60 protein-coding genes and 2 tRNA genes (1 of these 62 only partly in view) are annotated in these 56057 nt (G+C 50.5%); 28 read left to right on the top strand and 34 right to left on the bottom strand.

All coding sequences use genetic code 11. The annotated features are described in order from the left end of the window. Nucleotides 1-26: 26 nt before the first annotated feature. From BN3003_RS08320 to BN3003_RS08310, 3 genes are all read right to left on the bottom strand, one after another. A complete protein-coding gene (locus tag BN3003_RS08320) occupies nt 27-1046 on the bottom strand; it encodes a J domain-containing protein (RefSeq protein WP_058356166.1) in 1020 nt (339 codons plus the stop codon). Between the two features lie 164 nt (nt 1047-1210). Beyond that, nucleotides 1211-1822, bottom strand: a complete 612-nt coding sequence (locus tag BN3003_RS08315; protein WP_058356165.1) for a hypothetical protein — start codon at nt 1820-1822, stop codon at nt 1211-1213. Continuing rightward, nucleotides 1819-2226 carry a hypothetical protein gene (locus tag BN3003_RS08310; RefSeq protein ID WP_147645394.1) on the bottom strand — a complete coding sequence of 136 codons (408 nt, stop codon included), beginning with the start codon at nt 2224-2226 and terminating at the stop codon, nt 1819-1821. The genes BN3003_RS08315 and BN3003_RS08310 overlap by 4 nt, the downstream gene beginning before the upstream one ends. 303 nt (nt 2227-2529) lie before the next feature. Here BN3003_RS08310 and BN3003_RS08305 point away from each other — a divergent pair, with 303 nt between their 5' ends. The 3 genes from BN3003_RS08305 to BN3003_RS08290 all read left to right on the top strand — a co-directional run bounded on the left by BN3003_RS08305 (nt 2530) and on the right by BN3003_RS08290 (nt 4406). Beyond that, entirely contained in the window at nt 2530-3054 is a 525-nt protein-coding gene (locus BN3003_RS08305) for a GNAT family N-acetyltransferase (protein ID WP_058356163.1), read from the top strand. A 297-nt stretch (nt 3055-3351) separates the two neighbouring features. After that, nucleotides 3352-3693 carry a hypothetical protein gene (locus tag BN3003_RS08300; protein ID WP_058356162.1) on the top strand — a complete coding sequence of 114 codons (342 nt, stop codon included), beginning with the start codon at nt 3352-3354 and terminating at the stop codon, nt 3691-3693. A gap of 356 nt (nt 3694-4049) precedes the next feature. After that, a complete protein-coding gene (locus BN3003_RS08290) occupies nt 4050-4406 on the top strand; it encodes a hypothetical protein (RefSeq protein ID WP_147645392.1) in 357 nt (118 codons plus the stop codon). 360 nt (nt 4407-4766) lie between these two features. Here BN3003_RS08290 and BN3003_RS08285 read toward each other — a convergent pair whose 3' ends face one another. The 7 genes from BN3003_RS08285 to BN3003_RS08255 all read right to left on the bottom strand — a co-directional run bounded on the left by BN3003_RS08285 (nt 4767) and on the right by BN3003_RS08255 (nt 12993). After that, nucleotides 4767-6725: an oxidoreductase gene (locus BN3003_RS08285; protein WP_058356159.1), complete on the bottom strand. Its 1959-nt coding sequence runs from the start codon at nt 6723-6725 to the stop codon at nt 4767-4769. Nucleotides 6726-6768: 43 nt separating this feature from the next. Beyond that, nucleotides 6769-7119 carry a cupin domain-containing protein gene (locus BN3003_RS08280; RefSeq protein ID WP_058356158.1) on the bottom strand — a complete coding sequence of 117 codons (351 nt, stop codon included), beginning with the start codon at nt 7117-7119 and terminating at the stop codon, nt 6769-6771. Nucleotides 7120-7704: 585 nt separating this feature from the next. Further along, entirely contained in the window at nt 7705-8274 is a 570-nt protein-coding gene (locus BN3003_RS08275; RefSeq protein WP_058356157.1) for a helix-turn-helix domain-containing protein, read from the bottom strand. Between the two features lie 154 nt (nt 8275-8428). Next, nucleotides 8429-9823, bottom strand: coding sequence for an NAD(P)/FAD-dependent oxidoreductase (locus tag BN3003_RS08270; protein ID WP_082625606.1), 1395 nt, complete (start codon nt 9821-9823; stop codon nt 8429-8431). A 75-nt stretch (nt 9824-9898) separates the two neighbouring features. Continuing rightward, nucleotides 9899-11074 (bottom strand): polyamine ABC transporter substrate-binding protein, encoded by a 1176-nt coding sequence (locus BN3003_RS08265; RefSeq protein ID WP_058356285.1) that lies wholly within the window; start codon nt 11072-11074, stop codon nt 9899-9901. 320 nt (nt 11075-11394) lie between these two features. Then, a complete protein-coding gene (locus tag BN3003_RS08260; protein ID WP_058356155.1) occupies nt 11395-11997 on the bottom strand; it encodes an SMI1/KNR4 family protein in 603 nt (200 codons plus the stop codon). A 153-nt stretch (nt 11998-12150) separates the two neighbouring features. After that, a complete protein-coding gene (locus BN3003_RS08255) occupies nt 12151-12993 on the bottom strand; it encodes an SMI1/KNR4 family protein (protein ID WP_058356154.1) in 843 nt (280 codons plus the stop codon). Between the two features lie 167 nt (nt 12994-13160). Between BN3003_RS08255 and BN3003_RS08250 the strand changes: the two genes are divergently transcribed. After that, nucleotides 13161-13562: a hypothetical protein gene (locus BN3003_RS08250; protein WP_058356153.1), complete on the top strand. Its 402-nt coding sequence runs from the start codon at nt 13161-13163 to the stop codon at nt 13560-13562. Nucleotides 13563-13652: 90 nt separating this feature from the next. Here the strand turns inward: BN3003_RS08250 and ilvD are convergent, their stop codons facing one another. Beyond that, the gene (ilvD, locus tag BN3003_RS08245) at nt 13653-15524 is read right to left on the bottom strand and encodes a dihydroxy-acid dehydratase (RefSeq protein ID WP_058356152.1); all 1872 of its coding nucleotides are present in this window, start codon (nt 15522-15524) and stop codon (nt 13653-13655) included. A gap of 368 nt (nt 15525-15892) precedes the next feature. Between ilvD and BN3003_RS08240 the strand changes: the two genes are divergently transcribed. From BN3003_RS08240 to BN3003_RS08225, 4 genes are all read left to right on the top strand, one after another. Then, entirely contained in the window at nt 15893-16615 is a 723-nt protein-coding gene (locus tag BN3003_RS08240) for a carboxymuconolactone decarboxylase family protein (RefSeq protein WP_058356151.1), read from the top strand. Nucleotides 16616-16817: 202 nt separating this feature from the next. After that, entirely contained in the window at nt 16818-17219 is a 402-nt protein-coding gene (locus BN3003_RS08235; protein ID WP_058356150.1) for a hypothetical protein, read from the top strand. A 115-nt stretch (nt 17220-17334) separates the two neighbouring features. Continuing rightward, the gene (locus tag BN3003_RS08230; protein WP_058356149.1) at nt 17335-17676 is read left to right on the top strand and encodes a hypothetical protein; all 342 of its coding nucleotides are present in this window, start codon (nt 17335-17337) and stop codon (nt 17674-17676) included. 97 nt (nt 17677-17773) lie between these two features. Further along, nucleotides 17774-18097, top strand: a complete 324-nt coding sequence (locus BN3003_RS08225) for a hypothetical protein (protein WP_058356148.1) — start codon at nt 17774-17776, stop codon at nt 18095-18097. 94 nt (nt 18098-18191) lie between these two features. On the opposite strand, the gene BN3003_RS08220 is transcribed toward BN3003_RS08225, so the two are convergent. The 10 genes from BN3003_RS08220 to BN3003_RS08180 form a co-directional block, all read right to left on the bottom strand. Further along, nucleotides 18192-18692, bottom strand: a complete 501-nt coding sequence (locus BN3003_RS08220; RefSeq protein ID WP_058356147.1) for a DUF2721 domain-containing protein — start codon at nt 18690-18692, stop codon at nt 18192-18194. Between the two features lie 74 nt (nt 18693-18766). Further along, nucleotides 18767-19231: a hypothetical protein gene (locus BN3003_RS08215; protein WP_058356146.1), complete on the bottom strand. Its 465-nt coding sequence runs from the start codon at nt 19229-19231 to the stop codon at nt 18767-18769. Continuing rightward, the gene (locus BN3003_RS18825) at nt 19224-19391 is read right to left on the bottom strand and encodes a hypothetical protein (protein ID WP_159061423.1); all 168 of its coding nucleotides are present in this window, start codon (nt 19389-19391) and stop codon (nt 19224-19226) included. The genes BN3003_RS08215 and BN3003_RS18825 overlap by 8 nt, the downstream gene beginning before the upstream one ends. A 178-nt stretch (nt 19392-19569) precedes the next feature. Next, nucleotides 19570-19902: a ribosome hibernation-promoting factor, HPF/YfiA family gene (gene hpf / locus BN3003_RS08210; protein ID WP_058356145.1), complete on the bottom strand. Its 333-nt coding sequence runs from the start codon at nt 19900-19902 to the stop codon at nt 19570-19572. Between the two features lie 110 nt (nt 19903-20012). Next, entirely contained in the window at nt 20013-21437 is a 1425-nt protein-coding gene (rpoN, locus tag BN3003_RS08205) for an RNA polymerase factor sigma-54 (protein ID WP_058356144.1), read from the bottom strand. A 19-nt stretch (nt 21438-21456) separates the two neighbouring features. Beyond that, entirely contained in the window at nt 21457-22188 is a 732-nt protein-coding gene (lptB, locus tag BN3003_RS08200; protein ID WP_058356143.1) for an LPS export ABC transporter ATP-binding protein, read from the bottom strand. Nucleotides 22189-22191: 3 nt separating this feature from the next. Beyond that, on the bottom strand, nt 22192-22710 hold the full coding sequence (gene lptA, locus BN3003_RS08195) for a lipopolysaccharide transport periplasmic protein LptA (RefSeq protein ID WP_058356142.1): 519 nt from the start codon (nt 22708-22710) through the stop codon (nt 22192-22194). After that, entirely contained in the window at nt 22697-23275 is a 579-nt protein-coding gene (lptC, locus tag BN3003_RS08190; protein ID WP_058356141.1) for an LPS export ABC transporter periplasmic protein LptC, read from the bottom strand. Before lptC ends, lptA begins: the two co-directional genes overlap by 14 nt. Then, nucleotides 23272-23835: a KdsC family phosphatase gene (locus BN3003_RS08185; protein ID WP_058356140.1), complete on the bottom strand. Its 564-nt coding sequence runs from the start codon at nt 23833-23835 to the stop codon at nt 23272-23274. The genes lptC and BN3003_RS08185 overlap by 4 nt, the downstream gene beginning before the upstream one ends. Next, nucleotides 23832-24800, bottom strand: coding sequence for a KpsF/GutQ family sugar-phosphate isomerase (locus tag BN3003_RS08180; RefSeq protein ID WP_058356139.1), 969 nt, complete (start codon nt 24798-24800; stop codon nt 23832-23834). Before BN3003_RS08180 ends, BN3003_RS08185 begins: the two co-directional genes overlap by 4 nt. A 324-nt stretch (nt 24801-25124) precedes the next feature. On the opposite strand from BN3003_RS08180, the gene BN3003_RS08175 reads away from it, so the two are divergent. From BN3003_RS08175 to BN3003_RS08145, 7 genes are all read left to right on the top strand, one after another. Continuing rightward, nucleotides 25125-25200: transfer RNA gene (locus tag BN3003_RS08175), tRNA-Val, on the top strand. A 4-nt stretch (nt 25201-25204) separates the two neighbouring features. After that, nucleotides 25205-25281: transfer RNA gene (locus BN3003_RS08170), tRNA-Asp, on the top strand. Between the two features lie 694 nt (nt 25282-25975). Next, nucleotides 25976-27634 (top strand): ABC transporter substrate-binding protein, encoded by a 1659-nt coding sequence (locus BN3003_RS08165; RefSeq protein WP_058356138.1) that lies wholly within the window; start codon nt 25976-25978, stop codon nt 27632-27634. Nucleotides 27635-27721: 87 nt separating this feature from the next. Further along, nucleotides 27722-28741: an ABC transporter permease gene (locus tag BN3003_RS08160; RefSeq protein WP_058356137.1), complete on the top strand. Its 1020-nt coding sequence runs from the start codon at nt 27722-27724 to the stop codon at nt 28739-28741. A gap of 14 nt (nt 28742-28755) precedes the next feature. Continuing rightward, nucleotides 28756-29664, top strand: a complete 909-nt coding sequence (locus BN3003_RS08155) for an ABC transporter permease (RefSeq protein ID WP_058356136.1) — start codon at nt 28756-28758, stop codon at nt 29662-29664. Next, a complete protein-coding gene (locus BN3003_RS08150) occupies nt 29664-30665 on the top strand; it encodes an ABC transporter ATP-binding protein (RefSeq protein ID WP_058356284.1) in 1002 nt (333 codons plus the stop codon). The genes BN3003_RS08155 and BN3003_RS08150 overlap by 1 nt, the downstream gene beginning before the upstream one ends. After that, nucleotides 30662-31636, top strand: a complete 975-nt coding sequence (locus BN3003_RS08145) for a dipeptide ABC transporter ATP-binding protein (protein ID WP_058356135.1) — start codon at nt 30662-30664, stop codon at nt 31634-31636. The genes BN3003_RS08150 and BN3003_RS08145 overlap by 4 nt, the downstream gene beginning before the upstream one ends. A 112-nt stretch (nt 31637-31748) precedes the next feature. Here the strand turns inward: BN3003_RS08145 and BN3003_RS08140 are convergent, their stop codons facing one another. From BN3003_RS08140 to BN3003_RS08120, 5 genes are all read right to left on the bottom strand, one after another. Then, the gene (locus tag BN3003_RS08140) at nt 31749-32222 is read right to left on the bottom strand and encodes a hypothetical protein (RefSeq protein ID WP_058356134.1); all 474 of its coding nucleotides are present in this window, start codon (nt 32220-32222) and stop codon (nt 31749-31751) included. Nucleotides 32223-32303: 81 nt separating this feature from the next. Continuing rightward, the gene (locus BN3003_RS08135; protein WP_058356133.1) at nt 32304-32948 is read right to left on the bottom strand and encodes a LysE family translocator; all 645 of its coding nucleotides are present in this window, start codon (nt 32946-32948) and stop codon (nt 32304-32306) included. A 259-nt stretch (nt 32949-33207) separates the two neighbouring features. Continuing rightward, entirely contained in the window at nt 33208-33540 is a 333-nt protein-coding gene (locus tag BN3003_RS08130; protein ID WP_058356132.1) for a hypothetical protein, read from the bottom strand. Nucleotides 33541-33771: 231 nt separating this feature from the next. Continuing rightward, nucleotides 33772-34248 (bottom strand): hypothetical protein, encoded by a 477-nt coding sequence (locus tag BN3003_RS08125; RefSeq protein ID WP_058356131.1) that lies wholly within the window; start codon nt 34246-34248, stop codon nt 33772-33774. A 122-nt stretch (nt 34249-34370) separates the two neighbouring features. Next, entirely contained in the window at nt 34371-34955 is a 585-nt protein-coding gene (locus tag BN3003_RS08120) for an OmpA family protein (RefSeq protein WP_058356130.1), read from the bottom strand. A gap of 297 nt (nt 34956-35252) precedes the next feature. Here BN3003_RS08120 and glyQ point away from each other — a divergent pair, with 297 nt between their 5' ends. From glyQ to BN3003_RS08105, 3 genes are all read left to right on the top strand, one after another. After that, on the top strand, nt 35253-36170 hold the full coding sequence (glyQ, locus tag BN3003_RS08115; protein ID WP_058356129.1) for a glycine--tRNA ligase subunit alpha: 918 nt from the start codon (nt 35253-35255) through the stop codon (nt 36168-36170). A gap of 109 nt (nt 36171-36279) precedes the next feature. Next, a complete protein-coding gene (glyS, locus tag BN3003_RS08110; protein ID WP_058356128.1) occupies nt 36280-38343 on the top strand; it encodes a glycine--tRNA ligase subunit beta in 2064 nt (687 codons plus the stop codon). Between the two features lie 143 nt (nt 38344-38486). Then, entirely contained in the window at nt 38487-39419 is a 933-nt protein-coding gene (locus BN3003_RS08105) for a YihY/virulence factor BrkB family protein (protein ID WP_058356127.1), read from the top strand. A gap of 476 nt (nt 39420-39895) precedes the next feature. Here the strand turns inward: BN3003_RS08105 and azu are convergent, their stop codons facing one another. Beyond that, nucleotides 39896-40342, bottom strand: a complete 447-nt coding sequence (azu, locus tag BN3003_RS08100) for an azurin (RefSeq protein WP_234333043.1) — start codon at nt 40340-40342, stop codon at nt 39896-39898. A gap of 215 nt (nt 40343-40557) precedes the next feature. Between azu and BN3003_RS08095 the strand changes: the two genes are divergently transcribed. Beyond that, entirely contained in the window at nt 40558-43131 is a 2574-nt protein-coding gene (locus tag BN3003_RS08095; protein ID WP_058356126.1) for an AI-2E family transporter, read from the top strand. A gap of 117 nt (nt 43132-43248) precedes the next feature. On the opposite strand, the gene BN3003_RS08090 is transcribed toward BN3003_RS08095, so the two are convergent. Further along, the gene (locus BN3003_RS08090) at nt 43249-43692 is read right to left on the bottom strand and encodes a hypothetical protein (RefSeq protein ID WP_147645388.1); all 444 of its coding nucleotides are present in this window, start codon (nt 43690-43692) and stop codon (nt 43249-43251) included. Between the two features lie 115 nt (nt 43693-43807). Between BN3003_RS08090 and BN3003_RS08085 the strand changes: the two genes are divergently transcribed. Both BN3003_RS08085 and BN3003_RS08080 read left to right on the top strand, forming a co-directional pair. After that, entirely contained in the window at nt 43808-44479 is a 672-nt protein-coding gene (locus BN3003_RS08085; RefSeq protein ID WP_058356124.1) for a hypothetical protein, read from the top strand. A 280-nt stretch (nt 44480-44759) separates the two neighbouring features. Further along, nucleotides 44760-46130 carry an MFS transporter gene (locus BN3003_RS08080; protein ID WP_058356123.1) on the top strand — a complete coding sequence of 457 codons (1371 nt, stop codon included), beginning with the start codon at nt 44760-44762 and terminating at the stop codon, nt 46128-46130. Between the two features lie 94 nt (nt 46131-46224). On the opposite strand, the gene BN3003_RS08075 is transcribed toward BN3003_RS08080, so the two are convergent. Then, nucleotides 46225-46752 (bottom strand): pyridoxamine 5'-phosphate oxidase family protein, encoded by a 528-nt coding sequence (locus tag BN3003_RS08075; RefSeq protein ID WP_058356122.1) that lies wholly within the window; start codon nt 46750-46752, stop codon nt 46225-46227. Between the two features lie 187 nt (nt 46753-46939). Between BN3003_RS08075 and BN3003_RS08070 the strand changes: the two genes are divergently transcribed. The 3 genes from BN3003_RS08070 (at nt 46940) to BN3003_RS08060 (ending at nt 49955) form a co-directional block, all read left to right on the top strand. Continuing rightward, a complete protein-coding gene (locus BN3003_RS08070) occupies nt 46940-48859 on the top strand; it encodes a PEP/pyruvate-binding domain-containing protein (RefSeq protein ID WP_058356121.1) in 1920 nt (639 codons plus the stop codon). Between the two features lie 12 nt (nt 48860-48871). Continuing rightward, nucleotides 48872-49387 (top strand): hypothetical protein, encoded by a 516-nt coding sequence (locus BN3003_RS08065; RefSeq protein WP_058356120.1) that lies wholly within the window; start codon nt 48872-48874, stop codon nt 49385-49387. Between the two features lie 100 nt (nt 49388-49487). Beyond that, the gene (locus BN3003_RS08060) at nt 49488-49955 is read left to right on the top strand and encodes a hypothetical protein (RefSeq protein ID WP_058356119.1); all 468 of its coding nucleotides are present in this window, start codon (nt 49488-49490) and stop codon (nt 49953-49955) included. A gap of 67 nt (nt 49956-50022) precedes the next feature. On the opposite strand, the gene BN3003_RS08055 is transcribed toward BN3003_RS08060, so the two are convergent. Further along, nucleotides 50023-50628 carry a hypothetical protein gene (locus BN3003_RS08055; protein ID WP_058356118.1) on the bottom strand — a complete coding sequence of 202 codons (606 nt, stop codon included), beginning with the start codon at nt 50626-50628 and terminating at the stop codon, nt 50023-50025. Nucleotides 50629-50733: 105 nt separating this feature from the next. On the opposite strand from BN3003_RS08055, the gene BN3003_RS08050 reads away from it, so the two are divergent. Both BN3003_RS08050 and BN3003_RS08045 read left to right on the top strand, forming a co-directional pair. Further along, on the top strand, nt 50734-51177 hold the full coding sequence (locus BN3003_RS08050; protein WP_058356117.1) for a hypothetical protein: 444 nt from the start codon (nt 50734-50736) through the stop codon (nt 51175-51177). A 6-nt stretch (nt 51178-51183) separates the two neighbouring features. Then, nucleotides 51184-51633, top strand: coding sequence for a hypothetical protein (locus BN3003_RS08045; protein ID WP_147645386.1), 450 nt, complete (start codon nt 51184-51186; stop codon nt 51631-51633). A 407-nt stretch (nt 51634-52040) separates the two neighbouring features. On the opposite strand, the gene BN3003_RS08040 is transcribed toward BN3003_RS08045, so the two are convergent. Beyond that, on the bottom strand, nt 52041-52442 hold the full coding sequence (locus BN3003_RS08040) for a hypothetical protein (protein WP_058356115.1): 402 nt from the start codon (nt 52440-52442) through the stop codon (nt 52041-52043). Nucleotides 52443-52732: 290 nt separating this feature from the next. Between BN3003_RS08040 and BN3003_RS08035 the strand changes: the two genes are divergently transcribed. Then, nucleotides 52733-53515, top strand: a complete 783-nt coding sequence (locus BN3003_RS08035; protein WP_058356114.1) for a thermonuclease family protein — start codon at nt 52733-52735, stop codon at nt 53513-53515. A gap of 108 nt (nt 53516-53623) precedes the next feature. On the opposite strand, the gene BN3003_RS08030 is transcribed toward BN3003_RS08035, so the two are convergent. Further along, nucleotides 53624-54241, bottom strand: a complete 618-nt coding sequence (locus BN3003_RS08030) for a LysE family translocator (RefSeq protein ID WP_058356113.1) — start codon at nt 54239-54241, stop codon at nt 53624-53626. Between the two features lie 118 nt (nt 54242-54359). Between BN3003_RS08030 and BN3003_RS08025 the strand changes: the two genes are divergently transcribed. Beyond that, a complete protein-coding gene (locus BN3003_RS08025; RefSeq protein ID WP_058356112.1) occupies nt 54360-54812 on the top strand; it encodes an Lrp/AsnC family transcriptional regulator in 453 nt (150 codons plus the stop codon). A gap of 75 nt (nt 54813-54887) precedes the next feature. Here BN3003_RS08025 and BN3003_RS08020 read toward each other — a convergent pair whose 3' ends face one another. Further along, the gene (locus tag BN3003_RS08020) at nt 54888-55610 is read right to left on the bottom strand and encodes a hypothetical protein (protein ID WP_058356111.1); all 723 of its coding nucleotides are present in this window, start codon (nt 55608-55610) and stop codon (nt 54888-54890) included. Between the two features lie 106 nt (nt 55611-55716). Next, nucleotides 55717-56057: the end of a PucR family transcriptional regulator gene (locus BN3003_RS08015; RefSeq protein ID WP_058356110.1), read on the bottom strand. It continues 1144 nt past the right edge of the window; the window shows 341 of its 1485 coding nt (coding positions 1145-1485); its start codon lies beyond the right edge, outside the window; its stop codon occupies nt 55717-55719.

The raw sequence follows: 56057 nt of genomic DNA, 5'->3' as shown, positions 1-56057 counted from the left end.
AATCAAAGGTTTACAGGCCGCTTAAATTATTTGACACCCGGGAAATACTGATTAAGCAAGAAATAATCGTTCACCATTTCTGTTAGTGTTTCTTTTTCAATACGTACTTTTTCCATTTTATAAGCATACTCTGATTGGTTCAACTGCCCAGTAGCATACAAATCCTGAATTTTTTGAGATTCAGCCGCCAATCTATCAAATAAATATTCTTGGTTATCTACCTGTTCAAAATAAGTATCAAACTTCTCCCCCAAACAAATGACTTTCCATGCTTTATCAAACATCCTCTCATAATCAGTGACATCAATGGTGCTGTATTGTATTTGTATAAATTTATTTGTTTTAGGATAGATAAATCTACTGTAAACCATTTGATTGTACGCATTATTCTCTCCCACATAACCACACACAAAATCGGGATAATTATCTGACTCCTCCACCTCTTTGAACACAATATCGCTACTAATCAGACCACCTGATGTAATCGAATTTTCAATTTCCAGCTTAAGGGAGATTATCTCCCAAGCCTTCATCAACATTTGCGTAACATACACTCCAGCCCCTGTCATCAAAGTACCGATAATCAGTGCTAACAACATATTTCTAGGAGTGGATAATACTTTTTGGTACCAGCCCTTCAAAACCTCTAATCGGCTTTGTTTGAAAGTAACATCATATCGGCGTTTTCTTTCCCTATTAAGAAGGAAATTTTTACACAGCAATATGGCTTTACGATCACGTCCATCATGCTCCGCCTTATGTATAGCTTGCTGAATAATATTGATTTTATTGGTTTTTTTAATACCAAGAAACTCATATAAATTGGTATTCCTATCACTCAAATCTACTTGAAACAACTCTGGATATGTACACTTAAGTTGCTCATCATATTTGCCCCTGATATGAGGATTTAACAACCAGTTTTTTGCTTTTCGTAAGGTGCTTTCCGTGATTGAATTTTCCGCATAGTGTTTGGCAATTGCAGCTTTGATCTCATCATCTGTTGCATTAACACTGATACCTAATAATTCATACAAATTCACCATCTCAACACTCCAATGTCTTTAGTAGAATATTTCAATTGTTGACAGTAGCAATTATCCCCTTACTACTCCAAATAACATTCTCCATGGCATTGCTGAGCTATATCCCATGTCATTTAAACCTATTCAATGAAGTCATACTGAAACCTAAAAAATAAAATCGTCAGCTAATAATTTATTCCCGGATACAGTTGTGTCACCAGTTGGTGTTCATTGACTATCTGAACCAATGCTTGCCTTCTCTGACTCAAATCATTCATACGACTGTGATAATATCTTGGATCCAGTAAAGAAGATGAATATTGGGCATTGATATCCTTGATTTCAGCATCCAATTTATTGATTAAAACATATTGCTGTTCTACTTTAGGAAAATACAATTCATATTTATCTTCCATACAAATGACCTTCCAAGCCTTATCAAAAACTCCTTGATTGTCACCTATGGTTTCCATTTCAAATTGCACTTTTTTACTGATTTTTGGATAAATAAATCTTCGATAACTGATTCGATTATTAGCATGAAGTTGGCTGACATAGCCGCACACAAAATCAGAATCATTTTTGGGCTCATACACCATTTTGAAATCAATTTTATGCAAATATACTCCTCCTGAAGTCATGGTATCGACAATTTCCAGTTTGGCTTCAGCTATATCCCAATATCTCATCATCACTTGTGCCACATATCCAATAATCATCATGACAGTCACACAGATGGCGATGGATATAAAAATGCTTTTAGGTGTAGCCACTGCTTTTTCATACCAAGGTTTCATCCTTTGCAGCCAATTTTTTTGATGCTAAGGTCGTATTTACGCTTTCTTTCTTTGTTTAAAAGAAAATTCTTACACAAAGATATGCTTTTACTGTTGCGCCCCTCTTTTTGTGCCTTGTGAATTGCCTCTTGAATGACGTTGGTTTTACTGTTGGCCTTGATACCAAGAAACTCATACAAATTGCCATCTTCGTAAGGCAATTCATCTTGAAACAACTCAGGATAGCTTGCTTGCAATTGTTCGTTATATTTGGAACGTATTGAGGGGTTTAATAACCATATTTTGGCTTTATGTAACACTTCATCAGAAATAGAGCTATCCGCATAATGTTTAGCGATAGCAGTTTTGATTTCTTCGCTTGTTGATTGAATGCTAATACCCAATAATTCATACAAATTCACCATGTCTGCATCCTCAATTGTCATCAATGGAATAATAACTCTTTTCAAGAAAAGCAACTTAGAATCTACTCCTTATTGGCTCTCTCCCGTACTCAATGGTATTGAACAAATCATACACATCTGTGATTTTAAAGTTACTTATGCATATAGGCTAAATACAACAGGTTACGATTTACTGTTTATATTGCATTTAAAAGCATAGATTACGATTTTGATGCTTATCCAGCCAATTGTCATACTGAAACTATCCTACAACAACAGTCTAGCTTATAATTGTCTGTAATAATTACCCTCTCAAGAAACGCCATGATACGCACCGCCACTGCCGCCGATTTGGATGCCATAGATGCGCTCTACCAAGCCCATTTTGAACATGAGCGTATACACGGTGCTTATACCGTGTTTGAAGCTGGGGTGTATCCCACGCGTGCCCATGCCGAAGCAGCCTTGCAAGCGCAAGGCCTGTATGTGTATGCAGACGCCAATGGCCAAGTCTTGGCCAGCCTCATCATCCACGCCGCCCAACCTGCCGAATACCAACACATCGCTTGGCCCAGCGCCGCTGCTGCCGCTGAGGTTTGGGTTTTGCATTTGCTGATGGTACACCCCAGTTTGGCTGGGCAAGGCATCGGTGCCAGCTTAGTGCGGTTTGGTCTGGATTTGGCCGCCAAGCGCGGCTGCACCGTGGTGCGTTTGGACACCGGTGCGCAAAACCTGCCCGCCGTGGCCTTATACCGCAAACTCGGCTTTGAACTGGCGGCGCAAACCGACATGCAAGTCGGCGGCGCCATCGCCCACCGCGACCATTTATTCTTTGAAAAAACCTTGTGATATTGATAGATGCGGCCTGTAAAGCTTAAACAGATTTACAGGCCGCATGATGGCTTTGATATGTCTTGTGACTCACGTATTCATCTATGTCGAATGTCACTTAGGCAAAATACAGCGTAAAGCTTAGTCAACAAGCGCCTTGTAAGCAAACGTTTGTATTCTTCATTTTTGGCGACTCATTTGTATCTCCTTTTAGGGAATAAAACCTGAGCAAAAAATCAGTGGGCCATTGCACATAGGCATATGCTGATATGCTATATTGAGCTGAAATTCTAATAAACCACCCCGAGGAATTTCATGCGCGAATTATTTTTAAAACAGCAGACGCCAATATTTATTGCATATTTGTGCTTGGTTTCAATTTTTGGGATTTATTTTGATGAAGTCAGCACGGGTACGTATTTTCCAGCAGAAATCTTATTGTTTTCTTGTGCGTATCTTAATTTTAGGCTCAATAAAGACCAACAATCCAGTGATGCTTTATTACTGATCGCCATGCTTCTGACCATCTGTATTTTCATTGTAAGGATGATTGATGGTTTTGAGGCTACAAAAATGATTGTTTTATCTGGACTTTACTTTGTGCCGATGATGACATGGTGTGTATTGATTTATGTGTTTTATTTGTATAAAAAATAGTCACTTGGAAACGCAGCCGTCAAGCATCGAACAACTTAAGGTGCCTAAAATGAAGCTAAAACTGTTGATTCTTATTGCCAGCACTTTACTGTCTGCCTGTTCATTGTCCCATGAAGAAGCAATCGAAAAGTCAAAAACCAGTTGTCTGAACACGCTGCATCCGGTCAAGAGCAGAGACGATTTCATCGGCCAAATGTTTGCAACGGCACTAGAGGACGACTGTTTGTACCATTTCACCCCCCACTGAGCTGGAAAAAATTTGGGGCATTCCTGTCTTTGATTTGGTTCCACCAGCTGCAGGCACAGACCTGCATAAACCACTGAATAAGGACATTCCGTCACCAATTGGTTTGTATGTGGAAAAAGTCGACAGACCAAAAAGGAAGGTGTTTTATGTACAAATGACGATGAATGAATTGAATCAATCTTTTAGCATCTTTCCAGAAGGACGTTTCCCCAATATTTTACCCAAGCCCAAGTCTTTTGCTTTGAGCGAAGCGGCATTAACCCATCCTCCAGCATACATTCCTCCCTACAAATCTCATCCGCAAGCTCACATTAAGGCAGGTAGAACGTATTACTGGATTGATGACGAGCGCGCGGTGGCGGTCACCAGCATGGTCGGTGAAGTGGCATATCTTTATTTTACGAACAATCGAGATAGAACCGATTTATCTGATAAAAATCTTGCTTTGGAAAACCATTCTGAATAAAAAAGCTTAAAAAACTTTGGCGATGAAATGAAAAGTAGGCGTACCTATTAGCATCTGTTAAACCTTCATCCCATCACTGTTAGCAGCAACGACGTACAGCATCCAGCCCTAGGGCTATGGTCAACAAATGGGGTTTTGAATACCCATAGCATGGCCTAACATTGATTATATGGTTGGCGGCACAGCCAACACCTTATTGACGAGGCTGGCCATACAGCCACACTGTCTGCATGTCTGACCAAGCGTTGACCCTCACTGCAATACCAATAAAGCGGCCTGTAAACCCCATACTCGGTTTACAGGCCGCTGCTACACACTAACAAGATACTGGGCCATGCTGCCCGCAGATGCGATGGCTTTTTAAATCATCGCAGCGATTTTCAAGCCCTCATACACCGCTTCTTCGGCCGTGCGTGGTGTGTTGCAGTCGCCGATGCGGTACAGCGCTATGCCCAAGTCTTCTAAGGCGTCGCCCAATTCGTCCACCGACACTTGGCCATCGCAGGCAATGATAGTGTCTATGCCTTCCAACTCCATCGCCTCGGCGCTGGTATTGTGTTGCAAATACACGGTGCCGTTGTCGTAGCCGTACAGGCGCGCATTCGGGATGAGTTTGATGCCCAAACGCTGCGCGGTGGCGCTCAAATCGTCGCGCACATACAAAGGCAGGGTTTCGCCCAAGCACAAGCCATTGACGGCAATGCTGACATCAAAACCTTGTTTCACCAACAATTCGGCGATGCCCGGTGCCACCCAATCGCAACGCCAATCGGTCAACAACACCGATTTGCCTCGCGGCGCAGTGCCTTGCAAATACTGCCATGCGTTCAGTTTCAAGATGCTGTCGTCGGCTTCAATCGGGCGCTCATACGGCGCTGCACCGGTGGCCAACACCACCACATCCGGCTTGGCCGCTTGCACCGCCGCCACATCGACACGGCTGTTTAATTGGATGTCGATATTGTGTTGCGACATCGCTTGCAGCAAATTGGTTATCAAACCACCAAACTCAGCACGGCGCGCCAATTGTTGTGCCAACAGCGCTTGCCCACCCAATTGCTTGCCGCTTTCATACAGGCTGACCTCGTGCCCGCGCTGCGCCGCAATCAAGGCGGCGTTCATACCGGCAGGGCCGCCGCCGATGACCATCACTTTTTTGCGTTCAGAGGCGGCCTGTAAGCTGCCATATTGCTGTTCGCGGCCGGTTTGTGGATGTTGGATGCACGAAATCGGCTGGCCTTTGTGGAAATGGCCGATGCAGGCTTGGTTACAGCCTATGCAAGCACGGATGTCATCAAACTGGTTGTTTTGTGCCTTATTCGGCATTTTCGGGTCGCAAATCAGCGCCCGCGTCATGCCACACATGTCGGCTTGGCCGTTTTTGATGATGAGGTCGGCGTCTTGCGGCTGATTGATGCGACCGGCAATGAATACCGGAATGTTCAGACCGTCTTTGAAGACTTTGGTCTGCTCGGCAATATAGCCGGCTTTGAACGCCATCGGTGGCGCAATGTGCACCGCCCCACCCAAGCTGGCCGAAGTGCCCAAAGTCAGGTTCACATAGTCCAAATGCGGCTGCAAGGCCTGACAGATTTCCAATACTTCGTCTGCATCCAAACCACCGCCATCGAGCTCATCCGCTGAAATGCGCATGCCGATGACAAAATCGTCGGAAGTGGCGGCACGGATGGCTTTTAAAATATCAACGCTGAAGCGCAAGCGGTTTTCCAAACTGCCACCGTATTCGTCTTCGCGCAGATTGATTTGTGTGCTCATAAACTGCGCTGGCAAATAGCCATGACTGGCAACAAACTCCACCCCGTCTATGCCGGCCTCATGCATGTAACGAGCGGCCTGTACATAACCGGCGGAAATCTCGTCTATCATGCGCTGGTTTAAAGGCTTGGGCATCACATGAAAACGCTCATTCGGCACGGCTGAGGCCGAGTATGCCACCGCCAACAAGCCCTCGCCGGCTTCCATGATTTCACGGCCAGGGTGGAAGATTTGCGCAAACACTTTGGTGCCATGCGCATGGCACATCTCGGCCATTTTGCGATAACCGTCCACGCACTCAGGCTCGGTCGCCATCAGCAAATGGGTGGTGTAGCGTGCGCTTTCGTGCACACCCGACACTTGCAACACGATTAAGCCAGCGCCGCCTTCGGCGCGCGCGCGTTGGTAAGCCAATAAGCGCTCGTTAATGGTGCCGTCTACCGGCATGGTGGTGTCGTGGCCGGTGGACAAAATGCGGTTTTTAATGGTGGTGTGGCGAACTTGTATCGGGCTAAACAAGTGTTCCAAGGCTTGATAGGCCATGTCTCTCTCCTAAGCGACAGTCTTATTATTGTGTTATGGGAATTTAGGCTGCGCTGTTGCGAAACACCACATACGATTTGCGCAAGGTTTCGTCCACTTCCCACACGCCTTTGGTATTGGCTGGGAAAAACATGCTGTCGCCGGCGCGTATCTCGATGGTCTCCCCACCGTCAGGGGTGAAACGGGCTTTGCCGCTGATAAAATATGTGTATTCCGCTTCGGCGATTTGACGCTCCAAACGTCCTGGTGAGCATTCCCAAATGCCGACATCAGCCCACGGCAATTCTTGATCGGCGGCAGTGCGTGCTTGTGGCACCGGTGTGCCCACTGGCGCACCAACATCGGCAAATGCAGTGAAATCGGTTTCTTGTACGCGAAAATGTTGCACAGTCATGGGAGTTTCTCCTTGTTTTCAATGTTTTTTATGGCTTGTGAGGCGAGGTCAAACCTCCGCCTGTTGTGTAGACTCATGTACAGACTAGGGCTTAAAAAGTAAAAAATCAATATATTTTTTTACTTTTAATAAAATTTCACGCTATCCGCATCACATACACACTGCGCTGTTGCAGCCACGACCCAGCCGCGTCACCCTATCCGATTCACCCTATCCACTTAGCACCACCAACCAAACTGCTCAGCGTTGATGCGTTATGTGAAAAAACGACTTGATAAACAAAGTATGCGCACAGTGTGTAGCTTCTGGTGAAACACCAGCGATACAAGTTGATGCAGACACCAATCCAATAGCTGACAAATAAGGTATGCGCAAATATGTAGCATGTTGTGAAGCACCCGCAGCACAAGTTGATGCCAACCTAAACCCCATCAATACAGCGCCAAACACATCGCTAAGCATAAAAAAACCACCTTGTTAAGGTGGCGGTTTGCGCTGACGCTGGCGCATTGAGATTTAGATTTAGATTTAGATTTAAATGCAGATGATGACGAAGATGCACATCCACACTGCAAAATAAGCCGCTCAATACGTCGGCGGTGTAATCACCCACACGATTTTGGTTGGCTCGTCGCCGGGATTGCCATAGCGGTGTGGCTCGGTGCTGTTAAAGCTGAAAGAATCGCCTTGTTGCAGCAGATAATGGCGCTCGCCCACCCACAATTCAAACTGGCCTTGCATCACAAAGCCGGCTTCTTCGCCCTCGTGTGCGTATTGCTGTTTGGAAAACGTCTGCGGTGGGAAATTGGAAATCAGCATTTCCAATTGTTTGTCGGGTGAAAAACTCATGAATTCGTCGACGATGCCGCTTTCGTATTCCACGCGGGTGCGGCTCGCGGCGCGGGTGACATAGCCTTCGTCTTCGGGGCTGACCGGCTGTTGCGAGGCGGCAAAAAACCACTGCACGGTCACACCCAATTGTTGCGAAATATTGATTAAGGCATTGATGGAAGGATGGGCCAAACCCCGTTCTAGCTGGCTGATATAGCCTATGGACAGGTCACATTTTTCGGCCAATTGCGCCAAAGTGACTTTTTTGCTTTTGCGTAAAGTGCGGATTCTGAAACCCAAAAATTGGTTTTCGGTTTGGTTCATGGTGGGCTTTTTGAAAGTGTCAGCCCTGCCATTCTAAAGCCTGCCACCCAAAATGTATAATTGAAACTGCCTGATGGGCAGCGCAGTGTGTTCATCGCTGTCCATCAGGCATGTTCGCTTAAGCCACATATGCGGCCTGTAAACCCTGTACTGCTCAGTCCAAGCCGCAAATCTTATACGCTGCGCCAGCAAAAAACGCCGATTTTTTCAGCTTTAAGCCGTATTCCAATTTATCGGCGGCGGCGAGCATTTTGTACATGGTCTGGATGCCCAACCAACGAAACGGCTCCGGTTCCCACGTTGGGCAGTGGTAATCGTTCCACGGCAAGGCAGTCAATTCGGTGTAGCGGCCACAGATTTTGTCGACCATGGTGCGCGCGGCCAAATTGGTCGGGCCCACGCCATTGCCACCAAAGCCATACACAAAGCCCAAACCTTCGGCGGCATGGTAAGACACCGATGGGTTCCAATCGCGGGTAACACCGAGCGAGCCTTTCCACGCGCGATCGATTTCAAATACAAAATCGGGGAACAACTCGCCCAAGCGCTGGTAGAGCTGCTGTGTGGTCACGCCGTCCAATTGCCCAACGCCGGCATCGACAGAATTGTATTGGTAAGGCGCGCCGCGACCGCCAAACAAGATGCGGTTGTCGCGGGTTTTTTGTGCATAGATGTACAGGTGCGCCACATCGCCCAATAACTCATTGCCTTGCCAACCAAAGCGCTGCCAAAACGATTCAGGCAAAGGCTTGGTCATGATGATGGAGGAATTGACGGGAATGATTTTGCGGTTGTGCAACAGCGCATCGCTGTAGCCTTCGGTACAGCACAGAATCTTATCGGCCTGTACCGTGCTCTTGCCCAAATCCAAACGGTTTTTGCTGAACGCGTGCACCGGCGTGTTTTCAAATACAGACACACCCATCGCCAACAAGCGCTCGCGCAAACCCAAAGCCAATTTGGCCGGATGGATGCGCGCACCGTGCTGGTAACGCAGCGCCGCCACCATGCTGGGGATGTTGATGTGTTGTTTGCCCACTTCGGCACCCAACATTTGCAATTCATCAGCGGCAAAACCATAAGCCAGTTCCGATTCATGGTAGTGCTGCAAACGCTCGATTTGCGCCTCATTGGTGGCGATAAACAGCAAACCGCCTTTGTGCAAATCGCAGTCGATTTGTTCTTGCTGACACACGGCATCGACCACGTCTATGGTGTTAATCACTTGGCGCTGCAATAACTGAATTTGCGCGGTGGTGATGGATGGGTGTTTGAGCAGATTGTTAATCACGCTGGGAATGTTGGTCGACAGCCAACCGCCATTGCGCCCTGAAGCGCCATAGCCTATGTGTTGCGCCTCAAACAGCGCGATTTTCGCCTCAGGCTGCGCCTGTTTCAGGTAATACGCCAGCCACAAACCCGAAAAGCCGCCACCGATGATGGCCACATCACATTGGTAAGTTGGCAGCAACAGCGCGGGGTCGGTCGACTCCGAATACGGACTCAAGTCCAAAGATTGCATCCAAAAAGACAGATTACTTGGTTTCATGCACACACTCGACAGGAATGGGGTTAAGCGGCCTGTAAATGTTTAAACATGTTTACAGGCCGCATCAAGACGCGTTTAGCGATTGGATTTGGCTTTGATTTGTTGCCACAAACGCACGCCCAGCTTGACCGTATCCGGTTGCTTCTCGGTATTGACAAAGCTGTTTTTCAACGCTTCTTCGCTTGGGAAGATGGAATCGTTGTCGACGATTTCTGGCTTCATAAACTCCTTGGCCTTGTTGGTGCCGGGGGCGTAATTGACCAAATTGCCGTTTTGCGCCGCCACTTTCGGCTCCAGCGTCCAATTGATGTATTTGAGCGCATTGTCGACGTTTTTGGCGTCTTTGGTCACCACCACCGTGTCTATCCACACACCCACGCCTTGCTTGGGCACCAAAGCCACCACGGTCACGCCGTTTTTGGCCGCTTGTGCACGGGTGTTGGCGATGTTGAAGTCGCCGTTATAGCCTATGCCCACGCACAAATTGCCTTGGGCAAAATCATTGATGTAGCCTGAAGAATTGAAGCGCGACACATTCGGCACCACTTGCTCCATCATCGCCGCTGCTGCTTTCAAATCGTCGGGATTGTTGGAATTCGGGTCTTTGCCAATATAGCTCAACGCCAATGGGAATACCGACGTTGGGCTGTCCAAAAACGAGATGCCGCAAGACTTCAGCTTTTGCGTGTACTCAGGTTTGAACACCAAATCCCACGCATTGTCGGGCAATTGGTCGGTACCCAAGGCTTTTTTGACCTTGTCCGGATTGATGCCGACGGTGTAAAAACCCCAGAAGTATGGCACGGCATAATCGTTATTCGGGTCGACTTGTTGCAACAGCTTTAACAAAATCGGGTCGATGTTTTGGTAATTGGCGATTTTGGACTTGTCCAATTTTTGGTAAGCGCCGGCTTTGATTTGTCGGCCCAAATTGCTCAAGCTTGGAAACACCAAATCGTAACCGGATTTGCCGGTCAACACCTTCGCTTCCAAGATTTCATTGCTGTCGTAAAAGTCTTGCCGTACCTTCACACCGTTGTTTTTCTCAAACTCGGTGACGGTATTGGGGTCGACATAGTCTGACCAATTGTAAATGTTCAATTGGTCGGTTTTGGCCAAGGCTGGGCCGGCGCTGCTGCTGGCAGAGGCGGCGCTATTGTCTGGCTTGGTTTCGGCCGCGGGTTTGCTTTGTTCGCCGCAAGCGGCCAAGCCACAGGCCAACATCACTGCCAGCCATGTCTGTTGTTTCAGTTTCATGATTTCTCCAAAGTTCGACGGTTCTGTATTGCCATTGTGTGTGGATTGATTGCCGACGCTCAACACGCCATTTTCAAACCCATGCTTAGGAAAAGCTGAAGCGCTGCTTAGACGCTTCCTAAGCGACCGTCTTGTGCGGTCTGTGTGTGGCAATGTACACAGTTTGCCGACGCTGCGCCATATTCGGCGCATAAATTCTGTCATCACAAGTCGTGAATTCGGACAATAAAAAAAGCGGCCTGTAAGCCCATGATAGGGTTTACAGGCCGCTATTCGCGCGGTTCAAACCAGTTTAGGAAACTTGCGCTGTATTTTTAATCATCATCCTCATCAATGATGTCGTCGCTGTTGACGATGCCGCCATAATCATCGGAATACACATATTGGCCGCTTTCCAAGGCTGTGACATAGTCGCCCAACCATGCCGCAAACGAGCTGGCCTCAACGCTGCGCTCAGCATCGTCGTGCCACATGCGTATGACTTGGCCGTAAGTGCCTTCATCTGTCGGATCTAAGTCCAAACACAAATGGTTGCCAGCGCCATCGTAGGTAAACGGCAACCATTTGTCCGACCACCATACTGGCTTAATGCCTGTCTCAGCATCGCTGCTAAAAGCCTTGCCGCCATCGCTAAACGTGCCATTGTCGAGCAAGTCTTTCCACACTTCCCATTCCTCGGCCATGCGCGCCAAGCTCAGCCATTCCTCGCCATCTAGCACATAGACATCGACTTCGGCTTGACCATTGAACACGCGGTAAACGGCTTTAAAGTCCTCGGGCAAACGCGTTTGCGTTAATTGCTCCAATTGGATGAAATCGGCCTCACTCGCACCCGCATTCAACACTGGCTCACCCACATCGTGGCCTTGCAATAATTGGCTCAATGCGGCCTGTAAACGTTGGCTGACATCAGACATGACACACTCCTTATTTTGTAAATGGTTTACGCTGTTTGAATAGACATTCCGACTCACACGCGGCACAACCAGCTTAACACCGACTGCATGACAACGATGTGTCGCCGCACAAGTCTTGTTCTGCACGCATGGCTTACAGGCCGCTTGGTGGGTTTATTTCTTGGCTTTCGCCTTGGGCTGCTGCATGTCATCCGGCTTAGGTTTTGCTGCTGACGCATTGTCAAACCAAGGCTCACCTGTGTATTGTCCAGCAAGCAAGTCTTGGAACAAACCCTCCAATTCACTGCCTTTGGGCATCAATTCTCCCAACATCGCCAGCGCTTGCTGGTTTGCCGCCGCCGCTTGCGCGCGTTGCGCCGCCACCACTTCGGGATCAAAACGGCCGATTTGATGGCGCTGCTCATGCTCAATTTGTTCGTATTCGGCCAATTCCTCGGCGCGTATCATGCCTTGGTAATCGTCACTAAACACCCACTCGCCGCGCTCCAAACCTTGCACGTAGTCTTGCAGCCACGCCGTCATTGAAGCGGCCTGTAAGGCCAAAGGTTCACCATCGCCCGATAACAGCGTGATTTGGCCATAATGGCCTGCTGGCGCAGGGTCCAAGTCCAGCAACAGGTAATAGCCATTGTCCTCGGCAAACGGCAACCACAGGCGCGAATACATCACGGGCCGCACGCCGACATCGTTGTCATCCGCCGCCACATCGGCATACAAATCATCGCTGTAGCCAGCGCACAAGTTCTGCCACGCTGCCAATATGCGCTCGGTGCTGAGCCACTCATATCCTGCCAACAGGTAATACGGCACTTCCAGATTACAGCCATTGTGCTGCAGATACAGTTGTTTGAAATCCTCAGGCAAGCGTGTGCCCAATTGTTGCTCCAAGGCGGCCAAATCAGCGGCACTGGCGCCGCTGGCAAACGGTGCTGCGGTTAAAAACCCAGCAGCCGCCTGCTTGGTGGCGCTGTTCAAACGCTGTATCCATGTTTGCATGTGTGAACCCCTGCTAGAGCGATGCCTCTGATTGTGCTGATTGCAGCAACAAAACACAAGCGCCCGCATCAAATCCCACTGTTTACAGGCCGCTTATCGCCGCGGGCTACAACAAACTGCGATTTTGGCCTTACCATCACCAACATCCACTTTGCAGATTGCCCACCATGCCCAACAAAGCGTTCTATTTACTCAGCACTTGGCTGTTGTGTGCCCATATGGCTGATGCCGCCACCACAGACATCGTGCTGCAACAGCAATTGGATGCCCTCATCCACGATGCGCACGCCGATTTGCCCTACCAAGAAGGCGAGATGGTGTGGCAAGTCTTTTACCGCGATGGCAAAAGCGTGGTGATGGTGTACCAAGATGTGTCCGCCAGCAGCACCCGCACCGATTTTGATGCGGCACAATTGCGCCAAGACATGGCACCGGCCTTGTGTGAGCAAGAAGACAATCGCCACTATTTGCAAGCGGGCTATGTGTTCGTCACGCAGATTCAGTTTAAACACAGCGCGCCACTGCGCCTGAGCCACTCCTTAGCAGACTGTGTTGGTATAACGCATTAATCCTACCCCTCACAGCTTGCAGGCACACAAAAGCGGCCTGTAAATGTTTACAGGCCGCTTATCAATGCTGTTTCAAGCAATCAGAATGTATCAGTCTTGACGCTCGACTTGGCTCACATCGCGCACCGCGCCAGTATCGGCAGACGTGGTCATCGCCGCGTAAGCGCGCAAGGCCACAGACACATAGCGGTCACGGTTCACTGGTTTCCACGCCTGTTTGCCACGCGCTTCCATCGCGGCACGGCGCTCAGCCAATACCGCATCGCTCACTTGCAACTGAATGCTGCGGTTAGGAATGTCGATGACCACGGTGTCGCCTTCTTCAATCAAACCGATGGCGCCGCCTTCGGCCGCTTCAGGCGAAGCGTGGCCGATGGACAAACCAGACGTGCCGCCTGAGAAACGGCCGTCGGTGAGCAAGGCACAGGCTTTGCCCAAGCCTTTGGATTTCAAGTACGACGTTGGGTAGAGCATTTCTTGCATGCCTGGGCCGCCTTTAGGGCCTTCGTAGCGGATGATGACGATGTCGCCGGCGACGATTTGGTCGGCCAAAATGCTTTCTACAGCCGCGTCTTGGCTTTCAAACACGCGCGCACGGCCAGTGAATTGCCAAATGCTTTCGTCCACACCAGCGGTTTTCACCACGCAGCCGCGTTCGGCAATATTGCCGAACAACACCGCCAAACCGCCCTCTTTCGAGTAAGCGTGTTCCATGTCGCGGATACAGCCATTGGCACGGTCGGTGTCCAAGCTGCCCCACAAACGGCTTTGGCTGAAGGCTTCGGTGGTACGCACGCCGCCCGGTGCGGCTGAGAAACGCACATGCGCTTCGCTGCCTGTTTCGGTGTTCATGATGTCCCACTGCGCCAAGGCTGCACCCAAGGTAGCGGCGTGCACAGTGTGAGCATCGGTGTGAATCAAGCCACCACGGTTAAGTTCGGCCAAAATTGCCAATACACCACCAGCACGGTGCACGTCTTCCATGTGGTATTTTTGCGTCGCAGGCGCAACTTTGCTCAAGCATGGGATTTTGCGGCTGAGTTGGTCGATGTCGGCCATTTTGAAATCAACGCCGGCTTCATTGGCCGCAGCGAGCAAGTGCAAAATGGTGTTGGTCGAGCCGCCCATGGCGATGTCGAGTGCCATGGCGTTTTCAAATGCTTGTTTGCTGGCAATGCTGCGTGGCAATACTGAAGCGTCGTCTTGTTCGTAATAGCGTTTGGCCAAATCCACAATGCGGCGACCGGCCTCCAAGAACAATTCTTTGCGAAAAGCGTGTGTCGCCAACAAAGAACCATTGCCCGGCAACGACAAGCCCAAGGCTTCGGTCAAGCAGTTCATCGAGTTGGCGGTAAACATGCCTGAGCAAGAGCCACACGTTGGGCAAGCGGAACGCTCAATTTTGGCCACGTCTTCGTCTGACACTTGGTCATTGGCCGCTTCGACCATCGCGTCGACCAAGTCCAATTTGCGCACTTCACCGTCGGCATTGGCAATGCCGATGACTTTACCGGCTTCCATCGGGCCGCCAGAGACGAAAATGGTCGGGATGTTCAAGCGCATCGCGGCCATCAACATTCCTGGGGTGATTTTGTCGCAATTGGAAATGCACACCAAGGCATCGGCGCAATGCGCGTTCACCATGTATTCAACGCTGTCGGCAATCAAATCGCGTGAAGGCAAGCTGTACAACATGCCGCCATGGCCCATGGCGATGCCATCGTCTACCGCGATGGTGTTGAATTCTTTGGCAATACCACCTGCGGCCTCAATCTCGCGTGCCACCATTTGGCCCAAGTCTTTCAAATGCACATGGCCTGGCACGAATTGGGTGAACGAGTTGGCAATGGCGATGATGGGCTTGCCAAAATCACCATCTTGCATGCCAGTGGCGCGCCACAAAGCACGGGCACCGGCCATATTACGACCGTGGGTAGAGGTACGGGAACGATATTGAGGCATGGTATTGCTGTCCTATTTTTTGTAGTCTGAATGTTTCGATGTGGGCGCAAGCGGCCTGTAACAGTGCTGATTTTGCCACACAAAAAAATGTAGTTAGTCTTTGATTGTAACACCGTCTAGGCCGCAATGTGAGGGTGCAACATTCAGAAAGCCACGACATGGCAAAATCGGCGCGTAAGTTAAAACTTTCCCCAATCTGCCCATCTTATAAGCGCGTGTGGGCGCAGCGCCAGTCATAGCAGAATGTACAAAATTGTGATGTATGTTCGCCTGTGCCTGTGTTTTGATGGCTATAGGTCAACACAGATGGCCATCCAATGAAGCCGCACCTTCAATAAGCGGCCTGTAAACCACACAAAGGACAAACAATGGAAGATGGATTGGCGTATTTCAAACAAGTGTATGGCAGCGTGCCCGCTTGGATTGCAGCCATGCATGCGCACAACCCGCGCATGTTGACGTTTTACACCCAATTGCGCGGCGAGGCTTTTGCCGATGGCGCATTGAGTGTGCGCGACAAAGACGACTTAATTATGGCGGTGAACGTGGCGCGTTTGTATGCACCGAGCATGCTCAATCATGTAAAAGGCATGGTAGGCGCGGGAGCAAGTTTTGCCGAACTCATCGAGTATTTCTGGGTCGCGTATTGTTACAAAGGCGATGCCGCCTTGCTCATCTCGACCCAAGCCTTGGCCTTGGCTTTAAACCTGCGCGGCCTGCCTGTGCCGCCAACTTTGGCCAGCGTCAACTCCGTGGCCGAGGTATTGGCCTTATACCAAACATTGATAGAAGCCGAACATCTGCCCCATCTGCAACAGCTGATTGCCTGCTATCACGCACAAGAGCGCGCCGCGCTTGAACAAGCGGTGTTTTACCAAGGGGTGTTACCAAGCAAAATCAAGCTATTGGCCATGCTGGGCAACCACATTGTCGAATTACAGGCCGCCTCTGCCCACAAGTGGCTGCGACAAGCACGCGCAGCCGGTGTAGACGATGGCGAATTGGCCGATTTGGGCTTGGTGTGTTTGCTCACCGCCGGCATACCGGCTTGGTTTGAAAGCTGTGATTTATTGAACACCACTGTTAATTGAGTCCATGCCATCGGCAGGTGGCGGTTCAGCATCCTCATGATGGTCTGTGCTATATTGCCTTGCAAAGCAACAATAACCAATAAGCAACCGCATATAAAGCCACGCACCCTGTCTGACCTGTGCATCTATTGCCAGCAGCACTTGCACAGGTGAACATGGTGTCGCCGCCATACGCCTCTCACCATGACTTTGGAGCCTGAACATGACACAACATCTGTCCCTGTTATTGTTGCTGTTGACCCTATTCATGCTGATGGTTTTGCTAGCCTATCTCATTTATTTGCTGCCGCAATGGCGCAACTTAGCACAGCAAGATGCCAGCAAGTGGTTGCAAAAGTTTCGCTTACTGCTGCACTTGTTTGCGCTCTTGACCTTGTCTTCCAGCCTCAATGCTTACCTCAGTCAAGCCAGCCACGATAGAGCGACGTGGATAGAGGCATATGTTGCCACCAGCCTCTGTTTGTGGATTGCGTGGGGAAGCTTGTACCACCTCTACAGGGAATGCAAAACCAAATTGCTCAGTCGCTACCACCCAGACACACCTCCCGCATCTGCATCCAAGCGGCCTGTAAACAATCGCTCTGCACCCAAAACAGGCCGCTGATGGTTCATTTGGCCGCAGTGGTGCCAAAAGCGCTCGCAGATAAAAATGGGATATAAGCGGCCTGTAAACTGCTAGGATGCACACTCCAAGCTCGCATGCACTCAGGAGAAGAAAAATGGGCATTTTTTCTTTTGGCGTATCGTTCAGCATCATGGTGATGATGGTGGCTGTGGGCTACCACATGCAAAACGTTGACCGTTATGCCGGTGTCGAGCAAACCAGTTTGCGCCACATACGCCGCTGCTTGGTGTGCATGTATGCAGTATTGGTCTTGTCTTGGATTGCCACTGTGCGTGAGATATGGCGTTTGTTCCCAAACTGGGAGGAAATGATAATGCCTCTGCTCTCCATCGTTTTCTTGGCGTTAATAAGCTATTTTGCACGCTTAATCCACCCCGCTTATCTGGAAAAACGTGCGGTTGTAGAAGCTTTTTCCAGCAAATTAAAAGACATGTAAACACGGTATCTGTGCCGTAGTTTTCTGCGCTGATTTTGCCTTTCGCGGCAGCTATGCCATAATCGCGCGCTGAAATCATCACGATACAGGAGTTGTTATGGGATATGCCGTCATCACTGCCACCATGGGCATGATATTGTTTGTGGTCTTGTTGGCATTTGCGATGCTGCAAATCAAAAACCTGCCGGACTTCCCCGCCGAAATTCCGCAACGCCTGCGCAAATTCAAAGCCATCTTGTTGTTGTTTGCCTTGCTCAGCCTCATCACCCTCATCCATGCTGCGGTAATGTATTTTCAATTGGCCGACAACATCAATCTGTGGATCATGGCCTGCGCCAGTTTGGTGGCGGTGTATGTGGTGACCACGGTGGATTTGTGGAACAAATACCGCCGCATCAAAAAGCTGTTTCCACAAATATAAGCTGTGTTTTCAAGTCTTTAAATAAAAGCGGCCTGTAAATGTTTACAGGCCGCTTGTACACATCACTAAAGTATAAAATACCAATAATAAATAATTATTTAATATTATCTTCCAATTCCTGTGCCTCTTTGCGCTCTTGCTGTGCCGATTCCCGTTTGGTCTTGCGACGTGGACGCGACAAAATCGGATGGGATATTTGTTTCAAGTCTTTTTCCATATCGGCCAAGGCGATTTCCAAGGCATGGCAAGACAAAAACAATTCATACATCGAAATCAACAGCGACACCGCCATGCACAGCAAACAGGCGACAAACAGACAAATGCCCCAAAACTGATTGTCCAGCGACAGTGCCCAAATGCTAGCGATGCTGAACATGATGCACAATACGCCAAACAACTGCATATTGCGCACCATAATCACCCGCCGCTGCAAATTGTCGATTTGCAACAATAAGGCATCATCAGGATGCTGTTGGTATTCGTGGGTCAGATTGCGGATGACACTGGACAAACCCAAAAAGCGATTGGTATAAGCCAGCATAATCAACGAAATGGCGGGAAAAATCAGCGCCGGCGAGGTCATTTGTAAAATCATGGTCTACTTTCGGTTCAAGCAAGGTATCGGCAAGCAACACTCCTATCTTGTGCTGCTTCTTTTATGGTTTGTTATCAGCTTGGCACTGTTGCCTTGTGTGCGATGTGTTGTTGTTGCAAAAATTCACACACCCGTGGCAATGCACGCAATTGCATCGGTTCTGCGTAGCGCCAGTCTATGCGTATGTGTTTGGGATTTTGTATGCATTGCACCTGTACCATGTCTGCATACGCCAAGCGCTGTAACAACACACGGCCGCGACCAGACCAAAAATGCCACCGCCGTACTTCCACATGGTCGGCATAAAAATCCACCACATTAACCTTCCTAAATGGTAAGGTCAGCACCACAAACATCAAATACATCGCCAGCATCAAACTCACTGCATACAGCCACAGCGCATCATTGATGGCAATAAGCCAGCGATACAAGCCGAAATACGCCCCAATGACCAACATGCCACTGAATAACACATACAGCTGGAATTGCTGGCGAGACCAAGGCAACAATGTTTGTGTGCTCAGCACGCGCTTACTCATGCGCAGATTCTTGTTCAGTGATGCCGTCCAAGCGCGCTTCCAAGCGCTGGATGTGGCGTTTCAATTCCATGGTTTCGGCACGGTTTTGTTTCAACATGCCCACCAATACTGCGGCTACCACACCGATGACGATTAAACTGAGCACAAATAGGGTAAACATGACGGGTTTCCTCGTTTAACATCTTAATCACATCGCATTGTGCACTGCACACAAAGAATAACGCAAATCTGTCCAAAACAACACCATTACCTGCCTCTATTTGGGCACTGAAACAGACCATCCCAAAATAACAAAAGCCATATCAAACGATATGGCTGGGGATGACTTTTAAACCGGTTTATTCGGCTTCGACTATGGTTTCACGCCCACTTGGCGTGGTTCGGTAATCGGTATTTTTCTCTTTGTGTTTGAGCACCATTCTATCGAGCTTGTCCATTAACACATCTATGGCGGCGTACATGTCGACTTCTACTGTTTCCACATGCAAATCTTTGCCAGCCAAATGCACATCTGCCTCTACTTTGTGCTGTCCTTTTTCCACTGTGGACAAGGTTACCGTGGTGGAAATAATGTTATCGGCATGGCGGCTAATGCGAGCCAATTTGGTACTAACATATTCACGCAAAGCTTCAGTGACATCTAAATTCAAACCAGTTACAGTCAGATTCATACAAGTCTCCTTCTTGGCGGGCTATGCCCAAATTCGCGCCATCTAGTGTGTGATGACGACGAATTCATCATATCCTGTTTGTACCGAAACGCCAATGGCTTTGCGCAAATTTAACTGCGAATTTTACGTTCGCTGGCAGAAGCGATGCGCAAACTTTCACGGTATTTCGTTACCGTGCGGCGGGCAATCTTAATGTCGTGTTCCAACAGCTTCTGCGCCAGCTTTTCATCTGACAAAGGCTTGCGTTTGTCTTCTTCGCCGATTAGCTTTTCCAAGATGGTTTTGATGACGCGGTTACTGATGCCATCTTCCCCTTCGCCATCGCTGTTGGTGGCGGTTTGGGTAAAGAACCAGCGCAACTCAAACAAACCTTGCGGACAGCTGAGGTATTTTTGATTCACGGCGCGCGAAATGGTGGATTCGTGCAAATCCAAGAATTCGGCCACCGATTTGATGAGCATGGGTTTCAAGGCAATGGGGCCGTGCGAGAAAAAGTCTTGTTGGTGCTCGACCACGTATTCGGCCACACGCAACACCGTGTCTGCACGCATTTCCAAGCCACTGATTAGCTGTTTGGCTTCTTGCATTTGCCGCTTCAAATCGCTGTGACCTGACTCTTCCACCACTGCCGCGTATTCTTCATTGACGCGGATTTGCGGTTGGCTTTGTCGTTGCAATTGCGCAATCCATTTACTGCCTTTTTTAAACACACGAATGTCGGGCAACACATATTGCGTTGGCTCGGCATGGGCATAACCGCTGCTTGGATATGGATTCAGTGTTTGTATCAACATCACCGCGGTTTGAATTTCAGCCGCGCTCATCGGCAGGTATTTTTTGAGCTTGGTGACGTTGCTAGGCTGGGTCAACACATTAAAGTATTGGCGCACAATTAATTTGGCCAGAGTCACGGTTTCGTCTTCAGGCATGCGCTGCAATTGCAGCAGCAAAGATTCGGCCAAATCACTGGCACCGACACCTGCAGGCTCAAATCGCTGCAATTTCGCCAAGGCTATTGCCAATTGTTCTTCTTCTAAAAACCATTCCAACGGCGAATGTTCTACCACTTCGGTCAAACTGGTCGACAAATAACCATGCTCATCCAAATGCTCAATCAACACCCGTACCGCAAACACTTCGCTGTCGCTTAATTGGTGTTCACACACTTGGTCACGCAAAAATTGGCGGAAATCGCTGTTGTCTTCAATTTGGGCGAAAGCGTCCTGAAACTCGCCTTCGTAAGTAATGCCTGTCGAGCCCAAACCGGCAGTCAATTGCAGGCTTTGCCAATCTTCTTCAAAGTCACCATTGGCATCAAACTCAACGGTTTCCGCTTCATTATTGCTTTTTTCGGCCTCAAACGATTCTTCAGGAAAATCGTTTTCCACCCGCTCTAACAAAGGGTTTTCCAACAAAGCCTGTTCCACTGCTTCGTCCAACTCCAAACCAGACATCTGCAACAGCTTAATCGCTTGTTGCAGTTGGGGGTTTAATTGCAGCTGTTGTGTCTGCTTGAGTTTGAGTTGGTTTTGCATGGTCTCTTTATAAAGTCAGTTAGTAATCGAAATTTTCGCCCAGATACACTTCACGCACACGTTCGTTTTGTACCAATTCCTCAGGAATACCGGTGGCCAAGACGCTGCCTTCGGAGATGATGTAGGCTCTATCACAAATGCGCAAGGTTTCACGCACATTGTGGTCGGTAATCAACACCCCAATGCCACGCTGTTTCAAAAAGGCAATGATGTTTTGGATGTCGATAACGGCAATCGGGTCGACACCGGCAAACGGTTCATCCAATAAAATAAAACGCGGTTTGGTCGCCAATACGCGCGCAATCTCTACCCGACGACGTTCACCGCCAGACAAAGCCACCGCAGGCGAATCCTTGATGTGACCGATATTTAAGTCTTCCAGCAAACGGTTCACTTCCGCGGTGATTTCATTTTTGTTGTGACCACTGATTTCCAAAATCGCTTGGATGTTTTCACGCACCGTCATTTTGCGAAATATTGACGCTTCTTGCGGCAAATAGCCCAAGCCGCGCTGTGCGCGCACATGTATGGGCTGATGGCGCATTTCTTCACCATCCAAAACTATAGAGCCATCATCGGCGGCAATGATGCCGACAATCATGTAAAAACTGGTGGTTTTACCCGCACCATTCGGCCCCAATAAGCCCACCACCTCACCACTGTTGATGTCCAGTGACACATTTTTCACCACTTGACGGCTTTTAAACTGCTTTTGCAGGCCGGCAATATGCAAAGAACTCGTAGACGTCATGGCTTATTTCTTTTGGGTGGTTGAAGGTTGCAACACCACGGTCACGCGACGACTGGCACCACTGGCGGCTTTGTTGCCTGCGGCGGTGTAAATCTCGGTTTTGGTGTTGTAAGTGATGTGATTGCCTTGCACCACATCACCCCCGCGTTGTACTTTGGCATTTCCCATTAAAGTAATCAACCCAGAAGCCGATTGGTAAGTCACTTTTTGCGCTTGGCCATTCACCCAACCCTTGCCATCGTCCAATTGCTGTTTGAACGTCACGGGAGCGCCAGTAGCCGTCATCACTTGTGAGCCTTCGGCACTGCGTTGCACTTCAATGCGCGCGGCGCGGATGTCTATGCTGCCTTGTTTGACCACCACATTGCCTGAAAACACCGTCACTTGGCGGCCTTGGTCGAGCATGCCATTGTCGGCCTGTATTTCGATGGGCTGTGATTGATCGGATTGCAATGCCCATGCATTGCTGACCACCAACAGGGTCATGGTTAAAATTAAGCGTTTTGTGTTAATGCTGATCATAAATTATTGCTCTCACGCGTGAGTCCAAATGCAAGACTTCATTTTTTTTGTCGTAACTAAAACCGGTGGCCGTGCCTTTGGATTCGCCATATTCATACGCCACCGCTTGCGTGGTTTTCGCCACTTGAGTGGGGATGTCGATTTCCATTTGGCTGGTTTTGACCGAGCCTTCCGGTTCTGTGCCTACGGCAGATTTGGTAAACAACACTTCTTGTTCAAAAAATATCTTTTTCTGTTTGTCGCTGTACTTGGCCGTAGCCGAAGTCACATGGTAAAGCTGTTTACCATCGGCATACATATAACCATTGGGGTTGCGGATGGTGACATCGGTGCTGTTGGGGTACATTTGCGCACTGTCGGCCTGTAAGGTTTGCGCAACCTGCCCTTGTGGACTGAATTTCACCCCATGGATTTTCGACATCACGTATTGCGGTTGCGATGGATTGAGCAATACCGACTCTATGTTGACATCGGTGGCGCGGTTGAGCCAAAACGTGACCCCACCCATCAATATTGCCAAGGTCACAGGAAACACCCATGACACGGCACGGCTGGATAAACTCATTGTATGTATGCGCTTAATGCGTCCTGTAAACTGCCTTGGGCTGCCATAATCATCTCACAAGCCTCGCGCACCGCGCCATTACCGGCTTGCGCCTGTGTCACATAATCGGCGTAATGCACCACCCACGCATGCGCGCTTGGTACGGCAATGGGCAAACCACAACGCACCATCACCGGCAAATCCACCACATCATCGCCTATGTAAGCACATTGCTCAGCTTGCAAACCCAGTTTGGCTATCAATTCCAAATAAGCACTGCGCTTGTCATGTATGCCCGCCAAATAATGGTCTATGCCCAAACCACGGGCACGGTGTGCCACCCCTGCGGCATCTCGGCCTGTAATGATGGCCAATTGCACGCCACTTTTTTGCAGCATTTTCAAACCATGACCATCCAACGTATTGAAAGCCTTGATTTCTTCACCACTGGCGGTGATGTAAATTTCACCGTTGGTCAAGACGCCATCCACATCCAAAATCAACAGCTTAATCGCCCGCGCTTGTGCGGTCACAGCATCGCTAAGCTCATGCTTAAAAATGGCGTTGGGTAAGGCTTTCATACTATTCCTGCTTTCAATAAATCGTGCATGTGCAGTGCACCGATTAAATGTTGTTCATCGTCTACCACCAATAAGCCATTCACGCGTTTGGTTTGCATCACATGCAAAGCCTCACTCGCCAATTTATTGGCATGGATGGTTTTCGGTTGCGTGCCCATCACATCGGCCACGGCGATGCCATTGATGTGGTCGCTGTCTTGTAAGATGCGGCGCAAGTCACCATCGGTCATCACCCCAATCGCATGTTGCTCAGCATCAACGACGGCCGTCATGCCCAAGCCTTTGGCGCTCATTTCCAAAATCGCCGCTTTCAAATCCGCGTCTTGCGGCACTTGTGGCAAAGCCTCACCACTGTGCATCAAATCGCCCACGCGTATCAGCAAGCGTTTGCCCAAGCTACCGGCAGGATGGCTCAAGGCAAAATCATCGGGGGTAAAATGACGCGCTTGTAACAATACCACCGCCAACGCATCACCCAAGGCCAAAGCGGCGGTGGTGCTGGAAGTCGGCGCCAATCCCAAAGGACAGGCTTCTTGGTTCACAGCCGCATTTAAAAAAATGTTGGCCGCTTGTGCCAAGCTCGAACCGCGGCGACCACTCATCGCAATCAAGGTCACGCCTTTGCGTTTTAAGGCCGGCAGCAATTTTACCACCTCATCGCTTTCACCTGAATGCGACAAGGCCAAAACCACATCTTGTCCCAACATCATGCCCAAATCACCATGGGCAGCTTCGGCAGGATGAACAAAGAAAGCAGGCGTACCAGTGGACGCTAAGGTGGCAGCGATTTTGCGGGCGATGTGGCCAGATTTGCCCATACCCGTCACAATCACACGGCCTTTGCAGTCCAAAATCGCCTCTACGGCGGCGGTAAAGCCTGTGTCCAGTTGGGCACTAATTTGCTCCAATGCTGCTTGTTCAACGCCAATCACAGCACGAGCTTGAGAAATATAATCTGTTGTCATGTCAATATTATAGCAAGTTTAAATCACATGAAGTAGCGGCCTGTAAGCAGCCTGCCACCTGTATCCAAACGACTGACTCAGGCAAACACCTGTTCATCAGTAAATCGCCGCAAGCTTACCTGAAAAACGCCAACTGACCCAAAAAATAAATACAACTTTTCACTTACTGCGCGCCTTATTCTAATAAAAACCACAGCCAAACGATGGCAATCGACCGCAAACAGCGCGCTTACCGCAATTTTTATATGAAAACGCTTGCCAGCACAAACGAGCTGTGTTTTAATACGGTTCTTCGCTGCTACAGCGATAGCAAGACCTCACAAAGGGTGATTAGCTCAGTTGGTAGAGCGCCTGCCTTACAAGCAGGATGTCGGCGGTTCGACTCCGTCATCACCCACCACTTCGCGGTGGTAGCTCAGTTGGTTAGAGTATCGGCCTGTCACGCCGAGGGTCGCGGGTTCGAGTCCCGTCCGCCGCGCCATAATCAAAATATTCTGTTCTGTCTGCAATTCATCTACTGCTTATTTGTATTTGTACTTACAAATTCTGTTTTACACTATATCTGTCTTCGAAATCGCAACTACTCATACTGCATCCGTTCGTGCGACATTTGAACACTTGAGTTATATCCCCAAAACCTTACCGCTACTTCTTACCCCTATTGACGCTGCTCTCATCCAAGTTCGCCACACATACTCTATATAAATACCCTCTTTAATACATAATCCATTAATGGTTTACAGGCCGCATTGTGACAAAAGCTGCCACAGCATTGCCTAAACCCACACCAATAGTTTAATATTTTTAAACTCAAATAAAATTGATTGTCTTTCGCGCACCCAAAAACCATTGATTTTAGTTAGTATATTCATAATAGATATACTCAAACCATGCATAATTTTTTTGCTGTCATTCCGATTACTTCTTATGTTGATTCACTTAAAAATATCGCTGTATCGGTGTCATCGAGTAAGCCATCAAGTGGCAACACAGTTTCATGACAACATTAAGATTAAATCGAATTGATAATTGCCAAATTACCGGTACTCACTGATTTTACACGTGGTTTTTAACTTGATTTTGCATTTTCTTATCGCTATATTTAAAAAATAATAAAAATGCAGCTCCGTTTCTTCCCCAAAAAGACCCAATAGATTCCAACCATGGAGAATCAGATGAGAAAAACCCTTATTCCATTGAGCGTGATTGCCAGCAGCTTATTATTGGCCGCGTGTGGTGGTGGTAATGATGCAGCTTCTAGCAAACCTGGTAGCGAGCCAACCAAACAAGAAAGCAATGCCAGTGGCGGCAAAACCTTGGTGTATTGTTCTGAAGGCAGCCCAGGCGGTTTTGACCCAGGCCAATACACTGCCGGTACCGACTTTGACGCGGCGGCTTATCCGATTCGCAATGGTTTGGTCCAGTTTGAACGCGGCGGCACCGAAGCCAAACCGGCTTTGGCAGAAAAATGGGACATCTCCGAAGATGGCAAAACCTATACCTTCCATTTGCGCAAAGGCGTGAAATTCCACACCACCGACTTCTTTAAACCCACACGTGAATTCAATGCCGATGACGTGGTATTTACCTTTAAACGTCTGATTGACCCTAACTTTGAATACAACAAAGCCTACCCAGCAGAATTCCCATACGCCACCGACATGGGTTTGCCTGACAACATTGCCAGCATAGACAAAGTCGACGATTACACTGTGAAATTCACCTTGAAAGAAGTGGATGCGCCATTTATCCAAAACTTGGCCATGCCTTTTGCCTATTTGCAATCGGCTGAATATGCTGGTCAATTGGAAAAAGCAGGCAAAGCTGCTGACATCAATGTCAATCCAATTGGTACTGGCCCATTTGTGTTCAAGTCTTACCAAAAAGACAATATGATTCGCTATGTCAAAAATCCTGATTACTGGGACAAAGACAATGTGCACATTGATAACTTGGTGTTTGCCATCACCAAAGACTCTGCCGTGCGTGCGCAAAAAATCCAAGCGGGTGAATGTAATGTTTCGGCCTACCCTAAAACGGCTGAAATCGAAGCAGCTAAAAAGTCTGGCAAAGTTACTGTATTGGACAAACCAGGCTTTAACTTGGGCTACTTGGGCTATAACGTCAAAAAAGGCAAATTGGGCGACTTAAAAGTTCGTCAGGCTTTGGACATGGCGATTAACCGTGACAACATCATCCAAGCGGTGTATCAAGGTGCGGGCACACCGGCCACCAACCCGATGCCGCCAACGCAATGGAGTTACAACGACACGCTGAAAAATGCGCCTTACGATCCAGAAAAAGCCAAAGCCTTGTTGAAAGAAGCCGGCGTGCCTGAAGGCTATGAGATCAATTTGTGGGCCATGCCAGTACAACGTCCTTACAACCCGAATGCCAAATTGATGGCGGAAATGGTACAGGCCGATTGGGCGAAAGTCGGCGTCAAAGCCAAGATCGTCAGCTACGAATGGGCTGAGTACTTGAAACGTGCGTCTAAAGGCGAACACGATGCCATCATCGTCGGCTGGACTGGCGACAATGGTGACCCTGATAACTGGTTGGGCACTTTGTTAAGCTGTAAAGCCATAGGCGGCAATAACTACGCCCAATGGTGTAACAAAGACTTTGATAATTTGGTGACCGAAGCGCGCAAGATTACCGACCACGACCAACGTGTTGAGCGCTATATGAAGGCGCAAGTCATCTTCAAACAAGAATTGCCTTGGACCACCATGGCCCACTCAGTTGTGACCGTAATGACCACACCGAATGTGAAAGAATTCAAGATTGATCCATTTGGTTCTATGCGTTTTGAAGGGGTAAAAGTGGAGTAATCCACCCTCTGCTGACACCGTATTGCCCATCAGGCAGTACGGTGTTTTCTATCCCGCCTTATCCAGGCCAGTATGAAGGAAACGCTTATGTTGGGATTTATATTTAAACGGGTGTTGCTGCTGATACCCATCTTTATCGGCCTCACCTTATCGACATTCACGCTGGTGCGCATGGTGCCCGGCGACATCGTGCAAGTGTTGATGGGCGAACGCATGGTCGATCCAGCACTCCATGCCGCTGCCATGAAACGCCTAGGCCTAGACCAACCCCTACCGATACAGTATTTGGACTACCTCAAAAAAATATTCTCAGGCGATTTTGGCAATTCTTTTCGCGACCGCTCCCCTGTTTTGAATGACTTCTTTGCCCACTTTGTGCCCACACTCGAATTGGCCATCTGCGCCATCATCATCGCCAGCGTCATCGGCATTGCCTTGGGCATTATTGCGGCCTTAAAACGCGGCACTTGGTTGGATTACACCTTGATGAGCGCCTCGCTCGCTGGTTATTCGATGCCGATTTACCTGCTAGGTCCGATTCTGACCGGTATTTTTGCCCATTACTTGGGTTTGTTACCGGTGTCTGGCGTTATCAATGTGATGCAATTCTTAGATGTACAACCGTATTACGGCTCATGGATTTTGGGCGCCATCAAAAGCGGCCAAGACGGTGCTTTATGGGATGTGATTAAGCACTTCATCCTGCCATCCATCGCCTTATCGACCATCCCCTTGGCAATGATTGCGCGTATGACGCGCTCAGCCATCTTGGAAGTATTGGGTGAAGACTACATCCGCACCGCCAAAGCCAAAGGCTTGTCGCCCACTCGCATCGTGTTGATACACGTCATGCGCAATGCCTTGATTACGGTGGTAACAGTGATTGGTTTGCAAATGGCTACCTTGCTCGCTGGCGCGATTTTGACCGAGACCATTTTCTCATGGCCGGGCGTTGGTAACTGGTTGCTCGAAGGCTTCCACAACCGCGACTACCCTGTGGTACAAAACGGCATCTTATTGGTGGCCACCGCCTTGATGCTCATCAGCTTACTGGTCGACATCTTGTACGGCTTGATTAACCCCCGCATCCGCCACACGGCGAAATAAGAAAGGGGATACTTATGACACAATCCGTTACCCAAACACCCGCCCAAACCTTAACGCCACCGAAACAATGGCAACAGTTTGTCCGCGCTTTTATGAAAAACAAAGGTGCGGTACTGGGTTTAATCGTTCTCATCATTTTTATCTTTATTGCTTTTTTTGCACCGTGGTTGGCACCGCACGACCCGTATGAATTGTTCCAAGGCAAAGAGCAATTGCCACCGTCGTTTGTCAGCGGCGGTGAAAGCGCGTTTTTCCTAGGCACCGATGATGCCGGTCGCGATACCTTGTCGCGTGTATTGTATGGTGCACGCTATTCGCTGTTCATTGGTTTGTGCGCCACCACCTTGTCTTTGCTCATCGGTGTGAGTTTGGGTTTGGCGGCGGCGTTTTGGCCGAAAGTCATTGGCAAAGTCATCATGTTGGTCAACGACATCTTGATGTCTTACCCAAGCTTGCTGTTGGCCATCATCATCGCCGCCATCTTAGGCCCATCAATGACCAATACCATCATCACCATCGCCTTGGTGTGTTTGCCACCGTTCATCCGCTTGACCCGCGCCACCGCCATGGTGGAATTGCAACGCGATTACGTCACCGCTTCACGCGTCATCGGCGTGGGCACTGTGCGCATGTTGTTTGTGACGGTATTGCCCAATTGCATGGCACCGTTAATCGTACAGGCCACCATGGTGTTCTCATCGGCGATTTTGGAAGCCGGTGCCATTGGCTTCTTGGGCTTTGGTGTGCAACCACCCGATGCCGAATGGGGCGCGATGCTCGGTACGGCACGCCAATACATACAAAGCAATGTGTGGTTGGCCATTTTCCCGGGCTTGGCGATTTTCATCTCTGCTTTGGCGATTAACTTAACCGGCGACGGTTTGCGCGACGCCTTAGATCCTAAATTGAAAGAGGTGTCATGATGACGACTGCCTTATTGGAAATTGAAGACTTGAGCGTGGTGTTTGGCAAGGGCGAACGCGCTTTTCGCGCTGTTGACCAAGTCAGCATGACGCTGAATGCCCAAGACGTGTTGGCCGTGGTCGGTGAATCCGGCTCAGGCAAATCGGTAACAATGATGGCCTTGATGGGTTTGCTCCCGTCCACCGCCAACATCAGCGCCAAAACGCTGCGCTTCAATGGCATGGATTTGCAAACCATGAGCAAGAAGCAAAAGCGCCAAATCATCGGCAAAGATGTGTCGATGATTTTCCAAGACGCCATGACCAGCCTCAATCCCAGCTTTACGGTGGAAATGCAAATCACCGAGGTGTTGAAAACCCATTTGGGTTTGAAAGGCGCGGCCGCGCACCAACGCTGTGTGGAATTGCTGGAATTGGTGGAAATCCCCGATGCCAAAAACCGCTTGAAAGTGTATCCGCATCAGCTTTCAGGCGGCATGAGCCAACGGGTGATGATTGCCATGGCCTTGGCGTGTGAACCGAAATTGCTGATAGCCGATGAACCGACCACTGCCTTAGACGTGACCGTGCAAGCGCAAATCATGGACTTGCTGCGCCGCTTGCAGCAAGAGCGCCAAATGGCGATGATTTTGATCACGCATGACTTGGGCTTGGTGGCTGAAAACGCCCACAATGTGGCGGTGATGTACGCCGGCCAAGTGGTGGAGCGCTCGGTGGTACCGCAGATTTTCAAACAACCGGCCCACCCTTATACCGAAGCCTTGTTGGCAGCAATACCGGAGCTGTCTATTGGCCAAGCGCGTTTGCACTCTTTGCCGGGGGTGGTGCCGAGTCAATACGACCGCCCTAGCGGCTGTTTGCTGTCGCCACGTTGCCCGTATGTGCACGAGGCCTGCCAGCAACCTGTTCCTTTACAGGCCAGTCCATTTGGACAAGTGCGCTGTGTCTATCCAGACATCAGCGCCGTCAAGCGTCCTGAAACCATGGGAGTGAGCGCATGAGCGAAGCACAAACCGTCTTGGCCGCTCGCGATTTGAGCCGCCATTACTCCGTATCACAAGGCTTTGGCAAACCCAAAGCCACCGTACGCGCCTTAAACGGCGTGTCGTTTGAATTGCAACAAGGCAAGACCTTGGCCATCGTCGGTGAATCCGGTTGTGGCAAATCCACCTTGGCGCGCCAATTAACACTGATTGAAGCGCCTACTGGCGGCGAACTGAACATCAATGGCGCCGCCACCTCCAGCTTGGGCAAAGCGGCCTTGAAACACTTGCGCACCGAAATCCAAATGGTGTTTCAAAACCCTTATGCGTCGCTGAATCCGCGCCACACCATCGGCTTTCAATTGGCCGAACCCTTGAGCATACACAGCAAACTGAGTAAAGCCGAGAAACAAGAGCAAGTGGTGGCGATGATGAAACGCGTGGGCTTGCGCCCTGAGCATGTCGGTCGTTATCCGCACATGTTCTCCGGCGGTCAGCGTCAGCGCATCGCCTTGGCACGCGCGATGATGCTGAACCCAAAAATCATTGTTGCCGACGAGCCGACTTCGGCCTTGGACGTGTCCATCCAAGCGCAGGTTTTGAACTTGTTTATGGATTTACAGGACGCTTACCACACCGCGTATGTGTTTATTTCGCACAATCTGTCGGTGGTGCGCCATGTTGCCGATGATTTGATGGTGATGTATTTGGGCAAAGCGGTCGAACACGGCCCCAAAGAAGCCATTTTTGAAAAACCGTGCCACCCGTATACCCGTGCTTTATTGGCGGCGGCGCCGAGTTTAAACGGCCACCAAGCCGAACTCAAACTCAAAGGCGAATTGCCCAGCCCATTGAACCTGCCCAGCGGTTGCTCTTTGCACCTGCGCTGTCCGTTTGCGCAAGAGCAATGCGCACAGCAAGAACCTGAGCTGCGTCCATGGCAAGGCCGCTTGGTGGCATGCCACCGCTTAGAAGAGATTGCCGCCTAAACGCGCCAGACTCTGAATCAGCTTGCAGAATAAGCTTTAAACACCCAAACAAGCGGCCTGTAAACAATCTTTACAGGCCGCTTTTAATGATTACACATACACTGCAAGGGGATTACCACAATGTCGCCGCTTCGAGCACACACAACAGCAATACCCCCAGCGCCATCAGCCCATACAGCGCGATGATGATGCGGGTGAGCACGCTGTCGTCACGGGCGTAATCATCCCAATCGCGGTAAAAATCGCCATAATTCTTGTACACCAGCAAGCGGTAGCGACCATAATCCCACACCTCCATCAAGGCGCACAGCGCCAATGCTGGCATCAGTATGGTCAACCCCAACCACTGCGGTTGTGCTTGAATTTGGCTCGCACTCAAGCGCATGAACATCGCCACCATGCCCAATAAACCCAATAGCGCCAGCAACAAGCCCACATTAACCCGCCGCCGGTGCACATTGCGCAAACGCGGCTCGCGCACCGCCCAAGTGGCGATGTGTTGCGGCTGCAAACGCAGCGCCACCCACAGCAAGATGAACAAACGCCACACCACCATCAGCACAAACAAGCCATAAACCGAAACCATGTTCTTGCTCCGTTGATACTCATAAACACAGTGGTCACTAGAGAGGTGCGCTTACAGGCCGCTTATGGCGACAACTACGCCTTATTTGCTGGCATTGCCGCTGAAAAACAAGCGCACGCCCAAACCCAGCATCACCATACCGGTAAAGCGTTGTTGCCACAACAAATAGCGTGGGTGGCGAGCCAAACACTCACCGGCCTTGCCCGAAGCCAAGGCGACACTGCCCAAGGCAATGATGCCAGTGGTTTTTTGCATGCAGCCCAAAACCAGCAATTGCAACCACACCGGCCCCACGCTTGGGTCGACAAACTGCGGCAAAAACGCAAACATAAACAACAGCGATTTCGGATTGGTGAGGCTGTTAATTGTGCCCTCTTTAATCGCTTGCGCGCCGCTGATGGGCGGTGTGCTGCTTAACACACTGGCCGCACCGCTGACGCTGGCATAGAGCATTTTCGCGCCCAAATACAGCAGATACAGCGCTCCCGCCCATTGTAAGATTTGCAAAGCCATAGGATAGCGGTGCAACACGCTGGCCAAACCCAACACCAACAGCGACACTTGCACCACGCCCGCCACCAGCGACATGCCGACCACGCTGAGCAAGGCAATGCGCCGCCCTTGGCCTATGCCGCGCGCCAAGGTCAACATCATGTCCGGCCCTGGCGTCAACTCCAACAACACCAAGGCCAATAACACCGTCATTAAGGTTTCAATACTGGGCAATTTGATTCTCTTTATTCAACACAGACACACGCCAGCAACCATTGTTGTATGCTTGCCTTAGGTATCTCATGTTTGATATGTTCATGCACGCAAGGCCCAACTGGCTGCCACTGCGATGTTTATTGCGCACACATTTTACCAGCGCTGCCAGCCCTAAAATATCCTGCACAACATTGCTGATTACAAACCAGCGCTCACCACCCTAAAGCGGCCTGTAAACAATATTTACAGGCCGCTTATTCTATACATTTGATGAATACTATGACACCACGGTACGGCTTGTGCGTCGACTGGCAAAGTGCTCTGACAATTCTTCCGCTTTATCCATGGCCGTTTTGGCCACACGCCAACTGAGGACGATGGGAAACAGGTGTTTGATGTAGACCATCAAATCCGCGCCCATGCCTTGTTTGGCTTGGTATAAGATTAATGCCAACACACCTATCGCCAACATCGCATAATTCAAATACCCCACCAGCCGATAAAAGCCACTGCTGTTGTGTTTGCTCTTCAAATCCCCCGCAAAACGCACTTTGATGACAACGCCGCACAAACCACTGAATACCAAGCCCAATAACCAAACCAAGAACATGTGCACCTCCCCTGTGTTAAACCGGCGTCAGCAGCAGCCGTCAGCCTAGGTTGTGATTGATATTTCATATTATTGAGTCAACATAACACATGGGCCGTTGCCTTCCTATGCTTTGCTTAAGCGGCCTGTAAAGCAGTTTGACAAGCGCGATTTAAATCAGACAAATCAAGCACATTGACGAGTTTATCCAAATAGGTTTTGTGGTATTTTTGTAGCGGTCTGTGCCAGTCTTTATGGCAACTCGCGGCTGTATACGTCGCTGTTCAATTGCACCGCTTGCAATTCAAACTCATCGCTGCTCAATTGGCGTTTGTCCACATCGGCCTCGGTCACGTATTGGGTGACGGTGAGCACATCGCCGGCTTGAAACAGCAAGTCTTGGGGCGGCATTTTGTCGGCGTGTTCATATGACGGCCACACCACCATGCGCTGACTTGTTCCATTGGCATAAGCACAAGGCTCGGTATACGGGCCATTGGTGCGCAAGAAGCGGCCTGTAAGCTCCCAACCACGGCGCTCATTATCCACTTCCATCGCCGCGATTTCGCCGCTGTTGAACTTGGTTTGTGTGACCACATCGACGTTTTGCCACGGTTTGGCGGTGCGCGTCACCTCCACATCCCAAGTGCACACTTGCCATGTTTGCGCTTGCACCAAGGCGCTGCTGCCCAATACGCTTGCCACGACCACTGTTTTAAACCACTGCATGGTATTCCCTTCATTCCCTCAAAGCCGCGATAATGCCCGAATTGCGCCCACAAAAAAAGCACTTGTTCATACAAGTGCTTTTTTCTGCATCCCACGCCGCACATGCGGCAGGAAGACTCGAATTATTTCAATACCACTTCAACGCGACGCGCTTCAGCGCTGGCGCCTGTGCCTTCAGACACTTGTGGTTTCACCAATTCGATTTGTTCTTCGGTCACGCCCAAGCGCACCAAAGCGTCTTTCACTGCGAACGCGCGTTTCTTCGCCACTTCTTCGTTCACGGCCAAAGTACCAGTGCTGTCATGGTAGCCAGAAATCATGGCTTTTTTGCCATCTTTCACGCCGGCAATCACGTCTTTCAAGGCTTCATCCGCGCCAGTGGCCAAATCGGCTTTGCCCACGGCGAAGTAGAATTTCACCACGCCATTGTCCACCACCACTTTAGACTCGTCGTCTTTCAATTCCAATGGTGCAGCCACCGCAGATGCTGCTACTGGAGCAGACGCTTCTGGCGCCACATCAGACGGTGCTTGGGTTTCAGAGGCCACTTCGCTTGCCGAAGCCGCTGCAGGCGCAGAGGCCGCATCGCCATTCAAACCCAACCAAGCTGCCCATACCACGATGGCAGTGGTGACCAAACCAACCAACACGCCCAATAAAATCAGCAGGTTGCGTTGGGTGTAGTTATCTTCATCATCGTTATTCATTGACACTGTAATATCCCGTTTCTATTAAAGCAATGCCGCAATGCAGCATCATGTAAACTCAAACGGTCGCATTATACTGATTTCACTGCGTTTTGAATATGTTTATGTGTGTGGGATGTGACCGCTGTGGCCACAGCCAAAATGCGGCCTGTAAACAAGCGCTTCGGACTCATGTGAGCGCACGATTCCGTAACAGATGAAAGACATGGCAGCGGCACGGCTTTTAACTCACTACCCACCACCGCCTCGATACAGTAGAATAAGGCCTATTTACGGCTACGTCTAAAGTTAGTTCTCATGTTGACCTTTCAAGAAATCATTTTCAAATTACAAACTTTCTGGGCAGCGCATGGCTGTGCAGTGTTGCAACCATTCGATATGGAAGTGGGCGCAGGCACTTCTCATCCCGCGACTTGTTTGCGCGCCTTAGGCCCTGAGCCTTGGTTTGCCGCCTATGTACAACCTTCGCGTCGCCCCAAAGACGGCCGTTATGGCGACAACCCTAACCGTTTGCAACACTATTACCAATTCCAAGTGGCCTTAAAACCAGCTCCGGACAACATCCAAGAATTGTATTTGCAGTCTTTGCAAGAATTGGGCATTTCGCCGTTGGAACACGACATCCGTTTTGTCGAAGACGACTGGGAAAACCCAACTTTGGGCGCTTGGGGCTTGGGCTGGGAAGTGTGGCTTAACGGCATGGAAGTGACCCAATTCACCTATTTCCAACAAGTGGGCGGCATCGATTGCACCCCTGTATTGGGTGAAATCACTTATGGCATCGAGCGTTTGGCGATGTATTTGCAAGGCGTGGAAAACGTCTACGATTTGGTGTGGACCAAAACCTTGGACGGCCAAGTGCTCACTTATGGCGATGTTTACCACCAAAACGAAGTGGAACAATCGACTTACAATTTTGAATACTCGGATGCGGAATGGTTATTGGGCCAATTCAATAAATTTGAAGAACAAGCGCAGCGCATCTTGGCGGTAGAAGAAACCTCTTTGGCCTTGCCTGCATATGAATTGGTGCTCAAAGCCGGCCACACCTTCAACTTGCTCGACGCCCGTGGCGCGATTTCGGTGACCGAACGCGCGACTTACATCGGCCGTGTGCGTGCCCTCAGCCGCGCCGTGGCACAAAAATACGTCGACAGCCGCGAAGCCTTGGGTTATCCCTTGATTAAAAACAAGGCCGAAACCAACGCCGCTTAACCCTGATACATCGGCCTGTAAGCTTAAAAATACCGCACGTTGCGTCTACGCCGACCTTCTGTGTTTACAGGCCGCTTACTGTTTAAACGAATACCCACAAAGGTAAGCCATGAGCACCGAATCTTTATTAATCGAATTGCGCACCGAAGAACTGCCTCCAAAAGCCCTGAACAATCTGGGCGAGAGCTTCGCTGCCAGCATTATTGAACAATTGCAAAAAGACCACTTCATCGCTGACAAAGCCGAATACAAAGTGTTTGCGTCCCCTCGCCGCTTGGGCGTGTTGGTGAAAAATGTGGTTGGCATCCAAGCCGACCAACAAGTGGTGAAAAAAGGCCCGTCTGTGGCCAATGGCATGAAAGACGGCGAACCGACCAAAGCCTTATTGGGTTTTGCCCGCGGCGCTGGCGCCGATGTTGCCGACTTGAAAATCATCAACGATGGCAAACAAGACGTGTATGCGTATGAATACACCCAAAGCGGCCAAAGCTTGGAAAGCGTGATTGCCGATGTGTTGGCGCAAGCGGTGAAAAAATTGCCGATTCCGAAAGTGATGCGTTGGGGCAGCTCTACCCACACTTTCGTGCGTCCTGTGCACGGCTTGGTGGTGATGTTGGGCAATACCGTGCTCAATACCGAAGTCTTGGGCTTGTCCAGCCAAAACTGGACTTTGGGTCACCGCTTCTTGGCCACCGAGCCGGTTGTGTTTGCCGTTGCCGATGAATACGAAAGCAAAATGGCTGCTGAAGGCAAGGTCATCGCCAATTTCGCCGCCCGTCGCGCTTTAATTGATGAGCATTTGGCTCAAGCCGCTGGCAAACTCAATGCCACCGTCGCCGCCGATGAGGCTTTGCGCGACGAAGTGACTGCTTTGGTGGAATTGCCTGTGGTGTTAGAAGCCGGCTTTGAAGAACACTTCTTAAACGTGCCACAAGAATGCTTGATTTTGACCATGCAACAAAATCAAAAATACTTCCCCTTGCTCGATGGCAATGGCAAATTGATGAACCGCTTCTTATTGGTGTCGAATTTAAAAGCCAAAGACCCCATCCACATCATCCAAGGCAATGAGCGCGTGTTGCGTGCACGCCTGTCAGATGCGGAATTCTTCTACCAAACCGACTTGAAAAAACCATTGGAAAGCCGTTTGCCACGTTTGGAACACGTGGTCTACCACAACAAACTTGGCAGCCAAAGCGAACGCATTGCGCGCTTGATTGCGATTGCCCGCTCTGTTGCTGGCAAAATTGGCGCCGACATCGCCCAAGCCGAGCGCGCGACCTTGCTGGCCAAAGCCGACTTGGTCACCGAAATGGTCGGTGAATTCCCTGAATTGCAAGGCACAATGGGCAAGTATTATGCCGTGCACGATGGCGAAGACGCGGTGGTGGCGCAAGCTTTAGAACAGCATTACCAACCGCGTTTCGCTGGCGATGCCTTGCCTGAAACCGCCGTTGCCACCAGCGTGGCCTTGGCCGACAAACTCGAAGCCATCGTTGGCATTTGGGGCATAGGCTTGATTCCAACCGGCGACAAAGACCCATATGCCTTGCGCCGTGCTGCTTTGGGCGTGGTGCGCATGTTGATGCAATACCCAGTGAGCTTGCCTGCCTTGGTACAAGACGCGTTTGACAGCTTCCCTGCTGGCACGTTGGCCGCCAATACCGTGGCCGAAGTAACCGACTTTATGTACGCGCGTTTGGCGGTATTGTTACAGGCCGATTATGCGCAAGACGTGGTTGCTGCTGTGTTGGCACACCGTCCTGCCGATTTACACGACATTACCGCCCGCTTGGAAGCCGTGAGCGAGTTCAAAGCCTTGCCTGAAGCGGCGGCTTTGGCAGCGGCCAACAAACGTGTGCACAATTTGCTCAAAAAAGCCGATGCCGAATTGGGCGCGGTCAATCCTGTATTGTTGCAAGAAGAGGCCGAAAAAGCCTTGTTTGCAGCCACCGAAGGTTTACAGGCCGCCATACACACCGCAACAGATGCGCAAAACTTCCAAGCGGCCTTGAGCCAATTGGCGACTTTGCGCGCCCCTGTCGATGCCTTCTTTGATGGCGTGATGGTGATGGCCGACGATGCAGCCTTGAAACAAAACCGTTTGAACTTGCTCAATCAATTGAACCAACAATTGAATGCCGTGGCCGACATTGCCTTATTAAACGATTAAGCTGCTTACAGCAACACAACAACAGCGGCCTGTAACGATTTACAGGCCGCTTTTTTATGCACCCTCGCCACCCAAGCTCATTTGCTGTTACCCTAGTGGCTGTCTTTTGCCTTTTTCATCGCTTTGACATTTGACGAACACACATGAAAACCATTTTCGCTTGGCTGCAATCGTTTTTGGTCGATCAACCCGAAAACATCAATGTCCTCACCACCAAAGGTCTGTTGCAAGACTTGCTGTGGCGTTTGCGGCACATCGACATCTCCGCGCTGGGCGCACAATTGGCGTATTTTTTCCTGTTGTCGTTTTTTCCACTGATGATATTTTTGCTCGGCGTGATTCCTTTTTTGGATTTGAATCCGAATCAAGTCTACCAATTGATGCAAGACGTGATGCCGACAGAAATTTTTGGCATGATTAAGCAAATTTTGGAACCGATACTGACCCAACAACGCGGCAATCTGCTGTCTTTGGGCGCACTGGGCACACTGTGGTCGGCCTCCAAAGGCATGAGCGCCTTGATGAGCGCACTCAACCAAGCCTACCAATTGGATGTGCGCATGACGCTGCTGGACAAATTGTGGTCGGTGTTGTTCACCTTGATGTTTCTCAGCCTGATTTTGGTGGCTTTGCTGATGCCGATTTTTGGCGGCAGCATTTTGCAGTTTATCCGCGAATACGTGGACATTTCCGATGCCATCGGCTTGGTGTGGAATGTGACGCGTTGGCTGTTGCCGCCAATCTTGATTTTCACCTTGCTGCTATTGATTTACTGGATCGTGCCCAAAACCAAGCCACGCTTGCACATCAAACGCATCTTGCCCGGCACGCTCATCGCCAGCGCCGGCTGGTTGGCATTGACCTATGGTTTCTCGCTCTATGTCGGCCAATTCGGTAACTACTCTGCCACTTACGGCAGCATAGGCGGCGTCATTGTGTTGATGCTGTGGCTGTATTTGACCGGCATGATTTTGATTTTTGGCGGCATCATCAATGCCTGCATGCAACGCCGCTACGACGCCGCCCACCATTTGCGTACCTCACTCACCGATACCAGTCTGGCCGCACCGCGTTAAGGTGTTGTAGGCCATATCAATGCGGCCTGTAAAGTGTTTACAGGCCGCATTGACTTCTGCAATAACACACTCACAGCTTTACTTGGTTCAAGCCTATGTATGTACTGCCCGCAGCTTCATACCATAATCAGAAAAGATGCATACCACATCATCTAAAACGACTTAATCGCAGTACCAAATTGAATTGCTATTAACGCCTTATTTGGCACCTTAATCGGCCTGTAAAACCATTACAGGCCGCATTGATTGCCGCAATAACACACTCACTGATTGATTTACATGGTTCCAGCCTATGTACTGCCCGCAGCTTCATACCATAACCAGAAAAGATGCATACCACATCATGTGCAACGGCTTATCCAAGTACCAAACAGTCTTGTTGCTAAGGCCTTATTTGCCACCTTATGCGGTCTATAAAGTGTTTACAGGCCGCATTAACTTCTACATTGTCATCACACACTCTGCTAAACCACTGCTTAACGTACCACTATGGTGCCACGCATCATCGCGCCGTGGCCGGGGAAGGTGCACACAAAACCGTACGGTGCACTTTGCAATTGCGCCACATTCAGCTTGATGCTGGCCGACTCACCGCCACCCAATAAACGCGTTTTGGCCAACACGCGTTTGTCGCCCGCTTTGACAAAATCGCTCGCCAGCCCCGCCTTGATGCCATCGCTTAACACCCCATGGAAATCACTGAGTTTGGCCACCACCACATTGTGACCCATGCTGGCTTTGGGTAGGCGGCCGATGTTTTGGTAATGGATGGTGAATTCCTTGCAAGTTTTCGGCACCACAATTTGTTTACTGCTGATTTGCATCGCATCGTTGCCAGTTAAATTCACGCTGCACGCCGCTTGCGCCGCCACACTCATCATGCCCAATACCATGCCACATACCACCGATTTCGCTTTCATCATTCAGCCTTTCTTTGTTTTATTTATTTCTGTTTATACAGAAATTACAGCAATAATAACTCGAATTAAGCCCATTGACCAGCCCCATGTGAAAATTTTGAATATTCTGTATGCTTGAACTTTGCGAACGTAACGGATTTCTAAAACGGAGCACTGGTGCATATCTTGCTTGTCCCTAGCTGCACCAAAGCAAACCCAGCCCGTACCGAAAGTGAGCCATGCTACCCGAACCTCATACCGACCATCCCGCCGCACCCACGTCCAGCAGCGATGAAGTATTGCCTCAACCAGCGCCAGAACACGGTTTGCACCTGGACTCGACACAATCGCAACAATGGGAACTGTCGCTGCAGTCCAACCTCAATGCCATCAACAAAATCGCCAGTTTGGTGCCGAGTTTACGTGTGCTCATAGGCCTGAGCATCGCGGCCCTCATCATAGTCGGCCTGTATTTTGGCCGTGACTTGCTCATTCCCTTGGCCTTGGCGACTTTGTTTGGTTTCTTATTGAATCCGGCTGTGTCTTGGCTAAAAACCAAGGGTGTGCCGCGTTTGGCAGGCATTTTGATGGTCATCACCGTGGCTTTGGGCATTTTGATGGCAGGCGCGGCGTATTTGGGCATGCAATTGGGCAACCTCAGCCAAGAGTTGCCCACTTACCAAAACACCATACGCAGCAAATTGCAAAACCTCAAAACTTTCTCTGAGGGGCCTAGCGTGTGGGACGGTGCCATCAGCACGTTTACCGTCATCAAGCAAACCCTCTCCAGTGAGCGGCCGGTAGAACACACGCCTGCGAACAAGCAACAAGCGGCGCAAAAGCAAGCGGCGGCGCAACAAAAATCGCCATCCAAGCAAGAAGCTGCCGCGGCTAAGACGACTGCTTCAGATGCGGAAACCGAAGCGGCCATTCATGCCGTGCGCATTGCGCAAGCGGACAAAAGCCCAATAGACGAAGCGATTACATGGCTGCAAGCCATCGCTAACCCCATTGCCACCGCCGGCATCGTGTTGCTGTTTGTGATTTTGATTTTGCTCGACCGCAGCGATTTGCGTGACCGCATCTTGCGTTTATTGGGCAGCAATTTGAACAGCGCCACCGACACCTTGGATGAAGCGGCGGCGCGCATCGGCACGTATTTGCGCATGCAGTTGATTGTGAACCTCAGCTATGGCATACCAATGGCTTTGGGGCTGTGGCTCATCGGCGTGCCCGCAGCAATATTGTGGGGCATGGTGGCGGTGGTGATGCGTTTTGTGCCATATGTCGGACCGATGCTGTCGTCAATTTTCCCCTTGCTATTGGCCTTCGCCGTCGATCCGACTTGGAACATGGTGTTGTGGACTTTGGGTTTGATCGTGGTATTGGAATTGGTCAGCAACAACATCATCGAGCCCATGTTGTACGGCAGCAGCACCGGTTTATCAACGTTGGCCATCATCTTGGCGGCCACGTTTTGGACGGCCTTGTGGGGGCCTATCGGTTTGATTTTGTCGACACCGTTAACCGCGTGCATATTGGTATTGGCACGCTCCATCCCCTCGCTCAAATTCATCGAGATACTGCTGGGCAATGCGCCCGTCTTGGATGCGCCACAACGTTTTTACCAGCGCTTATTGGCCGACAATGTCGAAGAAGCGCTGGAATTGGCACATGCCGATATTGAGCAAGACTTGCCTGCGCCTGCCGATGTGGCATTGGTGGCGCGCAAAGTCACCACGTTTTACGATGAGGTCAGCATTCCGGCCATGCGTTTGTTTTCCAATATGCACAACGATGTGGCCACGGCCGAACACCGCTTGCGCATCAACAGCGGCCTGAAGCAATTCGTCCACGAAATGCGCGACGAATACCCAATCCCTGTAGGCCATGCGCAGGCCTCGCCACGGGTATTGTGTGTGGCGGCACGCTGGGAAGTGGACAGCAAAGCCAGCGACATGTTGCTGCACAGCTTGCAATTGCAAGGCTTTCAGGCCGAGGTATTGGCGACACCGCTGTTATTGCAATTGTCTAATCTCGACCAAACAGTGTGGCAAAACCACGATGTGGTGTGCGTGTCCCTCTTTAACCCACAGCCGATGGCCGCCGCACGCCTGTTGTGTCGCCATATCCACAAACGCTGGCCGCACCTGCGCATCATCATCGTCGCGTGGAATGCCGATGCCCACAAGCTCAACACCGCCATGCAACAGCGTTTCGGCGTGGAAGTGGTGGTGAACACCATTCAAGAACTGAGTTTGCATTTGCAACAATGGCAGCGCCTAGACCCAGCCGCGCCCACACCCACCACCTTGCCCGACAATGAAAGCGAGCGCTTGGCTGCGCTGCGCCGCAGCGCTGTATTGCAGCCACCGTTGTTGCCGCTGTACGCCGAGTGGATACAGCAAGCGCGCAGTGCGTTTGATACCGCCGACGCGCAGATTTCTTGGGTAGACGCCGATTGGATTTACACGCCGGCCAGTTCGCTGTTACCACCAGCGGAGCACCATACTGAAACAGGTGTGGCGCGCGAGCATTCGGTGTGCACTTATGTGGTGCAACACAACGAGGCCTTGGTCATTGCCGACACCGCGCGCGACCCACGCTTTGCCGAGCAAACCGAGTTTGACCACCAACGGGTGCGGTTTTACGCTGGCGTGCCGCTGCGCGATAAAGACGGTTGGGTCTTGGGCAGTTTGTGTGTGATGGACGATGAGCCGCGCCAAATCAGCGCCGAGGATTTGCAAGTCTTGCAGACCATGGCCGATGATTTGATGCAAACCCTGCGTAAACAAGGCCATTCAGACGCTTAAGCGGCATAGCCACAGTGTAATCATGCCATAAAGCGGCCTGTAAACATTTACAGGCCGCTTTATGGCATACAAATCCATGCAATCATTTGCAGTAATTATGAAATCATAAGCAACGGTTTAAGAAGCTGCTGTATGTGCTTGCGATTGGTAGGCCAAGGCCAAGTCAATTTTGGCGCACACGCTCTGCGCCGCTGCCGCATCGGGCGTTTGCAATAAGGGCAGGCGTTCGCCATCGTGCAAATGCAACACCACCGTCGGTACCGACACCCGCTGCGCCGCCCACCATGCCCACACCAAAAACAACGCCACCACCACGCCCAACCACCATGCGCCTATGTGTTCCAACACCACCAACACACTCACGCCCATCATCGCCAAGTAAAACAGCATTTGCATCAGTTTGCGCTGTGGCGTGTGCTGCAAAGAAGTGCTGGCCTGCGCTTCGACGCTGGCGGTGGCGATTTTCGCCCACGGCAATACCCGCCCGTGGCTGACCAACACGTCTTCATTGATGACCAATTCGTGCTCAGGCAGACTTAATTCAAATTCAGAGGGAAACATACTCATGCTTAAGATGTGCGCCGACAAAGCGCACATTGTAATACAAATGGAAAACTTTGCTGGAAACACGCCGTTTTTCGTATACTGGCAACACCCATTCACAGGAGCACCCATCATGAAATCTGCTGTTTACCTGACTGCTCTGGCCGGCTTACTCGCCGCCTTGCCTATGGCTCATGCCGACGCCACGGCCGCCAATGCACTGATTGCCCAAACCCAAGGTGATTTGGATGGCGATGGCAAACCGGAATACGTTGAAGTGCGCAACACCGCCAATGACCAGACCGATGGCTTGGGCTACCAACGTGTCTTGTTGGTGTACAAGCAAAATGGCGCTCAGAAGACGCTGTGGCAACGCTCTGACAGCGCTGCCTATCCAAGCAAGGGTGGCGGCATGATGGGCGACCCATTTGGCGAAGTGCGCATCAAAAACGGCTCGCTGTTTTTGTCACAAAGCGGTGGCAGCTCTTGGAAATGGGGCCACACCGACCAATACCGTTATCAAAACGGCCAGTTTGAATTAATCGGTTACCAATCCACTGCTGGACGTTTGTGCGATTATTGGCAATCGGTCGATGCCAATCTCAGTACCGGCCAAATCAATTACCGCAAGGAATTTGACCGCCAAGCCGATTGCGACAACGATGAGTACAAAGGGCAAAAAGACATACGCGAAAGCTTCGTCAACAAAAACGTGCGCTTGAATTTTGGCAACCGCAACACGCAAGAAGTGAAAGTCATCGCTCCCAAAAGCAAAGAAGCCATATACTTTGCCAATCCACTCTAAGCCATCTTAACCAGCTTTTTCATGTTTACAGGCCGCAATTAAGCGGCCTGTAAGCCTAAAACAGCCCTGTTTTAAATCCTCTTTTGGCCACCCATTCTTTTGCATTGCAACATATGCACACAACAGTTATGCATTCTGGTCATAACACTTAGTCTCGTTTTCCGCTACAAAGCCACACAATAAACGGAATATGATGCAACATCACCTCGCATTCTCAAGCTGAGTACAATCGCAGCGCCCATAACAATGGGGTGATCCCTTATCACCAGAAGAGAACAATATGAAGATCAACGTACAGGATTTCTTTAACCAACATCGCCTGTCCCCACAACAATGGATCATTTTTGGCTTTACTTTCTTAGTGGCCTTGTTTGATGGCTTGGATACCGCGGCCATAGGCTATATTGCACCGAGTTTATTGACCGAGTGGAACTTGGAAAAAAGCCATTTGGCGCCAGTAATGAGCGCGGCCTTGTTTGGTTTGGCCGTCGGTGCGGTGTCTTTTGGCCCTGTGGCCGACAAAATCGGTCGCAAAACCGTGCTCATCATCGCCGTGTTTATTTTTTCCACGTGCAGCATCGCCTCGGCGTTCGCACAAAACTTGGAACAATTGGAAATCTTGCGCTTTGTCACTGGCGTCGGTTTGGGCGCCGCCATGCCCAATGCCGTGACTTTGTTGTCGGAATTCTGCCCTGATAACAAACGCTCGCTGTTGGTGAACACCATGTTCTGTGGCTTTCCCGTGGGCGCGGCCTTGGGCGGCTTTATGTCAGCGTGGTTGATTCCGCATTTTGGTTGGGAAAGCGTGCTCATCGTTGGTGGCACCATGCCGTTGATTTTGAGCGTGTTGATGGTGTTTATGTTGTCAGAATCGGTGCGCTATATGGTGATTAAAAACAAACCGACCGCACAAATCCAAAAAATCTTGAACAAAATCGACGCCAGCGCCGCACAAGCCACTGAGTTTGTGTTAACCGAAAAAGCCGCGGTAGAAGCGAACGCCAAAAGCGGCATTGCCATTGTGTTATCGAAACACTATTTCATCGGTTCGCTGATGTTGTGGGCATCGTATTTCTTGGGTTTGATGGTGTTTTACGCCATGATTAACTGGATGCCTACGCTGTTTAAAGAAGCCAATATGCCTGCACATTTGGGCCCTATCGTCGCCGGTTTGTTTGCCTTGGGCGGCTTGGGGGCGATTGCCAATGGCTGGTTGATGGACAGATTCAATGGCAATTTACTGATTGCCGCCTTCAGCTTCTTGACCGCGGTATCGGTTGCCTTTATCGGCCTGTCTTTGGGCTGGGGCTTGGCCGCGTTTATCGCGGTGGTGATTTTTGCCGGCATCATGCAAAACACCGCTCAGTCTTCCTTGCCCGCGTTGGCAGCCAACTTCTACCCTACCGCCGGCCGCACCACTGGTGTGTCGTGGATGACAGGCATAGGCCGTTTTGGTGGCATCGCCGGTTCGTATTTGGTCGCTTATATGGTGGAAAAACACTTGGGCTTGGTAGAAATTTTCTACATCTTGGCGGTGCCATCGGTGATCATGACGCTGTGCCTGTTGGTGAAAAATGCGCTGTACAAAGACGAAGCGCAACGCTTGCGCAGTAAAGGCGCGGGTCAAGTGAGCCACACCCCTGGCCATTAATCTGCAGCTTCATATCCATTAAATTAAGCGGCCTGTAAATCATTGACAGGCCGCTTTGTTCATCTCATCACATTCATATCGCTCTTTATGCCGTTCACAATTCCAAATGGTCTTTGGTTGTCAGCGGCGTGTCATCGGTCGCGCCAACGACTTTTTTGGTGATGTGCCACCATTGCTGCGTGGCGGAATGGGTGTTGTGCCAAACATCGGCACTCTCGCCATGCACCAATAATAAGCGCAAATTCGGGTCTTGGTAGCCATCGAACCACGCTTCGGCGGTTGGCGTCCACAGCTCTTCGATTAACTTGCGGTCATTGCTGATGCTGGCGCGCCCTTCAATATAGGCATACAAATCGGCGCTGTGTTTGCAAAACGTCACGCCCAAATCGGTATTGCCCGCTTCGATGCTGGCAAACAATTCACTGTCTGCGCGCACAAAGAAATACAATTGGTGTTGGCGCTCCAGATGTTCTTCCACCAGCACGCTCTTGGGGATTTCCTTATTGAACAAAGTCATGGGCTGCGCCTGCGTGCGGCCATTGTGTTTGCGGTACGTGACCATGGCCACGCGGGTTTCATTCATCAAATGCCACATCATCAAACGAGGGTGCACAGTTGCCATGATGCTCTCCTACAAACAGGTGTCGGTTCAGCTTAGTCAATACGCAAAATGCATCGGTTCCACATCGTGCGCTCAAACTTGGCAAAAACTGCTACTGTGTCTTTAGGCCAAGCCTGATGACAGTCTACACTCGATTTTTCAGGCCGCCATCATTAAAATGCGCAAAACACCTCTTGCAAAGACACCCATGAAAACATCATTCGTTGCCTTAAGTCTGTTCAGCCTGATGTTGGCCACCACTGGCCACGCCCAAACCGCGCGCAAACCGTCTTCATTTGAAGCGGGCAAAAAAGAGGCCGCCACCCGCATCAAAACCCAAGTGCCGGCCTTACACCGCTTAAGCAGCCAAGGCGACTTTAACCAGCTGTCGCGGGTGTACGAGCAAGACACCGATTACGAAATCCCGCATGTGATTTTTCTGATTGATTTAAAAGACGACAAGCGCATCGATTACATCAACACTCCCAAATACAGCTTGCACGAGACTTATTTGGCGCAAGTCAAAGGCTTTAAGCCCAACGATGCCCAGCTCAAAAGCTATTATTACAGCCCCGAGCGCCACTATATTTTTGGCACCATCAGTTGGCAAAATACCAACAAAGAGTTTGTGTACGAATTTTGGGAAGGCGACAAAATCACCCCCAGCTTGCTCAAAACCGCCGACCAAGTGATTAAGTCCAGCTTTTTCGCGCCGATACGCTACAAAACCAATTCCACCTGGCAAGAAGAAGTGGCCACTCAAACCAAGCTGCCGTTTGTTACCCAAGAAAGCCTGATTAAAGACTTTCCGTATTTGTCTTTGCACCAAGGCAAAGCAACAGGCACGCTGCGCGTCATCGAAAAAGAAGACGATTTGTACGATGTCGGCCCTGGCGACATCATCATCTTAAAAGTCGTGCCCTTGGTGATGCCGCCTGTGGCCGCCGTCATCAGTGAAAAGCCGTCTACGGCACTGTCACATGTGAATGTGTTGGCACGCGGTTGGGGCATCCCGAATGTGTATTTGAAAGACGCCGAGAAAATCCTCGCGCCTTACATCGGCAAACGCATCAGCCTCAATGCCGCTGACAACCAATACCAAGTGAGTTTGGCTACGAGCGGCAGCAGCACCAGCAGCAAGCCGTCCAACATCAAGCTGCCCAGTATCAATACCAGCGATTTGAAACTGCGGGCTTTAAATGATTTGCGCCAAGCCGACCATGTCTATTGCGGCAGCAAGGCCGCCAACTTAGGCCAAATCAATGCCCAAATCAAGGCCGCCAACGTGCCCGATGGCTTTTGCATCCCGTTTGGCTATTACCAGCAATTCATGCAACAACTGGGCATAGACAGTGCCTATTTGCAAAACATGGAAGCGGGATTCAAAGGCAATAACCGCGAGCGCCGCGCTGGCTTATTGGCCTTGCAACAAAAAATCCAATCCGCACCCGTGCCACAAGCATGGCAAGACGCGTGGGCAGCACAATGGCAACAGCAATTGCATGAGCAAGGCGTGTTTGTGCGCAGCTCGTCCAATTCCGAAGACTTGCCCAATTTCAGTGGCGCCGGTCTTTACACCACCATTCCGAATGTGAAAAGCAAGGCGGCTTTGGTCGATGCGGTGAAACAATCGTGGGCATCGGTGTTCAATTACAGCGCTTATGAGGCGCGCCGCATCGCCGGCTTGCCGCACGACAGCGTGAAGATGAGCACGTTTGTGCAACAAGGCATCAATGCCGATTTATCGGGCGTATTGGTCACGCTAGACCCGTACGATGCCAGCCGTAAAAACGTCAGCTACATCGCTGCCAAGCGCGGTGTTGGCATCCGTGTGGTCGAAGGCAAACGCTTGGCCGAGCAATTGGTGTACAACCACCGCGTTGGCTCGATTCAATTGATTTCCTCGTCCAACGAAACCACCGCCTTGCAATTGGACGACAAAGGCGGCGTCAAAGAAGTGCCGATAGACACCGGCAAACGGGTGATGAGCGATGCCGAGGTGAAGACTTTGGCCAATACCGGCTCGCAAATCAAGGCCTTGTTTGGCAATAAGCAACAAGACATCGAATGGGCGTTTGCCAACAAGCGCTTGGTCATTTTACAGGCCAGACCGTATCTGACCCGTTAACAGGAGTGTGTGATGAAGAAAACCAACCCATCTTTGTGCCTCAGTGCTTTGGGCTGCGGTCTGCTGTTATTGAGCCTGAGCGCCGAAGCCAGACGCATCGCCCCAACGCCCATGCCCAGCGCCTTCCAAGCCACGTGGGTGGCCGAACGCAATGTGCCAGAGCGCGAGCGCATGTGCCAAGAAATCCGGGCGCAAAACAGCGCGCAGCGGGTAACACATGCTTATGTCCAAATCGGCGAACGCACACTGTATGTGCACAATCCGCGCACGCAAGCGCAGTTTGATGGCACCAATCGCTACAACCCGTGGCGCATCCAAACCGCCACCCGCTTGGCCGGCACGTTGCATGCCAGCTACAACCGTTACGACTTGGAAGCCAGCAAGGCTCAGACCAGCATCAAAGTGGATTTGCGCCTGCTGTCGCCAACGCATTTGTACGCCCGCGGCATGAAGCCCAGACACTATTACCGTTGCAACGACAGCGCTGACAACGTCTCCACACCTGTTGCTTCAACAATCACAGAATAAGATTGAAGCGGCCTGTAAAACCATCATCACCGGTTTACAGGCCGCATGTCTCAGCACAAAAAAAACCTGATAGCCGTTACCCCCAGATAAAGACCCAACCATGCCGACCACATTCGCCCCACTGCGCCATACCCTCTTGTGCCTGTGCTTGCTGCTTAGCAGTGCTTGGGCAAACGCCATACGCATTGCCGAAATGCCGGTGACACCGCTACACGGCGTGTGGGTGAACCAAAGCGACGCCAAGCAGCGCCAAGAGGCTTGCCGCGCTTGGCAACAGCAAACACGGATGCCACAACTCACCATCTTAAGCATCAACGGCCGCAGCGCGCATCTGTTCGATACCAGCAGCAAACGCAGTAGCTATTGGCATTTGGGCCCGCGCCAAGCCACTTACACGCAAAACACCCCCACACACATCCAAGGTTGGGCACAGTGGCAAGACCTCAACAAGCTGGACAACAGCACCGACACCCAAGTGTTTGACTTTGCCCTGCAAGCCGACGACAGCTTGGCCACGCCGCTGCTGGAAAGCAAACGCTTTTACCGCTGCTACCCAAGCAAGTATTGACACAAAGCGGCCTGTAAACATCCAAACCATGCTTACAGGCCGCATTGAAACACCTAATCCTTGCCCATTACACCGCACAAGCGCCGCTGTTGTCATAGGCGCTGAAATACCATTGCGCACCGATTTTGCTGAAATACAAATGCAGCTCATCGCCTATATTGCGACTGTTGCCGATGTACAGCATTTGCACCAATTGCGCTTCCAAAGGCTGCACACGCTGTAACTGGGCTTGGATAGTCTTGCTTGGCATCTGTTCAAATTGCTGCTGATGGCGCAGCAAAGCTGAAAACGGCTGCTCGCGGCTGGTATAGCGATAATACCAACCGGCCTTGTTCCAACGCTCACAATCGTGTTTGGGCATGGCCGCCGCGCTGAGCATGCGGATGCGGCTGCGCGGTTGTAGTCGTGGCTGCGTGCCAAAATACGGCGTGGCAAACACAAAATCCTGTCGGCGCAACACCTGCAAATTGGGCACAGCACCGCTGCGCGACACATACACATAGCCGTATTGTGGATGGATGTGGCGACGCACTTTGGCCGCATCGTGTTGGGCAAAACCGCCCACCACCTCGCGCATCACTTGTTGCAATGATGACTTGGGCGCCGCCGCCAGCGTCAGCGGCCACGCCAACAAGGCGGCGCTTGCCACCACACAGCCAATAGTTCGGTTCATATTGCCTCCTTGCTGCGCCTTAACACAGCGGTTTGCGGCCACGGCCAAATTCGGTAATATGGGCTGGCTTGGCCCTATCCCCTAACCTGCTTCGTGGAGTTGCTGATGAAACTGTTGGTTTTGACCGCTATTTGCTGTGCTTGTTCGACTTTCGCCATGGCCAAACCGCTGCCGCCGTTAATCCTGCCCAAATCTTTTCAAGGCGATTGGATAGACATCGCCAACAGCAAGCAGCGCGCTCGCGCTTGCCGCGACATCCGCGCCGACAGCTATTTCGATGTCGGCACACACTATCTGCTGACGTTCACGCCCAACAGCGTTGAACACCGCTATGCTGAGGTGTATTTGGAAGACGTGGCGCTGCGTTTCAGCCACAAAGAAGCGCAACGTTTGCAAGGCCGTGCCGACCAGACTTACCAAGAAAACGGTGCTGACCAAGATTTTCCTGTGAAACGGGGTCTGGCTTTTGAATGGCGGTTACAGGCCGATGGCAGTTTGCGTGCGCCGCATTTGCGCAATAAAGCGTTTTACCGCTGTCCAGTGGCTTAGGAGAGGATGATGCGCAGTATTGTGACCGGAATGTTGATATTGGGACTGAGCTTGGGCGCGCCCGCAGCGTTTGCCTATCCGATGATGGTGCAACTTCTGCCCAAATCTTTGCAAGGCGTGTGGGTGCACACTGCGTCTGCTTCAAGCCGAGCAGCGGCCTGTAAAGCCTATCACGAACACAAAGCCTTGCCCAAACAGGCGTATTTCATCCACATCGACGACTTAAACCTGCGCCATGACTACGGAGGCACGTCGGTGACCTTACAGGCCAATGATTTGATTAACAGCCGCATTCAAGCGCACAGCCTCAGTGGTGACACTTCACTCGCGTTGCCGTTGATTCAAGGCAAGTTAAACTCAAACAACCATGTGCGCACGCTAAGCTACCAAGTCCAAGGCCAGACTTTGTACACGCCACATTTGGCAGTGAAAGCGTTTTACCGTTGTCGCCCTTAAATAGGCTACATGGTTAAGCCCATTATTGGCTTCACGCAGTCGATACCAGCACACACAAGCGGCCTGTCACTGAGTTTACAGGCCGCATCAATTAACCATGGCAAAGCAATGTAGCTGTACTTCTCAGCTCGCCCGTTTATCAAACCACCGCCAAGTAACACACTGTTTAAAGCGCTTTAGCATGCCTATATAGACTGAAACACGGCCTGTAATTAGGTTTACAGGCCGCATCAATTTGACCAGGCAACGTGCATGTAGATGATGCATAAACAGGTTGTTACATCCATCAACCCCATACTTACAAACTCAACACAGACCAATGTTTCAACTGTTCATAAAATTTGAGCCACAAAAAAGCGGCCTGTAACTCCGTACAGGCCGCTGATATCAGTGATAAACAGGCTTGATTAATCCGCAGACAACACCGTCACCACGGTTGCATCTGCGCCTTTGCTGCTGACTTTGACGCGGGTGGTGCCGCCTTGATAGCCCAATTCCATCAGCCATACTTTGTTTTTGTTTTCGTATTCCACTTGCACCAAGCCTTCTTCGTTGTTTTCAGGCATGGTGTCGGTGATTTTTTGCTCGGGGAATTGTTCGCGCACATACATGCCGCCGTCCACTTCTGCGCGCCATGCGTCATAGGCTTGGGCTTGGCTCATGCCGGCATAAGTGCAAGTGGTGGTGGATTCCATTTCACCGCTGGCCACTTCTTTGCAAACCGGCGCAGCGGCATGGCTGCTGTAACTGCACACCAATAAGGCGCTGCTCAACAATAAGGTACAAAACAATTGGGGTTTCATGTGCATGTGTGTCTTCTTCAAGGTAAATACATTTCAGCCGCTATTGTAAGCACATTTGCTGCAGATGCCTGCAGTTAAGCGCATGATAGGCCGCATTTTGGCTAAAGCGCGACACTGCCGCCACTCTAAGCTGAGCAATACACAGATTTACATGGCTGAAGACGCACAGAATTGAGCCATGAAACAAGCGCATAGCCGTCTTGTCCTTGCCACATGGGCATTTGCGGCCGTTTGCGTCTGTATGCTCGCGCTCAATTGCCCTACAATGCCGCGATTATTAATGCAAAGTGAATAGAATGTGGGCTTGGGCACAGCAGTGGCAAACGTGGGTCATTGCTTTGTTATTGCTGATGCTGCTTTGGAGTGCGTGGCTGACATGGCAGCAATTGCAACAATTGTGGCGTTTGCTGTGGCAACCGTTTCATGTGGGCAAAGTCTACAAGGCCAAAGTGGTTGAGGTCTGCGATGGCAATCGCTTGCGCTGTCGCCGCCGTTTTCGGCGCGCGGCGGTGGTGATGCAATTGGCGTATTCGCATGCGCCCAATCAGCGCCAAGCGCACGGTAAGGCCGCCAAACTGGCCTTGCACAAAGCCAGTGTTGGCCAAACCTTGCAGCTGTGGATCGTTGGCGAAGACGAATACAGCCTGCACATCGAAGCCTATGTGCGCGGCCACAGCTTGTGCGAACGCCTCATCAGCAAAGGCCATGCGCGCGCGGCCACCACGTATGCGCGCGACCAAGAAGAGCGCCGCTATTTGCTCAATTTGCAACAAGCGGCGCAGCAAAAAAAGCTGGGCATGTGGAAAGAGACAAGCAGCGCTGCGACCAAAAATTCGGCCACCAGCAAGCGCCAAACTGCCAGCAAAACCCCTACGCGCAAAACCAGCACAGCTAAAAAATCCAGCGCCAAAGATCAATCCAATCTCAGCCGAAAACCGCGTGCGCCCAGCTGCAAAACCAGCCTCAGTGCCAATACGTGTGCAAGCAAAGACAAGGCCCGTCTCAGCCCCAAACCACGCACAACGGCCAACAAAACTGCGGCTCGTAAAACCGACAAGCGACAGCTTAAAAAGCAGTAAACACAATGGCAGCATTCTGTATCAACAAAACTATCGGAGATTCAAGCGCAATAAAAAATGCGGCCTGTAAAACAATCGCCGCATTGTGTATCGTGTGTTCCGCCCGCATCACATATGCGTGTATTGTTCCCACAAAATCAACAGCGCAATTGCCATCATCATCACGCCCGAAACTTTGCCCACCACCCATGCCGCTTGTGGCCGTGCCGACAATACCGCTTGCGATGAAAAGCCGACACAGAAATACACCGCCGCACAACTGATGATGTGCACCAAGCCCAGCGCCAAGATTTGCGTGCTCATGCCCCAAGCGGCGGTTGGCGCGATGAATTGCGGCAATAAGGCCATGAACAGCAGCAATACTTTGGGATTGAGCCCGCTGATGCACAAGCCTTTCCAACACCAGCTGTGCCAATGGCTGTTGTCCACCGCGCTGCCCACGCTCGGCGCCGCCGGTTGACGAAACAACTGCCAGCCCATCCATGCCAAATACAGCGCGCCCAACACGGTTAACACCAACAAAGCCTGTGGATGCTCGGCCAAGACCAAACCCACGCCCGCCGCTACCACCAGCGTTGCCAACACATGACCACACAACAAGCCCGTCACCGAAGGCACCACCCGCTTGTGTATGCCGGCGCTGATGGCATACGACCAATCCGCCCCCGGACTCATGATGAATAACATAGACACGCCCCAAAAAGCGGCAATCACACCCCATTCCATAGTTTTCCTTTGTTGCCCTTAGCGGCTGTTAACTGTAGTGGCAATCTTAGCCAATACGCCTTAGAATGGGCTGCCAAAGATTTGTGCAAACTCCTACAAAATTGGAAAATTTTTCTACATGAATAAGCTGGATAAGAAAATTCTTGCGCATTTGCAAGCAGAAGGACGATTGTCTGTCACTGAACTGGCCGAACGCATAGGCTTGAGCGTGTCGCCTTGCCATCGCCGCGTCAAAACCTTGGAAGACACAGGCGTCATCCAAGGCTATAGGGCGCAATTGAATCCAGAATTGGTGGGTTTGAATTTTTCGGCCATCATTTTTGTAACCCTGAAAGACGGCAACCGCGACTCTTTGCAAGCGTTTGAAGCCGCCATCATCGACATCCCACAAATCGTGCAAGCGCAGCGTTTGTTTGGCACGCCCGATTATTTGTTGCAAATCGTCACCACCAATTTGGCCAGTTTTCAAAAACTCTACGATGACAAATTGGCCGCCATCCCGAGCATACAGCGCCTGACCTCGACCATTGTCATGAAAGACGTGGTCTCAGGACGCGCCTTGCCGATTTAAAACCAACACTCGGTGGCGCCAAGCATGAAAAAGCGGCCTGTAACGGTTTACAGGCCGCATGGGTTCACTGCCATCTTATTTTTGCTTCAATTGTGACCAGCCTTTGCCCACACCTTGATTGACCACGCCCACGGGCATGGTCACCAAATCAGCGGCCAAGGTAAACGGTGTGGCAAACGCATTGTTCAATACTTGCAGCACATCCAAGGTGGTGGTGGTTTCATAACTGCCGAGCAAAATCTGATAATCGCCAGCGATGGCCGTGGTGTGGGCGATGTTGTCCGCTTGCGTGTTGTTGGCATACGGCGTGACAAACACGCGTATGCTGCTGGTGAACACGGTTTGCTCGGCTTGTGGACTCATTTTGTAATACGGCAATTCCTTCCACGCCGCCAATTGCGCCGTGTCGCTATTGGGGATGGTGTATTGCAACTGCAGCTTGCCCACAAATTGCGCCTCGCCTGCGCTGCTCAATTGCGGGCTTAAGCCCAATTTAATCGCCTTGTCTTGCGACGTGACCAATTGCAAAGCGTGTGGATTGTGCACCAAGCGCAAGATTTGGCTGATTTCACGATTGCCATCGGTAATCACATACACATGGCTTTGCCCCAACAACACATATTGCTCAGTCTGCCCGCGCTCTTGAATCTTGCCAACACTGAGCAAACGGTCTGCTTGCACGGTTTTGAATGCATACGCATAGTCTTTGGAGGAATTGCCCTCCCACATCATGGTGGTACACGCGTTCGCCCCCAATAAGCACGGCAACACGCACCAAACCTGCCATTTTTGCCACATAAATACCTCTTTCCCCTGTATCAAGACCCATCTGTTGCAGCACAGTGCTGTCATACATTTGATGCGGCCTGTAAATGTTTAACACCTGCTTGGCACCGCTTGGCGGCTAAATTTTGCCAATTAACATGCCAGACTTGATGGCAAACCACAAAATGGTCACATCGTCGATGTGGTTGAGCGAACGCTGAGTGATGTCTTCGATTTTCTTGATGCGGTAAATCAGCGACTGCTTGTGCACATGTAAGTGCTCCGATGCGGTTTTCCACGATTTATTCGCTTCCAAAAACACCTTCAGGCTCAGCACCAATTTGCTGTGGTTGTGCACATCGTAGCGTTCCAATTCGCCCAACACCGTGTCGAAGACTTGTTTGGCGATGTCCAAATTGGCCGGCAACCAAAACGGAATATTGGAACAGGCATCGTAGGCCACCAAGGCCTCGTTGGCAT

This window comes from Vitreoscilla massiliensis, from assembly GCF_001457815.1.
GTDB classification, from domain to species: Bacteria; Pseudomonadota; Gammaproteobacteria; order Burkholderiales; family Neisseriaceae; genus Vitreoscilla; species Vitreoscilla massiliensis.
The sequence above is the reverse complement of the archived record's forward strand: the minus strand, read 5'-3'. Positions and strand labels throughout refer to the sequence as shown.

Excerpts from the sequence above, each read along its gene's own strand:
- BN3003_RS08075 (WP_058356122.1), bottom strand. The coding sequence starts at position 46,752 with ATGGCAACTGTGCACCCTCGTTTGATGATGTGGCATTTGATGAATGAA.
- BN3003_RS08270 (WP_082625606.1), bottom strand. The coding sequence starts at position 9,823 with ATGAAACCAAGTAATCTGTCTTTTTGGATGCAATCTTTGGACTTGAGT.
- BN3003_RS08030 (WP_058356113.1), bottom strand. The coding sequence starts at position 54,241 with ATGGAATGGGGTGTGATTGCCGCTTTTTGGGGCGTGTCTATGTTATTC.
- BN3003_RS08215 (WP_058356146.1), bottom strand. The coding sequence starts at position 19,231 with ATGAGTAAGCGCGTGCTGAGCACACAAACATTGTTGCCTTGGTCTCGC.
- ilvD (WP_058356152.1), bottom strand. The coding sequence starts at position 15,524 with ATGCCTCAATATCGTTCCCGTACCTCTACCCACGGTCGTAATATGGCC.
- BN3003_RS08120 (WP_058356130.1), bottom strand. The coding sequence starts at position 34,955 with ATGAATAACGATGATGAAGATAACTACACCCAACGCAACCTGCTGATT.
- BN3003_RS08185 (WP_058356140.1), bottom strand. The coding sequence starts at position 23,835 with ATGAAAGCCTTACCCAACGCCATTTTTAAGCATGAGCTTAGCGATGCT.
- BN3003_RS08040 (WP_058356115.1), bottom strand. The coding sequence starts at position 52,442 with ATGCACATGAAACCCCAATTGTTTTGTACCTTATTGTTGAGCAGCGCC.
- BN3003_RS08145 (WP_058356135.1), top strand. The coding sequence starts at position 30,662 with ATGAGCGAAGCACAAACCGTCTTGGCCGCTCGCGATTTGAGCCGCCAT.
- BN3003_RS08095 (WP_058356126.1), top strand. The coding sequence starts at position 40,558 with ATGCTACCCGAACCTCATACCGACCATCCCGCCGCACCCACGTCCAGC.
- BN3003_RS08315 (WP_058356165.1), bottom strand. The coding sequence starts at position 1,822 with ATGAAACCTTGGTATGAAAAAGCAGTGGCTACACCTAAAAGCATTTTT.
- BN3003_RS08125 (WP_058356131.1), bottom strand. The coding sequence starts at position 34,248 with ATGCAGTGGTTTAAAACAGTGGTCGTGGCAAGCGTATTGGGCAGCAGC.
- BN3003_RS08025 (WP_058356112.1), top strand. The coding sequence starts at position 54,360 with ATGAATAAGCTGGATAAGAAAATTCTTGCGCATTTGCAAGCAGAAGGA.
- BN3003_RS08280 (WP_058356158.1), bottom strand. The coding sequence starts at position 7,119 with ATGACTGTGCAACATTTTCGCGTACAAGAAACCGATTTCACTGCATTT.
- BN3003_RS08035 (WP_058356114.1), top strand. The coding sequence starts at position 52,733 with ATGTGGGCTTGGGCACAGCAGTGGCAAACGTGGGTCATTGCTTTGTTA.
- BN3003_RS08320 (WP_058356166.1), bottom strand. The coding sequence starts at position 1,046 with ATGGTGAATTTGTATGAATTATTAGGTATCAGTGTTAATGCAACAGAT.
- BN3003_RS08090 (WP_147645388.1), bottom strand. The coding sequence starts at position 43,692 with ATGTTTCCCTCTGAATTTGAATTAAGTCTGCCTGAGCACGAATTGGTC.
- BN3003_RS08105 (WP_058356127.1), top strand. The coding sequence starts at position 38,487 with ATGAAAACCATTTTCGCTTGGCTGCAATCGTTTTTGGTCGATCAACCC.
- BN3003_RS08160 (WP_058356137.1), top strand. The coding sequence starts at position 27,722 with ATGTTGGGATTTATATTTAAACGGGTGTTGCTGCTGATACCCATCTTT.
- hpf (WP_058356145.1), bottom strand. The coding sequence starts at position 19,902 with ATGAATCTGACTGTAACTGGTTTGAATTTAGATGTCACTGAAGCTTTG.
- rpoN (WP_058356144.1), bottom strand. The coding sequence starts at position 21,437 with ATGCAAAACCAACTCAAACTCAAGCAGACACAACAGCTGCAATTAAAC.
- BN3003_RS08050 (WP_058356117.1), top strand. The coding sequence starts at position 50,734 with ATGAAACTGTTGGTTTTGACCGCTATTTGCTGTGCTTGTTCGACTTTC.
- BN3003_RS08070 (WP_058356121.1), top strand. The coding sequence starts at position 46,940 with ATGAAAACATCATTCGTTGCCTTAAGTCTGTTCAGCCTGATGTTGGCC.
- BN3003_RS08285 (WP_058356159.1), bottom strand. The coding sequence starts at position 6,725 with ATGGCCTATCAAGCCTTGGAACACTTGTTTAGCCCGATACAAGTTCGC.
- BN3003_RS08020 (WP_058356111.1), bottom strand. The coding sequence starts at position 55,610 with ATGTGGCAAAAATGGCAGGTTTGGTGCGTGTTGCCGTGCTTATTGGGG.
- lptB (WP_058356143.1), bottom strand. The coding sequence starts at position 22,188 with ATGACGTCTACGAGTTCTTTGCATATTGCCGGCCTGCAAAAGCAGTTT.
- lptC (WP_058356141.1), bottom strand. The coding sequence starts at position 23,275 with ATGAGTTTATCCAGCCGTGCCGTGTCATGGGTGTTTCCTGTGACCTTG.
- BN3003_RS08300 (WP_058356162.1), top strand. The coding sequence starts at position 3,352 with ATGCGCGAATTATTTTTAAAACAGCAGACGCCAATATTTATTGCATAT.
- BN3003_RS08045 (WP_147645386.1), top strand. The coding sequence starts at position 51,184 with ATGATGCGCAGTATTGTGACCGGAATGTTGATATTGGGACTGAGCTTG.
- BN3003_RS08250 (WP_058356153.1), top strand. The coding sequence starts at position 13,161 with ATGCCCAACAAAGCGTTCTATTTACTCAGCACTTGGCTGTTGTGTGCC.
- BN3003_RS08060 (WP_058356119.1), top strand. The coding sequence starts at position 49,488 with ATGCCGACCACATTCGCCCCACTGCGCCATACCCTCTTGTGCCTGTGC.
- BN3003_RS08220 (WP_058356147.1), bottom strand. The coding sequence starts at position 18,692 with ATGATTTTACAAATGACCTCGCCGGCGCTGATTTTTCCCGCCATTTCG.
- BN3003_RS08310 (WP_147645394.1), bottom strand. The coding sequence starts at position 2,226 with ATGGTGAATTTGTATGAATTATTGGGTATTAGCATTCAATCAACAAGC.
- BN3003_RS08225 (WP_058356148.1), top strand. The coding sequence starts at position 17,774 with ATGGGATATGCCGTCATCACTGCCACCATGGGCATGATATTGTTTGTG.
- BN3003_RS08275 (WP_058356157.1), bottom strand. The coding sequence starts at position 8,274 with ATGAACCAAACCGAAAACCAATTTTTGGGTTTCAGAATCCGCACTTTA.
- BN3003_RS08255 (WP_058356154.1), bottom strand. The coding sequence starts at position 12,993 with ATGCAAACATGGATACAGCGTTTGAACAGCGCCACCAAGCAGGCGGCT.
- azu (WP_234333043.1), bottom strand. The coding sequence starts at position 40,342 with ATGATGAAAGCGAAATCGGTGGTATGTGGCATGGTATTGGGCATGATG.
- BN3003_RS08140 (WP_058356134.1), bottom strand. The coding sequence starts at position 32,222 with ATGGTTTCGGTTTATGGCTTGTTTGTGCTGATGGTGGTGTGGCGTTTG.
- BN3003_RS08305 (WP_058356163.1), top strand. The coding sequence starts at position 2,530 with ATGATACGCACCGCCACTGCCGCCGATTTGGATGCCATAGATGCGCTC.
- BN3003_RS08235 (WP_058356150.1), top strand. The coding sequence starts at position 16,818 with ATGACACAACATCTGTCCCTGTTATTGTTGCTGTTGACCCTATTCATG.
- BN3003_RS08240 (WP_058356151.1), top strand. The coding sequence starts at position 15,893 with ATGGAAGATGGATTGGCGTATTTCAAACAAGTGTATGGCAGCGTGCCC.
- BN3003_RS18825 (WP_159061423.1), bottom strand. The coding sequence starts at position 19,391 with ATGTTTACCCTATTTGTGCTCAGTTTAATCGTCATCGGTGTGGTAGCC.
- BN3003_RS08130 (WP_058356132.1), bottom strand. The coding sequence starts at position 33,540 with ATGTTCTTGGTTTGGTTATTGGGCTTGGTATTCAGTGGTTTGTGCGGC.
- glyS (WP_058356128.1), top strand. The coding sequence starts at position 36,280 with ATGAGCACCGAATCTTTATTAATCGAATTGCGCACCGAAGAACTGCCT.
- BN3003_RS08065 (WP_058356120.1), top strand. The coding sequence starts at position 48,872 with ATGAAGAAAACCAACCCATCTTTGTGCCTCAGTGCTTTGGGCTGCGGT.
- lptA (WP_058356142.1), bottom strand. The coding sequence starts at position 22,710 with ATGATCAGCATTAACACAAAACGCTTAATTTTAACCATGACCCTGTTG.
- BN3003_RS08165 (WP_058356138.1), top strand. The coding sequence starts at position 25,976 with ATGAGAAAAACCCTTATTCCATTGAGCGTGATTGCCAGCAGCTTATTA.
- glyQ (WP_058356129.1), top strand. The coding sequence starts at position 35,253 with ATGTTGACCTTTCAAGAAATCATTTTCAAATTACAAACTTTCTGGGCA.
- BN3003_RS08230 (WP_058356149.1), top strand. The coding sequence starts at position 17,335 with ATGGGCATTTTTTCTTTTGGCGTATCGTTCAGCATCATGGTGATGATG.
- BN3003_RS08085 (WP_058356124.1), top strand. The coding sequence starts at position 43,808 with ATGAAATCTGCTGTTTACCTGACTGCTCTGGCCGGCTTACTCGCCGCC.
- BN3003_RS08260 (WP_058356155.1), bottom strand. The coding sequence starts at position 11,997 with ATGTCTGATGTCAGCCAACGTTTACAGGCCGCATTGAGCCAATTATTG.
- BN3003_RS08150 (WP_058356284.1), top strand. The coding sequence starts at position 29,664 with ATGACGACTGCCTTATTGGAAATTGAAGACTTGAGCGTGGTGTTTGGC.
- BN3003_RS08080 (WP_058356123.1), top strand. The coding sequence starts at position 44,760 with ATGAAGATCAACGTACAGGATTTCTTTAACCAACATCGCCTGTCCCCA.
- BN3003_RS08155 (WP_058356136.1), top strand. The coding sequence starts at position 28,756 with ATGACACAATCCGTTACCCAAACACCCGCCCAAACCTTAACGCCACCG.
- BN3003_RS08055 (WP_058356118.1), bottom strand. The coding sequence starts at position 50,628 with ATGAACCGAACTATTGGCTGTGTGGTGGCAAGCGCCGCCTTGTTGGCG.
- BN3003_RS08180 (WP_058356139.1), bottom strand. The coding sequence starts at position 24,800 with ATGACAACAGATTATATTTCTCAAGCTCGTGCTGTGATTGGCGTTGAA.